The organism is Actinomyces sp., assembly GCF_030524025.1.
Lineage (GTDB): Bacteria > Actinomycetota > Actinomycetes > Actinomycetales > Actinomycetaceae > Actinomyces.
In genome coordinates, this window is record NZ_JAUNHI010000003.1 from 1 (window position 1) to 57,671 (window position 57,671).

The 57,671-nt window shown below is 71.7% G+C and carries 45 protein-coding genes, 3 tRNA genes, 1 other RNA gene and 1 pseudogene (1 of these 50 running past the window's edge); 28 read left to right on the forward strand and 22 right to left on the reverse strand.

What is annotated here, in order from left to right:
• Positions 1-253: 253 nt before the first annotated feature.
• Positions 254-2,842, forward strand: a complete 2,589-nt coding sequence (gene treY / locus Q4C85_RS02065) for a malto-oligosyltrehalose synthase (RefSeq protein ID WP_303139073.1) — start codon at positions 254-256, stop codon at positions 2,840-2,842.
• Positions 2,839-4,728 (forward strand): malto-oligosyltrehalose trehalohydrolase, encoded by a 1,890-nt coding sequence (gene treZ / locus Q4C85_RS02070; protein ID WP_303139075.1) that lies wholly within the window; start codon positions 2,839-2,841, stop codon positions 4,726-4,728. The genes treY and treZ overlap by 4 nt, the downstream gene beginning before the upstream one ends.
• Before the next feature lie 6 nt (positions 4,729-4,734).
• Here treZ and Q4C85_RS02075 read toward each other — a convergent pair whose 3' ends face one another.
• The gene (locus tag Q4C85_RS02075; RefSeq protein ID WP_303139077.1) at positions 4,735-5,937 is read right to left on the reverse strand and encodes a GNAT family N-acetyltransferase; all 1,203 of its coding nucleotides are present in this window, start codon (positions 5,935-5,937) and stop codon (positions 4,735-4,737) included.
• Positions 5,938-5,981: 44 nt separating this feature from the next.
• Complete coding sequence (locus Q4C85_RS02080; protein WP_303139079.1) at positions 5,982-7,247, reverse strand: carboxylate--amine ligase; 1,266 nt, start codon at positions 7,245-7,247, stop codon at positions 5,982-5,984.
• Positions 7,248-7,508: 261 nt separating this feature from the next.
• On the opposite strand from Q4C85_RS02080, the gene Q4C85_RS02085 reads away from it, so the two are divergent.
• Positions 7,509-8,111, forward strand: a complete 603-nt coding sequence (locus Q4C85_RS02085) for a DUF3000 domain-containing protein (RefSeq protein WP_303139081.1) — start codon at positions 7,509-7,511, stop codon at positions 8,109-8,111.
• A gap of 73 nt (positions 8,112-8,184) precedes the next feature.
• The gene (locus tag Q4C85_RS02090) at positions 8,185-9,414 is read left to right on the forward strand and encodes an HRDC domain-containing protein (RefSeq protein ID WP_303139082.1); all 1,230 of its coding nucleotides are present in this window, start codon (positions 8,185-8,187) and stop codon (positions 9,412-9,414) included.
• Between the two features lie 30 nt (positions 9,415-9,444).
• Here the strand turns inward: Q4C85_RS02090 and pflA are convergent, their stop codons facing one another.
• The 4 genes from pflA to dxs form a co-directional block, all read right to left on the reverse strand.
• The gene (gene pflA, locus Q4C85_RS02095) at positions 9,445-10,320 is read right to left on the reverse strand and encodes a pyruvate formate-lyase-activating protein (RefSeq protein ID WP_303139084.1); all 876 of its coding nucleotides are present in this window, start codon (positions 10,318-10,320) and stop codon (positions 9,445-9,447) included.
• Between the two features lie 22 nt (positions 10,321-10,342).
• Positions 10,343-10,588 carry an autonomous glycyl radical cofactor GrcA2 gene (gene grcA2 / locus Q4C85_RS02100; RefSeq protein WP_303139086.1) on the reverse strand — a complete coding sequence of 82 codons (246 nt, stop codon included), beginning with the start codon at positions 10,586-10,588 and terminating at the stop codon, positions 10,343-10,345.
• A gap of 80 nt (positions 10,589-10,668) precedes the next feature.
• Entirely contained in the window at positions 10,669-12,789 is a 2,121-nt protein-coding gene (locus tag Q4C85_RS02105) for a pyruvate formate lyase family protein (RefSeq protein ID WP_303139088.1), read from the reverse strand.
• 359 nt (positions 12,790-13,148) lie between these two features.
• On the reverse strand, positions 13,149-15,197 hold the full coding sequence (dxs, locus tag Q4C85_RS02110) for a 1-deoxy-D-xylulose-5-phosphate synthase (protein WP_303139089.1): 2,049 nt from the start codon (positions 15,195-15,197) through the stop codon (positions 13,149-13,151).
• A gap of 242 nt (positions 15,198-15,439) precedes the next feature.
• Between dxs and Q4C85_RS02115 the strand changes: the two genes are divergently transcribed.
• Positions 15,440-17,479 carry a S9 family peptidase gene (locus Q4C85_RS02115; protein ID WP_303139090.1) on the forward strand — a complete coding sequence of 680 codons (2,040 nt, stop codon included), beginning with the start codon at positions 15,440-15,442 and terminating at the stop codon, positions 17,477-17,479.
• Between the two features lie 192 nt (positions 17,480-17,671).
• Here the strand turns inward: Q4C85_RS02115 and Q4C85_RS02120 are convergent, their stop codons facing one another.
• On the reverse strand, positions 17,672-18,181 hold the full coding sequence (locus tag Q4C85_RS02120) for a hypothetical protein (protein WP_303139092.1): 510 nt from the start codon (positions 18,179-18,181) through the stop codon (positions 17,672-17,674).
• Between the two features lie 108 nt (positions 18,182-18,289).
• Between Q4C85_RS02120 and Q4C85_RS02125 the strand changes: the two genes are divergently transcribed.
• The 3 genes from Q4C85_RS02125 to sucB all read left to right on the forward strand — a co-directional run bounded on the left by Q4C85_RS02125 (position 18,290) and on the right by sucB (position 23,162).
• Positions 18,290-19,831, forward strand: coding sequence for a leucyl aminopeptidase (locus tag Q4C85_RS02125; RefSeq protein ID WP_303139093.1), 1,542 nt, complete (start codon positions 18,290-18,292; stop codon positions 19,829-19,831).
• A 226-nt stretch (positions 19,832-20,057) separates the two neighbouring features.
• The gene (gene lpdA / locus Q4C85_RS02130) at positions 20,058-21,410 is read left to right on the forward strand and encodes a dihydrolipoyl dehydrogenase (RefSeq protein ID WP_303139357.1); all 1,353 of its coding nucleotides are present in this window, start codon (positions 20,058-20,060) and stop codon (positions 21,408-21,410) included.
• A gap of 33 nt (positions 21,411-21,443) precedes the next feature.
• Positions 21,444-23,162 (forward strand): 2-oxoglutarate dehydrogenase, E2 component, dihydrolipoamide succinyltransferase, encoded by a 1,719-nt coding sequence (sucB, locus tag Q4C85_RS02135; RefSeq protein WP_303139095.1) that lies wholly within the window; start codon positions 21,444-21,446, stop codon positions 23,160-23,162.
• A gap of 92 nt (positions 23,163-23,254) precedes the next feature.
• On the opposite strand, the gene Q4C85_RS02140 is transcribed toward sucB, so the two are convergent.
• From Q4C85_RS02140 to Q4C85_RS02150, 3 genes are read right to left on the reverse strand one after another with little or no spacing between them, the layout of a single operon-like run.
• The gene (locus Q4C85_RS02140) at positions 23,255-24,202 is read right to left on the reverse strand and encodes an SRPBCC family protein (protein WP_303139096.1); all 948 of its coding nucleotides are present in this window, start codon (positions 24,200-24,202) and stop codon (positions 23,255-23,257) included.
• 11 nt (positions 24,203-24,213) lie between these two features.
• Entirely contained in the window at positions 24,214-24,456 is a 243-nt protein-coding gene (locus Q4C85_RS02145; RefSeq protein WP_303139097.1) for a hypothetical protein, read from the reverse strand.
• Between the two features lie 45 nt (positions 24,457-24,501).
• Entirely contained in the window at positions 24,502-25,974 is a 1,473-nt protein-coding gene (locus tag Q4C85_RS02150; RefSeq protein ID WP_303139099.1) for a protein kinase, read from the reverse strand.
• Between the two features lie 154 nt (positions 25,975-26,128).
• Here Q4C85_RS02150 and lipB point away from each other — a divergent pair, with 154 nt between their 5' ends.
• The 7 genes from lipB to Q4C85_RS02185 all read left to right on the forward strand — a co-directional run bounded on the left by lipB (position 26,129) and on the right by Q4C85_RS02185 (position 33,213).
• Positions 26,129-26,869 carry a lipoyl(octanoyl) transferase LipB gene (lipB, locus tag Q4C85_RS02155; protein WP_303139100.1) on the forward strand — a complete coding sequence of 247 codons (741 nt, stop codon included), beginning with the start codon at positions 26,129-26,131 and terminating at the stop codon, positions 26,867-26,869.
• A 39-nt stretch (positions 26,870-26,908) separates the two neighbouring features.
• Positions 26,909-27,934, forward strand: a complete 1,026-nt coding sequence (locus tag Q4C85_RS02160; protein ID WP_303139101.1) for a lipoyl synthase — start codon at positions 26,909-26,911, stop codon at positions 27,932-27,934.
• A 57-nt stretch (positions 27,935-27,991) separates the two neighbouring features.
• A complete protein-coding gene (locus tag Q4C85_RS02165) occupies positions 27,992-28,708 on the forward strand; it encodes a DUF4191 domain-containing protein (protein ID WP_303139103.1) in 717 nt (238 codons plus the stop codon).
• Positions 28,709-28,839: 131 nt separating this feature from the next.
• On the forward strand, positions 28,840-30,264 hold the full coding sequence (gene glnA, locus Q4C85_RS02170; protein WP_303139105.1) for a type I glutamate--ammonia ligase: 1,425 nt from the start codon (positions 28,840-28,842) through the stop codon (positions 30,262-30,264).
• A gap of 231 nt (positions 30,265-30,495) precedes the next feature.
• Complete coding sequence (locus tag Q4C85_RS02175; protein ID WP_303139107.1) at positions 30,496-31,425, forward strand: ABC transporter substrate-binding protein; 930 nt, start codon at positions 30,496-30,498, stop codon at positions 31,423-31,425.
• 40 nt (positions 31,426-31,465) lie between these two features.
• Positions 31,466-32,431, forward strand: coding sequence for an amino acid ABC transporter permease (locus Q4C85_RS02180; RefSeq protein ID WP_303139110.1), 966 nt, complete (start codon positions 31,466-31,468; stop codon positions 32,429-32,431).
• A complete protein-coding gene (locus tag Q4C85_RS02185) occupies positions 32,428-33,213 on the forward strand; it encodes an amino acid ABC transporter ATP-binding protein (protein WP_303139112.1) in 786 nt (261 codons plus the stop codon). Before Q4C85_RS02180 ends, Q4C85_RS02185 begins: the two co-directional genes overlap by 4 nt.
• Positions 33,214-33,236: 23 nt before the next feature.
• On the opposite strand, the gene Q4C85_RS02190 is transcribed toward Q4C85_RS02185, so the two are convergent.
• The 3 genes from Q4C85_RS02190 to Q4C85_RS02200 all read right to left on the reverse strand — a co-directional run bounded on the left by Q4C85_RS02190 (position 33,237) and on the right by Q4C85_RS02200 (position 38,930).
• On the reverse strand, positions 33,237-33,884 hold the full coding sequence (locus tag Q4C85_RS02190) for a histidine phosphatase family protein (protein WP_303139113.1): 648 nt from the start codon (positions 33,882-33,884) through the stop codon (positions 33,237-33,239).
• A 173-nt stretch (positions 33,885-34,057) separates the two neighbouring features.
• Positions 34,058-37,570, reverse strand: a complete 3,513-nt coding sequence (locus Q4C85_RS02195; RefSeq protein ID WP_303139114.1) for a bifunctional [glutamine synthetase] adenylyltransferase/[glutamine synthetase]-adenylyl-L-tyrosine phosphorylase — start codon at positions 37,568-37,570, stop codon at positions 34,058-34,060.
• A gap of 28 nt (positions 37,571-37,598) precedes the next feature.
• The gene (locus Q4C85_RS02200; RefSeq protein ID WP_303139115.1) at positions 37,599-38,930 is read right to left on the reverse strand and encodes a glutamine synthetase family protein; all 1,332 of its coding nucleotides are present in this window, start codon (positions 38,928-38,930) and stop codon (positions 37,599-37,601) included.
• Positions 38,931-39,059: 129 nt separating this feature from the next.
• Here Q4C85_RS02200 and panB point away from each other — a divergent pair, with 129 nt between their 5' ends.
• A complete protein-coding gene (gene panB / locus Q4C85_RS02205; RefSeq protein ID WP_303139117.1) occupies positions 39,060-39,908 on the forward strand; it encodes a 3-methyl-2-oxobutanoate hydroxymethyltransferase in 849 nt (282 codons plus the stop codon).
• Positions 39,909-39,948: 40 nt separating this feature from the next.
• Here the strand turns inward: panB and Q4C85_RS02210 are convergent, their stop codons facing one another.
• Positions 39,949-40,680 carry a histidine phosphatase family protein gene (locus Q4C85_RS02210; protein ID WP_303139119.1) on the reverse strand — a complete coding sequence of 244 codons (732 nt, stop codon included), beginning with the start codon at positions 40,678-40,680 and terminating at the stop codon, positions 39,949-39,951.
• Between the two features lie 107 nt (positions 40,681-40,787).
• Between Q4C85_RS02210 and map the strand changes: the two genes are divergently transcribed.
• The 3 genes from map to Q4C85_RS02225 all read left to right on the forward strand — a co-directional run bounded on the left by map (position 40,788) and on the right by Q4C85_RS02225 (position 44,162).
• A complete protein-coding gene (gene map, locus Q4C85_RS02215; RefSeq protein WP_303139120.1) occupies positions 40,788-41,678 on the forward strand; it encodes a type I methionyl aminopeptidase in 891 nt (296 codons plus the stop codon).
• A gap of 116 nt (positions 41,679-41,794) precedes the next feature.
• Positions 41,795-42,823, forward strand: coding sequence for a septum formation family protein (locus tag Q4C85_RS02220; RefSeq protein ID WP_303139122.1), 1,029 nt, complete (start codon positions 41,795-41,797; stop codon positions 42,821-42,823).
• A gap of 166 nt (positions 42,824-42,989) precedes the next feature.
• On the forward strand, positions 42,990-44,162 hold the full coding sequence (locus Q4C85_RS02225) for a hypothetical protein (RefSeq protein WP_303139124.1): 1,173 nt from the start codon (positions 42,990-42,992) through the stop codon (positions 44,160-44,162).
• 88 nt (positions 44,163-44,250) lie between these two features.
• Here Q4C85_RS02225 and rnpB read toward each other — a convergent pair.
• Positions 44,251-44,630: RNase P RNA component class A (gene rnpB, locus Q4C85_RS02230), an RNA gene on the reverse strand.
• Positions 44,631-44,705: 75 nt separating this feature from the next.
• Between rnpB and Q4C85_RS02235 the strand changes: the two genes are divergently transcribed.
• Positions 44,706-45,509 (forward strand): YaaA family protein, encoded by an 804-nt coding sequence (locus Q4C85_RS02235; RefSeq protein ID WP_303139126.1) that lies wholly within the window; start codon positions 44,706-44,708, stop codon positions 45,507-45,509.
• A gap of 23 nt (positions 45,510-45,532) precedes the next feature.
• Here the strand turns inward: Q4C85_RS02235 and Q4C85_RS02240 are convergent, their stop codons facing one another.
• Both Q4C85_RS02240 and Q4C85_RS02245 read right to left on the reverse strand, forming a co-directional pair.
• Complete coding sequence (locus tag Q4C85_RS02240; RefSeq protein WP_303139128.1) at positions 45,533-46,267, reverse strand: zinc ribbon domain-containing protein; 735 nt, start codon at positions 46,265-46,267, stop codon at positions 45,533-45,535.
• 59 nt (positions 46,268-46,326) lie between these two features.
• Complete coding sequence (locus Q4C85_RS02245; RefSeq protein ID WP_303139130.1) at positions 46,327-47,211, reverse strand: Nif3-like dinuclear metal center hexameric protein; 885 nt, start codon at positions 47,209-47,211, stop codon at positions 46,327-46,329.
• A 204-nt stretch (positions 47,212-47,415) separates the two neighbouring features.
• On the opposite strand from Q4C85_RS02245, the gene Q4C85_RS02250 reads away from it, so the two are divergent.
• Positions 47,416-48,093, forward strand: a complete 678-nt coding sequence (locus Q4C85_RS02250) for a helix-turn-helix domain-containing protein (RefSeq protein WP_303139131.1) — start codon at positions 47,416-47,418, stop codon at positions 48,091-48,093.
• 1 nt (position 48,094) lies between these two features.
• On the opposite strand, the gene Q4C85_RS02255 is transcribed toward Q4C85_RS02250, so the two are convergent.
• Positions 48,095-48,179 (reverse strand) — tRNA-Leu (locus tag Q4C85_RS02255).
• Positions 48,180-48,340: 161 nt separating this feature from the next.
• On the opposite strand from Q4C85_RS02255, the gene Q4C85_RS02260 reads away from it, so the two are divergent.
• The 3 genes from Q4C85_RS02260 to Q4C85_RS02270 all read left to right on the forward strand — a co-directional run bounded on the left by Q4C85_RS02260 (position 48,341) and on the right by Q4C85_RS02270 (position 50,725).
• Positions 48,341-49,882: a catalase gene (locus Q4C85_RS02260; RefSeq protein WP_303139132.1), complete on the forward strand. Its 1,542-nt coding sequence runs from the start codon at positions 48,341-48,343 to the stop codon at positions 49,880-49,882.
• A gap of 148 nt (positions 49,883-50,030) precedes the next feature.
• Positions 50,031-50,450: a DUF1266 domain-containing protein gene (locus tag Q4C85_RS02265; protein WP_303139134.1), complete on the forward strand. Its 420-nt coding sequence runs from the start codon at positions 50,031-50,033 to the stop codon at positions 50,448-50,450.
• Positions 50,438-50,725, forward strand: a complete 288-nt coding sequence (locus Q4C85_RS02270) for a hypothetical protein (protein ID WP_303139136.1) — start codon at positions 50,438-50,440, stop codon at positions 50,723-50,725. Before Q4C85_RS02265 ends, Q4C85_RS02270 begins: the two co-directional genes overlap by 13 nt.
• Positions 50,726-50,763: 38 nt before the next feature.
• Here the strand turns inward: Q4C85_RS02270 and Q4C85_RS02275 are convergent.
• Positions 50,764-50,854: transfer RNA gene (locus Q4C85_RS02275), tRNA-Ile, on the reverse strand.
• Positions 50,855-51,076: 222 nt separating this feature from the next.
• Between Q4C85_RS02275 and Q4C85_RS02280 the strand changes: the two are divergent.
• Positions 51,077-52,254 (forward strand): annotated as a pseudogene (locus Q4C85_RS02280) (aminotransferase class I/II-fold pyridoxal phosphate-dependent enzyme).
• A 12-nt stretch (positions 52,255-52,266) separates the two neighbouring features.
• Here the strand turns inward: Q4C85_RS02280 and Q4C85_RS02285 are convergent.
• Positions 52,267-52,875, reverse strand: a complete 609-nt coding sequence (locus Q4C85_RS02285; protein WP_303139138.1) for a YdcF family protein — start codon at positions 52,873-52,875, stop codon at positions 52,267-52,269.
• Between the two features lie 201 nt (positions 52,876-53,076).
• On the opposite strand from Q4C85_RS02285, the gene Q4C85_RS02290 reads away from it, so the two are divergent.
• Positions 53,077-53,835 carry an HNH endonuclease signature motif containing protein gene (locus Q4C85_RS02290; protein WP_303139139.1) on the forward strand — a complete coding sequence of 253 codons (759 nt, stop codon included), beginning with the start codon at positions 53,077-53,079 and terminating at the stop codon, positions 53,833-53,835.
• 41 nt (positions 53,836-53,876) lie between these two features.
• Here the strand turns inward: Q4C85_RS02290 and Q4C85_RS02295 are convergent.
• Positions 53,877-53,949 (reverse strand) — tRNA-Val (locus Q4C85_RS02295).
• Between the two features lie 23 nt (positions 53,950-53,972).
• Positions 53,973-54,377, reverse strand: coding sequence for a DUF3052 domain-containing protein (locus Q4C85_RS02300; RefSeq protein WP_303139141.1), 405 nt, complete (start codon positions 54,375-54,377; stop codon positions 53,973-53,975).
• A 349-nt stretch (positions 54,378-54,726) separates the two neighbouring features.
• Between Q4C85_RS02300 and aceE the strand changes: the two genes are divergently transcribed.
• Positions 54,727-57,480, forward strand: a complete 2,754-nt coding sequence (gene aceE / locus Q4C85_RS02305; RefSeq protein ID WP_303139143.1) for a pyruvate dehydrogenase (acetyl-transferring), homodimeric type — start codon at positions 54,727-54,729, stop codon at positions 57,478-57,480.
• 77 nt (positions 57,481-57,557) lie between these two features.
• A protein-coding gene (locus Q4C85_RS02310; protein ID WP_303139145.1) for a DUF3060 domain-containing protein crosses the window boundary here: on the forward strand, positions 57,558-57,671 show its start. It continues 534 nt past the right edge of the window; 114 of the gene's 648 nt are visible here — the first part of the coding sequence; the start codon lies at positions 57,558-57,560; its stop codon lies beyond the right edge, outside the window.

Consider the following 57,671-nt stretch of genomic DNA (forward strand, 5'->3'; position numbering starts at 1 on the left):
GGCCCCGGCGGCCCCGGCGGCAGAGCGCACCGGGCCCACCGGAGCCTGCGGACCCGCCGGCCCCATGGCGTCCGCGGCTCCGGTCGAGGTCGCGGCGCCTCCTGCCTCGGAGCCTGCGGCCCCGGCGGCCCCTGTCGCGGGGTCTCCTGCCCCCGCCGCCCCTGAGCAGCCGACCACATCGAACACCTGACCAACACCCCGGTGCCGGGCACAGGCATCCGGCACCGGGCAAGCCCACGACGAGAGCAGAGCCGTGCCCCGTTCCACCAGCGCTTCGAGCCCGACCCCTGACGAGTCCGTCTACGCCCCGTGGACCAGCCACGTCCCGGCCCCGGGCCGCCGCACCCCCGTGACCACCTACCGGCTCCAGATGGGCCGGGACATGACATTCGAGGGGGCCCGGGCCCTCCTGCCCTACCTCTCCGACCTGGGCGTGACCGACCTGTACCTGTCCCCTGTGCTGGCCGCCGCCCCCGGTTCCACCCACGGCTATGACGTCGTCGACCACACCGCGGTCTCCCAGGTCATGGGCGGGCGCGCCGCCCTGGAGGAGCTGGCCGCCGCCGCGCACGAGGCGGGCATGGGCATCGTGGTCGACATCGTGCCCAACCACATGGCCGTGCCCACCCCCGGCTGGCACAACCTCCAGCTGTGGTCGGTCCTGCGCGACGGCCCGCGCTCGCCCTACGCCGAGTGGTTCGACGTCGCCCTGGACGAGCCCATCCTCATGCCGGTCCTGGGCCGACGCATCGGCAAGGTCCTGGCCGATGAGGAGCTCGTCCTGGACCGGATGGTCGTGCCCACCGAGCCCGAGCGGGGCGAGCAGTGGGTGCTGCGCTACTTCGACCACGTCTTCCCGGTGGCCGAGGGCACCGAGTCTCTGCCCATGCACGTGCTCGTCGAGCGCCAGCACTACCGCCTGGCCTACTGGAAGGTCGGCGATGAGGAGATCAACTACCGGCGCTTCTTCGACGTCGGCACGCTGGCGGCCATCCGGGTCGAGGACCCAGAGGTCTTCCGCGGCTCGCACGCCCTGGTCCTCGACCTGCTGGGCACGGGGGTGGTCGACGCCCTGCGGGTGGACCACCCCGACGGCCTGGCCGACCCCGGCGGGTACCTCAACCGCCTGTCGCAGGCCACTGGGGGCGCCTGGATCGCGGCCGAGAAGATCCTCGCCCCCGATGAGCCCCTGCCGGTCAGCTGGCACGTGGCGGGAACCACCGGCTACGACGCCGCCTGGCGCATCGACCAGCTCCAGGTGGACCCCGCGGGCGCCGCACCGCTGGGCGCCCTCCTCCACGAGCTGACCGGCGAGGGGCCGGTGGAGTACGAGCGCGTCGTCGAGCACGCCAAGCGGGAGGTCATCGCGGGCTCCCTGGCCGCGGAGGTCGACCGCCTGGCACGCCTGGTCGAGGCGCTCATCTCCCGGGACGTGCGCCTGCGCGACCACACCTTCAAGGACCTGCGGGCCTGCCTCGTCGAGCTGCTCGTGGCCGCCGAGCGCTACCGCGCCTACGTCGTGCCCGGGCACACCCCGGAGCCCGAGCAGGAGGCGGTCCTGCGCGCCGACGCCGAGCGGGCCCGCCTGCGGCTGGAGGACGACCAGCACGAGACCCTCGACCTGGTCGTGGCGATCCTGCTGGGCGAGGCGGTGGGCTCCGAGGGGCTGGCCGACTCGGCCGAGCGGGCCGAGGCGGTCATCCGCTTCCAGCAGGTCTGCGGGGCCGTGACGGCCAAGGGCGTGGAGGACACGGCCTTCTACCGCTGGACGCACCTGACGAGCCTGACCGAGGTCGGCGGCAACCCCGCCGGTTTCGCCCTGAGCGCCGACGAGGCCCACGCCTGGGCCGACAGGGTCCAAGACGCCTGGCCCACAACGATGGTGACGACCACCACCCACGACACCAAGCGCGGTGAGGACGTGCGCGCCCGCCTCGACGTCCTGTCGTCCTACGCCCAGGAGTGGGTCGATCTCGTCCACCGCCTGCGGGCGGCCACCGCGGCCGCCCGGCCGGTCGACCTCGACGGGCGCACCGAGAACCTGCTGTGGCAGACCCTGTGGGGCACGTGGGCGCCCGACTCCGCCGACCCGATGAGCGCCGAGCGCCTGGGCTCCTACCTGGTCAAGGCCTCCCGGGAGCAGAAGACCTGGACGACCTGGACCGAACCGGACACCGCCCGGGAGCAGGCCCTCCAGGACTATGCCGCCCTTCTTCTGTCCGACCCGCAGGTCGTCTCCGACATGGAGGCCTTCGCCGCCCTGACGGCCAGGGCCGTGCGCACGACGGTGCTGGTCGGCAAGGCCCTGGCCATGACCTGGCTGGGCGTGGCCGACATCTACCAGGGCACGGAGACCACACGCACCTCTCTGGTCGATCCCGACAACCGGCGGCCTGTCGACTACGAGGGCCCTCACGGCCTGAGCGGCCGCCTGGCCGAGCTGGCCGCCGGCCGCGCCCCGGCCGACCTCGACGAGGACAAGCTCGTGCTGACCTCTCGGCTGGCGCGGCTGCGCGCCCGGCTCCCGGAGGTCTTCGTCGGCCCGCGCTCGGGCTACCGGGCGGTGCCGGTGACCACCTCCTTCGCCTTCGCCTTCGCCCGCCTGCTCGACGAGCGGCCCGAGGTGGTCGTCATCGCCCGGAGGCTGCCGCGACGCCTTGAGCAGCTGGGCGGCTGGCGTGAGGAGAGCGTCGTGCTTCCCGAGGGCCAGTGGGTCGACGTGCTGTCCGACCGCCGCCTCGACGGCGGCGCCAGGCTGCTGTCCGAGGTCGTCGGTGACGCGCCGGTGGTTGTGCTCGCCCGCCCCGAAGACTCCCCCACCACCGAGGAGACAGGCCGATGAACGCGGCGCCCCACCCCGCCCCCTGGCACTCCCCCGCCCTGCCGCCCGGGCCCCAGGTCCCCGTGTGGGCGCCCCGGGCACAACGGCTCACCCTCCACCTGCCCGGCAACGACGAGCTGATCGACATGGAGCCCCGGCCGGGGGGCTGGTGGGTCAGCCCGAAGGCGCTGGAGCCGGGGACCGACTACGCCTTCCGCCTCAATGACGACCTGGCCGACCGCCCCGACCCGCGCAGCCCCCGACAGCCCTACGGGGTCCACGGCGCCTCACGGACCCTCGACACCTCGGCCTGGGACCACGGGCTGTGGACGGACGCGCAGTGGCCGGGCCGCGACCTGCTCGGCGCGGTCATCTACGAGCTGCACGTGGGCACTTTCACCCCCGCCGGGACGCTGGACGCCGCCGCCCAGCGTCTGGGCCACCTCAGGGACCTGGGTGTCGACATCGTCGAGCTCATGCCGCTCGCCCCGGTCCCCGGCGCCGCCGGATGGGGGTATGACGGCGTGAGCCTGTGGGCGGTCCACGAGGCCTACGGCGGCCCCGAGGCCCTGGCCCGCTTCGTCGACGCCGCCCACCACCACGGGATCGGGGTGTGCCTCGACGTCGTCTACAACCACCTGGGTCCCTCGGGCAACTACCTGGGGGTCTTCGGCCCGTACTTCACCGACGCCCACACCACGCCGTGGGGCGAGGCGGTCAACTACGACCAGGAGGGCTCGGCCCAAGTGCGCGCCTACGTCATCGACGCGGCGCTGCGCTGGCTGCGCGACTTCCACCTCGATGCCCTGCGCCTGGACGCCATTCACGAGATCGTCGACGACTCCCCCCGCCACGTGCTGGCCGAGCTGTCCGACGCGGTGGCCGCGCTCCGCGTCGAGCTGGGCCGGCCACTGTCCCTCGTCGCCGAGTCCGACCTCAACGACGTGGGGGTGATCACCCCCACCGACCAGCGCCCGCCGGCGGCGGCCGCCCCCCTGGGCATGACCGCCCAGTGGGCCGACGACGTCCACCACGCCCTGCACGCCCGCCTCACCGGAGAGTCCCAGGGCTACTACGCCGACTTCGCCGAACGGGGGGCGTGGGCCACGACCACCGAGGGCGCCTTCCTCCACGCCGGCACATGGTCCTCCTTCCGTGGGCGCAGTTGGGGGGCGCCGGTGCCCGCGGGCACCGACCCGCGGCGCTTCGTCGTCTTCGGCTCCAACCACGACCAGGTGGGCAACCGCGCCCTGGGCGACCGGCCGTCGGCCGCCCTCGACGACGACGTGCTCGCCGCCGAGGCCGCCCTCGTGCTTCTGAGCCCCTACACCCCCATGCTCTTCATGGGCGAGGAGTGGGGCACGCGCAGCCCCTTCCGGTTCTTCACCGACCACCCCGAGGCCGACCTGGCTGCGACGGTCCGTGACGGGCGGCGCAGGGAGTTCGCCGACTTCGGCTGGGACGCCGAGCAGATCCCGGACCCCCAGGACCCGCAGACCCGGGCGCTGTCGGTCCTGGACTGGTCGGAGACCGACATGGCCGGGCACCGGCGCATGCTCGCCTGGTACCGCGAGCTGATCGCCCTGCGCCACCGCCTCGGGCTGGGCGGACCGGGCGTCTCATGGCCCCGCGCCCGGGACCTCGGAGAGGTCCTCGTCGTCGAGATCGGCCTGCCCGGACCGGGTGGCCGGCTCGTCGTCGCGGTCAACCTGGGGCGCCAGGAGGAGTCTGTGACCTCCGTGCTGACCTCCGTGACTTCCGGGCTGACCCACGTGCTCGAGGACGTGGACGGGACAGTGCCACCGGGTTCGCCACCGGGTTCCTCGCAGCTGCTGGCGTCCTGGCACCCGGACCGCCAGGACGTCCTGACGGCCGGGCAGACGCTCGCCCTACGGCGGAGCTCCTGAGCGTCCTCAGTCCTCGACCGCGCCCCGGAGGCGACCGGCCCGCTCCTGGAGGGAGCCCACGGTGGCCTGCACCCGGTGCTTGGCCTCCAGTGCCGCCACCATGGCCGCGTAGACCCGCGGACGCACGGGCACGTCCCAGGCGCCCGGGACCTCGACCGGACCGTCGGTGACGAACTTGTTCTTGAACTCCCGCACCCCGGCCAGCTCGGGGACCCGGTCGGAGTCCACACCCATGAGGTCGTAGTGGCGCACCCCCTCGGCGCGCAGCCAGCAGGCCTCCTTGTACACGAGGGCGTCGGCGGCGCGCATCCTGCGCCCCTCGGCCGAGGACCCCGCGTAGTAGCGCAGCGCCTGGTCCCCCCAGACCGTGACCAAGGACCACACGAGCGCCTCCTCGCCGCGCCGACGCGCGACGTAGAGGCGGGCGTGCTGTGGGCCCAGGGAGCGCAGCATCGTCAGGTAGGTCTCCTGGGTGGCGGCGCGGAAGCCGTCGCGCTCCCCGGTCTCGGTGAGGATGTCGTAGAGCTCGTCGAAGACCTCCTCGGCGCGCTCGGTCTCATCGTGGTAGGTCAGCTCGTCGTTGCGCAGGGCCTTGCGCACGTCACGCCGACCGCGTGACTTGAAGGAGGCGAGCACCGCCTCGTCATCGGGCAGGTCGAGGTCGATGACCACGGTGCGGTCGTAGGTCATCGTCTGGAGTAGCTCGTGGAAGCCCTCGGCCCGGTGCTCGGCGTGCAGGCGCACAAAGACAATGCTGCGGTCGTGGTGGCGCACGCCGGCCACGAGCAGCTCGCGCAGCTCGGCCTCCTCGGCGGCGGTGGGGGCGCCGCCCAGCCACACCGGGGCGTGGCGGGCCCACAGGTAGCGCAGGCCGCGCACCTCCATACGGCTGAGCGCGACCAGGGCGCGCGGGGCGCCGTCGGCGCCGTGGTAGACCACCCTCCCCCAGGGCTCCCGCCCCTCCATCGCCGCGTCGAAGGCGTCCCAGGCACTTGTCTGCTCGATCGGCAGGGTCACCCCTGCCTCGACGGCGATCTGACGGAAGGTCTCCCAGTCGACCCGGCGCATCGTCCCGCTCCGGGGCGTCGCCGCGGCGTCTGGGGCCGCGAGACGCTCGGCGGTCTGTGAAGTGTGGTCGGGGGCGTCGGAGGTCTCGAGGCTCTCCGTGCTTTCAGCGCTTTCAGTGCTCTCAGTGCTCTCAGTGGTCATAGGTCGCTCCCGGGAGTCGTGTCGTGCGGGCCGGGCCGGGCGGCTCAGAAGGAGGAGTCGGTCGGCTCCGGATAGTAGCGGGCGAACTTGCGGTACTGGTTGACCTCCTGGGCGGTCACGACCAGCTGCCGCCTCAGGCTGCGGTCGGCCCGGTAGCGCAACGGGTTGGCGGTGGCGCCCGCGCGCACCAGCCCGCGGACCCGTGCGCTGAGCGCCTCGTCACGCAGGTAGCGCAGAAGGAGGCGGTGGGGCACGAGGGAGTAGAGGATCTCCTCCTCCAGCCGGGCGGGGGCGTCGGGCCGCCCCAGGACGAGGTCGCGCACCGCGGTGCGGGCCGGGTTGAGTCCTGCCGCAGCCATGTAGTAGCAGTTGCGCCCGATGCGCGGGTTGACCTCGAGGAACAGCGCCCGTCCGTCCCGGGGGTCGACCTTGATGTCGAAGTTGGCGAAACCCTGGTAACCCACGTGCTCCAACAGCCTGGCGGCCTGGGAGACGAGCTCGTCGAAGGGCTCGGTGATCATGGCCACCGGGTTGCCCAGCATCGTGGGCGCGTGGTCCTCCAGCAGGACCCGCGCCGAGCCGGTCAGGCTCACCGTCCCGGTGGAGTCGACATAGGCGGTCAGGGACCGCATGGCGGTGTCGTCACCACCGATGAGCTCCTGGGCCAGGAAGGCGCCGCGGAAGCCGGCTGCACGCAGTCTGGCCCACAGCCGGTCCGCCTCGGCGGCGTCGGGCAGGATGAAGACCTTCCTCTTGTCCTCCATGACCAGGTCGTTGTACTGGCTGGAGACGGCCGGCTTGGCGATGAGGGGGAAGCCGAGGGCGCCGACCTCGGCCGGGCGCCAGCCCGGCTCGTCGGCGGTCGAGAAGTCCTGGACGACGGTGCGCGGTGTGTCGACGCCGAGCTCGGCACAGATCCTGGCGAACTCCACCTTGTCGCTCACGCGCGCCGCCACCGCGGCATCGACCACCGGCAGGGCGTAGTGCTCGGCAAGCTCCTCGCGGTGGTCGTTGATGACCTTGATGTGCCAGTCGGTGTTGGCCAGCAGGATGCGTTTGGCCCCGGGGTCACGGCGAGCCACCGCCAGGGCGGCGTCGACGTAGTCCCGAGGGCTGGAGGCCACGCCCAGTGCGACGGCGTCGACAACGCGCGAGCGCGTGATGACTTCCGTGGGAGCCGGGGCGATGACGGTCGAGCGCACGGCGTATGCCTCGTGGAAGCAACGGGCCAGCGCGTAGACACCGATGTCGCCTCCCAGCAGGACAGGGGTCAGGTCCGGCGCGGCTGCCGGGTCGGGCGCAGTGGTCATGCGTAAGTCGCTCCTTCTAGCCTCGTCCCCGCCGTCGTCATATCGCGGTCCCAGCGGTCGGCTCACCCTAACCCAGTCCGCTGTCACCTTACCTGTGGAGCCACGGTGGGTCGGGTCACCCGGACCGCAGTCCGGACAGCGGGCCTGACACAGGGCTTGACACAGGGCAGTGGTACGACCTGAGCAACAATGCGAACACGACGTCGCCATGTTCGGCGTGCCTGTCCTCATCGCCGGTCGGGGCGCCGGTAGCCTGATCCGGTGACGTTCATCTCCACCACGGGCTCATCGCACGAGTCGACGCCCGGTCTCCCGCCACGGTTCGAGGAGGCGCTGCTGTCCATCAGGGACACCCCTAGGCCGCGCCGCCTCATCCTCGACGAGGTCCCCGCCCCCAAACGCCTGGCGCCCTATGCGGCGGCCCTGACAGCCGAGACCACCGACAGCGAGTCCGGCACGCCCATCGCCTCGGGACGCCTCGTCCTCCTCCACGACCCCGACGGGCAGGACGCCTGGGACGGCGACTTCAGGATCGTGGTCATGGCCCGCGCCCGCCTCGACCAGGAGATCGGGACCGATCCCCTGCTCGGCAGCGCCGCCTGGTCATGGCTCACCGAGGCACTCGAGGAGGCCGGCGCCGGTTATCATGCGCTGGTGGGCACAGTGACCTCTGTCATGTCTGAGACCTTCGGCGGGCTCGAGCTGACCGACTCCTGCACGCACGCCGAGATACGCGCCTCTTGGACGCCCACGACCCCCGATCTCATGCCCCACCTCGAGGCCTGGTACGCACTCATCCACATCGCCGCGGGCCACGAGCCGCTCAGCGCCACACCGCTGAGCCTGGCCACCGCGAACCAGTGAGGGACGGGTGAGGCCCACCACCCCGGAACCCGGGCGGGTTCTGGGAACAACCGACCGGCCGGTCCCAGCCGAGATGGTCCGCGACTACCGCACTCCCGTCGACGGGCTGCCCCCGGTCACCAACTCCCCGCAGGCCGTGAGCACGGCCGTGGCCGCCCTCAAGGCAGGCAGCGGGCCTGTGGCGGTCGACGCCGAGCGGGCCTCGGGCTTCCGCTACGGGCAAGACGCCTACCTCATCCAGCTCCGCCGCCACGGGGCGGGCACCGTGCTCATCGACCCCGTGACCGCCGGCGATCTCGGCGAGCTGGCCGGGGTCCTCAACGGTCCGGAATGGGTGCTCCATGCCGCGGACCAGGACCTGCCGTGCCTGGCCGAGCTGGGCCTGCGCCCCACGGCCCTGTTCGACACCGAGCTGGCGGCCCGTCTGCTGGGCCGGACCCATGTCGGCCTGGGCGCCGTGGCCGAGGAGACCCTCGGGCTGCGCCTGGCCAAGGACCACGCCGCGGCCGACTGGTCGGTCCGCCCCCTGCCCGAGTCCTGGCTGGTTTACGCCGCCCTCGACGTCGAGCTCCTCGTGCCCCTGCGCGAGGCGCTGGGCGAGGAGCTGACCGCCGCGGGCAAGTCGGAGTGGGCGGCCCAGGAGTTCGAGTTCGTGCGGACCCGGCCGCCGCGCCCTGTCAAGATCGATCCGTGGCGCAAGACCCCGCGGGCCGGGCACGCCGTGCGCTCACGGCGCTCCCTGGCGGTCCTGCGCGAGCTGTGGACCGCCCGGGAGCAGTTGGCCATCGAGATGGACCGCAGCCCGTCCAAGATCCTGCCCCACCACGCCCTGGTCGCGGCCGCCGTCGCGCGGCCAGCCTCACGGCGCAAGCTGGCCGCCCTCAAGGAGTTCTCCTCCCGGCAGACGCGCCAGCACATGGAGGTGTGGTGGCGCGCCCTGGAGCGGGCGATGGCCCTGCCCGAGGACGAGCTGCCCCCGCTGCACGCCCCGCTGCCCGACGGCGAGCTGCCCCGACCGCGGTCGTGGGCGCGCCACCACGCCCAGGCCGCCGAGGCACTCGAGGTCGTGCGCCTGACGGTGCGCGAGCGCGCCGAGGAGATCCGCGTGCCCCAGGAGCTGCTGCTGGCGCCCGACACCCAGCGCCACCTCGCCTGGCAGATCGGCGAGGAGCGCAGCGCCCGGGGGCGCGCCGACATCAGCACCGACGCCCTCGCGGCACGCCTGGAGGACCTCGACGCCCGGCCATGGCAGATCGAGCAGGCGGCACCGCGGCTGTCCCAGGCGCTGGCCGCCGGGGCCTGAGCGAGGCCCGTCGGTGCCGGTCAGTGCCCGTCAGTGGACCGTCAGGCCGTGGGCGCGGAAGATTGCGCGGGTGGCCTCGACGAGCTCGGGCTCGGGCGGCCGGGTGGCACGCAGCCGGTAGTTCAGCCCGAGCGCGTCCCACTTGTCGGTGCCCATCTGGTGGAAGGGCAGGACCTCGACCCGGCTGACGGCCGAGGACCAGCGCTCGACGATGCGTGCGACCCGCTCGACGTTGGCGGGGTCGTCGGTCAGCCCCGGGACGAGCACAAAGCGGGCCCAGATCTCGATCCCCTTGGCGGCCAGGCGGTCGCCGAAGGCGATCGTGGGGGCGAGCTCGCGCCCGGTGACGTGGGCGTAGGTCTGCTCGTCACCGCTTTTGACGTCCAGGAGCACGAGGTCGACGTCGTCGAGCATCTCGTCACTGGCGTTGGCGCCGAGGTAGCCCGAGGTGTCCAGGCAGGTGTGGATGCCCATCTCCTTGGCGCCGGCCAGGAGCCGGGCCGCGAAGGCGGGCTGCATGAGGACCTCGCCGCCCGACAGGGTGATGCCGCCCCGGGAGGCCCGGAAGACCCGGCGGTAGCGCCGCATGCGGCGCAGCAGCTCGTCGGCCTCGACCGGTTCGCCGTCCCGCATGAGGAAGGTGTCGGGGTTGTGGCAGTACAGGCAGCGCAGGGGGCAGCCGTTGAAGAAGACGGTCATCCGGGTGCCGGGTCCGTCGACCGCCGTGACGAGCTCCCAGGAGTGGATGGAGCCCAGGGTCCCCTCGCGCATCCGGACCAGGCGCTCGGAGCGCTCGAGGTCGCTCAGCTGCTCGAGGCCGCCGATGCCCGCGCCGCGCAGACGGGCGGCCGGGGCCAGGAAGTCCTGGTCCCGGCCGCCCGCGGCCAGCGGGGATGCGCCCTCCATGACAGCGACCCGCCGAGCCGGCTCAGGCCTGGGCGTGGAAGGTGCGGTTGAGCACGTCGAGCTGCTGCTCACGCGTCAGCTTGACGAAGTTGACCGCATAGCCCGAGACCCGCACGGTCAGGTTCGGGTAGTTCTCCGGGTTCTCCATCGCGTCCTCGAGCGTGTGGCGGTCCAGGACGTTGATGTTGGCGTGGTACAGGCCCTTGACTCCGCCATTGTCCTGTCGCTGGGCCTTCATCGAGGCGAGGCGCTCTTCGTAAGTGGGCATGTCGGCCCCTTTCCTGTGTTGTACGTGTGTCGTGCTGGTGTCGTGCGGTCAGGTCGTGGCGGCGGGCGCGCTGCCGCCGCTCAGGCCTCGGGGTCGTCCTCGGGGACGAAGCCGGCGTCGAGAATGCCCACGAGGTTGGCCACGCGCTCCTCGATCGTGCGCCCCAGGCCCTGCGGGGTGATCGTGTTGGTCAGCGAGATGCCGTCGAGGGCGTCGGTGTAGTCGAGTTTGCCCACCGAGAGCATGGAGGCCACCATCCCGTGGGTGTCCATGCCGTTCTCCGGGTTGGCGCCGGGCGAGAAGGGGGTGCCGGCGCGGTGGCCCGAAGGGAAGGAGCCGGTCGCCTTGCCGTAGACGACGTTGGAGGTGATGGTGAGCACCGACTGGGTCGGGATCGCGTCGCGGTAGAAGGGCTGGGCCTTGATCTTGGACATGACCGTGTGGACGACCGTGGCGGCGATGTCGTCGGCGCGGTCGTCGTCGTTGCCGTAGACCGGGAAGTCCCCCTTGGTCAGGTAGTCGACGACGAGGCCGGTCTCGTCGCGCACCGGGGTGACCGTGGCGTACTTGATGGCGGCCAGGGAGTCAGTGACGATCGACAGCCCGGCGATGCCGCAGCCCATCGTGCGGATGATCTCCGAGTCGTGCAGTGCCATCTCAATGGACTCGTAGGCGTAGCGGTCGTGGCAGTAGTGGATGATGTTGAGGGCCTCGACGTAGGTGGCCACCACCCAGTCGAGCATCTTCTCGTACTTGTCCCACACCTCGTCGAAGTCGAGGGGGCCGTCGCCCTCGATGCCGGGCAGGCCGGTGACGACCTGCTTGCCGGTCATCTCGTCGCGCCCGCCGTTGATGGCGTAGAGCAGCGCCTTGGCGGCGTTGACGCGCGCCCCGAAGAACTGCATCTGCTTGCCCACGCGCATCGGGGACACGCAGCAGGCGATGGCGGCGTCGTCGCCCCAGTGGGCGCGGATCTGCTCGTCGGCCTCGTACTGGATCGAGGAGGTCTCGATGGAGATGAGGGCGCAGAAGTCCTTGTAGCCCGCGGGCAAGGACTCGTCCCAGAAGATCGTGATGTTCGGCTCGGGGGCGGGGCCCAGGTTGCGCAAGGTCTGGAGCAGCCGGAAGGAGGTCTTGGTGACCAGGGGGCGGCCGTCCTCACCGAAGCCGGCGTCCGACCAGGTCGCCCAGTAGGGGTCCCCGGAGAAGATCTGGTCGTAGTCGATGGTGCGCAGGAAGCGGGTGATCCGCAGCTTCATGACGAGGTTGTCGATGAGCTCCTGGGCCCCGGTCTCGTCGATGCGCCCCGCACGCAGGTCGCGCTCGACGTAGATGTCCAGGAAGCCCGACAGGCGCCCGATGCTCATGGCGGCACCGTCCTGGGACTTGACCGAGGCGAGGTAGGCGAAGTACGTCCACTGGACGGCCTCGTGGGCCGTGGTCGCCGGACCGGAGATGTCATGACCATAGGAGGCGGCCATGTTCTTGAGCTTCTTGAGCGCCTTGATCTGCTCGGAGTGCTCCTCGCGGTAGCGCGCCCAGTGCTCGGAGAAGGGCTGGTCGGCCACCGCGTCCTTGGCCCGCTGCTTGTCGGCGATGAGGCGGTCGACGCCGTAGAGGGCCACCCGCCGGTAATCGCCGATGATGCGGCCCCGGCCGTAGGCATCGGGCAGGCCGGTGATGATGTGGGAGGACCGGGCGGCACGAATGCGCGGGGTGTAGATGTCGAAGACCGCGTCGTTGTGCGTCTTGCGGTACTGGGTGAAGATCCGCTTGACCTCGGGATTGACCTCCTTGCCTGCCTCCTTGATCGCGGTCTCCACCATCCGCCAGCCGCCGTTGGGCATCATGGCCCGCTTGAGCGGGGAGTCGGTCTGCAGGCCGACGATGACGTCGTCGTCCTCACTGATGTAGCCCGGGGCGAAGGCGTCGATGTCCGCCGGGGTGTCGGTGTCGACGTCAAGGATGCGGACCTTGCGCTCGGCGGAGAGGTAGTCGCGCTCAAGGGTGTCCCACAGGCGCAGGGTCTTGGCCGTGGCGCCGGCGAGGAAGGAGGCATCCCCCTCGTACGGGGTGTAGTTGCGCTGGATGAAGTCGCGCACGTCGACCTGCTCGGTCCAGGGGCCTTCGGCGAAGTCCTCCCACGCGTCGCGGCCGGTGGGCTCCTGCGTCGTCGCGGGTGCTGCGAGATCGGTGGTCATCCGTTCCCTCCTCGGGATGAGCGGCTGGATTCCGCCCCGCCGCCGAGCGCCCTTGTGGGGCGGACGAGTCCGGCGGGGCCGTCGCTGGGTCGTGGGTCGTTGCCGTGGCCACCAGCCTAGGCCGCCGCCGGGACGGCCCCGGCCGCGGGCCGTCCTCCCCCTGGTGTGATCACTCACAGGCCCGGAGGGCGCAACGACTCCCCCAGGACGAAGGTCCTATTCCTGCGATTCGTGGCCCCTCGCGCTCGGCGCGCCGATGTGACGCACCCGACCTGCGGCGGTCGAGGCGCCGGCGCCGCTCCGGCGCCAGTCAGGCGGGCACGGGCGGGGCCGGCGTCCCAGGCGCGGGCGGCTCGGGATCAGCAGCGCGAGGCCAGGCCCCGCGCCCGGGCGGTCACCCCCGCCTCATCCATGCCGAAGTCCGCCAGAAGCTCCTCGCGTGAGGCCGTGGGCAGGAACCGGCGCGGGATACCGACGCGCTCGACGAGGGGAGCGCGGCCGGGTCCGCCGGCCCGCGCGTGGGCCTCATCGATGGCGTCGCGCAGCTGGGAGCCGATCCCGCCGTCGACCATCCCGTCCTCGACGACGAGCACCCCCACCGACCCCAGGGCCAGCTCAACGAGCGCCGCGGGAACCGGCACCACCCAGCGGGGGGCGGCCACGACGACGTCCCGGCCCTCCTCGGCCAGGGCCCGCCCCGCGGCGACGACCTGCGGGGTCATGGCGCCCACGGCCACGAGCAGCAGGGGGTCGGTGCCCGAGGGCCGGTGCTCGACGAGGATGTCGACCTGCTCGAAGGGGTCCTCTCCGTCGGCCGAGCCACCGGAGGCCCGGCCGGCGCCACCGCCCAGGACCCGCACCGCCGGGAGCGGCTCGGGCAGGGATCCCTTGGGGTAGCGCACGACCGTGGGCCCGTCCTCGACGCCGACCGCGTGGCGCAGCGCCTCGCGCAGCGTCTGCTCGTCGCGGGGGGCGGCCAGGCGCAGGCCGGGGACGTGGGCGAGCAGTGCCATGTCCCACATGCCGTTGTGGCTGGCCCCGTCGGTGCCGGTCAGGCCGGCCCGGTCGAGCACGACCGTCACCCCGGCCCGGTGCAGCGCGACGTCCATGAGCAGCTGGTCGAAGGCCCGGTTGACGAAGGTGGCGTACAGGGCGACCACCGGGTGCAGGCCGGCGAAGGCCATGCCCGCGCTGGCGGTCAGGGCGTGCTGCTCGGCGATGCCGACGTCGATGACGCGCCCGGGCAGGGCGTCGGCCAGCAGCTGGAGGCCCACCGGCTGCTGCATGGCCGCCGTGACACCGACGATCCGGGCGTCGGCGCGAGCGAGGCTGAGAACCTCTTCGGCGAAGACGGCGGTCCAGCCGAAGCGGGAGGCCACCACCGGCAGCCCGGTCTCGGGGTGGATACGGCCCACGGCGTGGAAACGATCGGCGACGTCGTTCTCGGCGGGGGTGAACCCACGCCCCTTCTGGGTGATGACGTGGACGATGACGGGCTCGGCGTACTCCCTGGCTCGGGTGAGGGCGAACTCGAGGGCGGTGATGTCGTGGCCGTCGACGGGCCCGGTGTACTTGATCCCCAGGTCCTCGAAGAAGGCCGAGGGCACGAGCACGTCCTTGAGCCCGCGCTTGAGCCCGTGAAGGGCGTCGAAGGCGGCGCGCCCGGGGGCTCCCTGGGTGAGCAGGGTGCGCTTGACGCCGGCGAGCATGCGCTCGTAGCCGGGGTTGGTGCGCAGGGCGTCGAGGTGGTGGGCCAGCCCTCCGATGGTCGGGGCGTAGGAGCGTCCGTTGTCGTTGACGACGATGACCAGGTGCTTGTCGTCGGAGTCGGCGATGTTGTCCAGCGCCTCCCAGGCCATGCCGCCGGTCATGGCTCCGTCGCCGATGACGGCCACGACGTGGCGCTCGTCGTGGCCCTGGAGGTGGTTGGCCCGGGCGATGCCGTCGGCCCAGGACAGGGCGGTCGAGGCGTGGGAGTTCTCTACGACGTCGTGGACCGACTCCGAGCGGGCCGGGTAGCCCGACACCCCGCCGCGCTCGCGCAGGCGGCTGAAGTCCTGACGGCCCGTGAGGAGCTTGTGGACGTAGGACTGGTGGCCGGTGTCGAAGATGATCGTGTCGCGCGGTGAGGCGAAGGTGCGGTGCAGCGCGATGGTCAGCTCGACGACGCCGAGGTTGGGTCCCAGGTGCCCACCGGTGCGGGCGACGGTGGCCACGAGGTAGGCCCGGATCTCGGCCGCCAGCGCGACGAGCTCATCGGTGGTCAGGCGCTGGAGGTCGCCGGGCCGGTGGACGCGTGAGAGCAAGGGGGTGGCCGGCAGCAGGTCGGCCGCGGCGACGGGGGCCTGCACCGGCTGCGGTGTCGGCTCTGGCTCCGGCGTCCGGCGGACGGCCGTGTGGTCAGTCATGGACGCTGCTCCTCCCGGTCGTAGTGCGTGGTCGGCGGTGCTCATGGACGCGCCGCGGCATGGAACAACAGCATAGGGCCACACCGGAGCCGAGCGGGTCCTGGCCGCACCGTCCCGGCGCCGTGGCGCCCTGACCGCCCGTCCCACCTGGTGTTCCGCCCTCCCCGTGGTACGGGTGAGCACGTAGGGTTGGGGCGATGCGCGGGCGCTGCCCGCCGTCCACCCCCACCCCAGGAGGAAACATGAGCACGACAGCGCCGTACGGGACCTGGCCCTCGCCGATCACCCCCGGCACGATCACGACGCGCACCGTGCGTCTGTCCCAGGTCCGCGTCGACGGGCCGGACACCTACTGGGTCGAGCAGCGCGCCTCCCAGGCCGGGCGCCAGGTGCTGCTGCGCCGCGACGGTGACGGGCAGATCGGTGAGGTCCTGCCCCTGACGCCCTCCGACGAGCTCGTCGACGTGCGCACCCGCGTCCACGAGTACGGGGGGAGGGCCTATGCCGTGGACGGCGGCATCATCGTGGTCTCCCACGCCGGCGACGGACGTCTGTACCGTTTCGACGTCGCCCACCGCATGCGGGGCCTCGTCCCGCTGACGATCTATGGGGACGTGCGCCACGGCGACCTGGAGATCGACACCCAGCGCGGCCTGGTCTACGCCGTGCGCGAGGACCACCGGGGCCCCGGCGAGCCGGTCAACACGCTCGTGGCCATCCCCCTGGACGGCTCGGCGGCTCGCGACGACGAGGGGGTGCGGACGGTGGTCTCGGGCACGGATTTCGTCGTGTCTCCGACCCTGTCCCCCGACGGCGAGCACCTGGCCTGGGTGTGCTGGGACCAGCCCGGCATGCCCTGGGACGAGGCGAGGCTCTACGTGGGAGACCTGAGGCCCGACGGCACTCTCGGCGAGCAGACGGTGGTCGACGGCGGTGCAGGCCATGGCGCCGGGGAGCCGCGCTGGACCGAGGAGTGCGAGCTGGTCCACGTGGCCAACGGCTCGGGGTACTGGAACCTCTACCGCACCGAGGGCTTCCCGCGGCGCGGCACCAACCGGACCGGATGGACCGCGGGTCTGCGCACCCGCCCCCTGCACCCCGCGGAGGCGACCTTCTCCTCCCCCGCCTGGACGCTGGGGCCCCACCACTTCGATGTCCTCGACGGGGAGCACCTCATCGCCTCGTGGTCCCGTGACGGGGTGTGGCACCTGGGCACGGTCAAGCTGAGCAACGGCGAGCTCGAGGAGTGGAACGTGGGGTGGCAGCCGGCGGGCAATGTCGCCTCCTCCTCGGGGCGCGTCGTCCTGCTGGCGGGCTCGGAGATCGGCCTGCCCAGCATCGTCGAGGTCAAGGGCCGCGAGGTCGTCGTCCTGCGGGGCTCGGGCGAGTTCACCGCCGAGCGCGACGGGATCTCCTTCGCCGACCCGCTGTCGTGGCCCACAAGCGACGGCGCCACCGCCCACGGCTTCTTCTATCCGCCGACCTCGGCCACGCACGCGGCCCCCGCCGGCGAGCTGCCCCCGCTCGTCGTGGGCGCTCACGGCGGCCCCACGGAGATGGCCCGGCCCGGTTACGACCTGACCATCCAGTTCTGGACGAGCCGGGGCTTCGCCTACCTCGACGTCAACTACCGCGGCTCGTCGGGCTACGGCTCGGCCTACCGACAGGCTCTCAACGGCAACTGGGGCGTCTATGACGCCGACGACGTGGCCTCCGGCGCGCAGTTCCTCATCGACGCCGGACGGGTCGACCCCGCCCGGGTGGCCGTGCGGGGGGCCTCGGCCGGGGGCTTCACCGCCCTGCAGGCGCTTGTGCGCTCGGAGGTCTTCAGCGCCGGCACCTCCCTGTTCGGCATCGCCGACCTGGCCCGCCTGGTCGGCACGACCCACAAGTTCGAGTCGCGGTACATCGAAACGCTCACGGGCGCCAGCGGCCCCGAGGACCCGGTCCTGGTCGAGCGCTCCCCCCTCAACCACATCGAGGATATCCACGCCCCGCTCCTGCTGCTCCAGGGCAGCGAGGACCCGATCGTCCCCGCCGAGCAGGCGACCGCCATGTACGAGGCGGTGCGGGCGACGGGCCAGCCGGTGGCCCTCGAGGTCTTCCACGGCGAGGGCCACGGCTTCCGCATGGCGGCGAGCATCCACCGCGCCTACCACAGCGAGCTGAGCTTCTACACCCAGGTGTGGGGCATCGACTCCCCCGAGAAGGACCGTGGCTCGGTCACGATCGACAACCTCGGCAACCGGACGACGGGCGAGACTCCAACCGATCCCCGCTGACCGCGCACAGTGAGCCTTTCTCACCAGGGTGTGAGGGTCGCAGGGTTCGTACCTTGTGCCTCCAGGCCGCACGATCAACCTCCGGTCTGGAGGCAGAAGGTACGAACTCGACGGCCGAGCACCTGGTGAGCAAGGCTCGTTGTGTGACCGCAGCGGTACTGGTCGGAACTGCCGTGCCGGTTCAGTGCTCGTTCAGTGCTCGCGGCGTGCCGCGCTGATCGACTCCGACAGGTCGGTGATGCGTTCGGCGGTCACGACGATGCGTCGCGGGTCGCTCATCCACATCCACACCCCGGCCACGACCGGAAGGATGAGGGGCAGGAAGGCCAGCCCCGGGCCGCCGTGCGCCCAGATGGAGTCCGCCAGCAGCGGTGCGGTGCCCGTCCACGTGAGCAGCCCGACGAGCAGCGCCCCGGTGAGCAGGGCAGTCAGGCTCATCCATCCCACCAGGCGCATCCGGCGCCCGTTGTGGGCCACGCACACCGCCAGCAGGAGGAACAACAGCCCGGCCGTCACATTGAGCGACCCGATGACCGGGGCCCGGCCCGGGTAGCGGACGAGGTCAACCGCGGCGGGGATGAGGACGACGAGCCCGAAGACTGCGAAGACGAGCACGAGCAGGCGGCCCCAGCCGTAGGCGGGCCGACGCCGGTCCTCGACCGGACGGACCTGGGGGCTGCGCGCGGGCTCGACACCGGACATCTGGGACAGGGCCTCCTCATCATGGCGGGCTCGCCGGTCCTGTCGGATGCGCAGGGCGCGACGGACCGGTGAGGCAGGACTGACCTGTGGACAGTACCATCGCGGCTCGTGAGCAACCTCAGTACGTCCAGCCGCCCTGCCCCCGACATCGAGGCCGAGGTCCTCGTCCTGGCAGCAGCCTGCCCCACCCAGGACGGGGCACCGCCCCTCATGCTGACCGAGGGTGTGGACACCACGGGCCTGGACCTCGACGCACTGCCCGCCCTGGCACGCGAGCTCGGCTTCACCGGAGCCCTCGACTCGGTCCTGCGGCTGCCCGCCGATGCCCTCGGTCGTGGGCTGCGCGCCCGCACGGCCCTGCTCGTCGGCACCGGGAAGGAGCCGGCGCGCTCGGCCGACGAGGAGGACAACGACCTGACGGCGCTGGGGGCCACCGGCCCCTCCGTGCTGCGACGCGCGGCGGGCAGAGCCACCCGGGCCCTGGCGGGCGTAGCCAGCGCCGCCCTCCTGCTTCCCGCTGCGATCGACGCCGACCTCGAGGCGGTCGCCCAGGGCGCACTGCTGGGCGCCTACTCCTGGCACGGCGGCCCCGACCCCGCCCCGGTCGGGCGCCTCGTCGTGGCCACACCGCTGGCCGGCTCACCGCCGGCCGCCGAGGCGGTGCGCCGGGCCAGTGCCCTGGCCGAGGCCGTCCACCTCGTGCGCGACCTCGTCAACGAGCCTCCCAACCGGCTCACCCCCGCGGTCTTCGCCGAGCGCGCGGCCCACCTCGCCGCGGAGGCGGGGGTCGGGGTCGAGGTCCTTGACGAGGCGGACCTGGCCGACCACGCCTTCGGCGGGATCCTGGGCGTGGGAGGAGGCTCGGCCCATCCGCCACGGCTCGTGCGCCTGTCGTGGGCCCCTCAGGGCGCACCGGCCGGGGCGCCGGCCGACCTGGCGCTCGTGGGCAAGGGGATCACCTTCGACTCCGGCGGCCTGTCCCTCAAGCCGGCCGCGTCGATGCCCGAGATGAAGTCGGACATGGCAGGCGCCGCCACGGTGCTCGGCGTCCTCCTGGCCGCCGCGCGGCTGGGTCTGCCGGTCCGGCTGACCGGGTGGCTGGCGCTGGCCGAGAACATGACGGGCTCTGGCGCCCAGCGCCCCAGTGACGTCGTGACCATGTATGGGGGCGGGACGGTCGAGATCACGAACACCGACGCCGAGGGGCGCCTGGTCATGGCCGACGCACTGGCCCGCGCCGTCGAGGAGTCCCCACGCGCCCTCATCGACGTCGCCACCCTGACCGGCGCCCAGATCGTGGCCCTGGGCGACCGGGTCGCCGGGGCCATGGGCACGCCGGGGCTGCGCGAGGAGGTGGTCGACGCCGCCCGCGCCGCCGGCGAGGCGCTGTGGCCGATGCCCCTGCCCGAGCACCTGCGGGCCGGCCTGGACTCCCGCTTCGCCGACCTGCGCAACCTGCCGAGCTCACGGTCCGGGGGGATGCTCACCGCCGGCCTGTTCCTGCGCGAGTTCACCGCGGGCACCCCCTGGGTGCACCTCGACATCGCCGGCCCGGCCTACAACGACGCCTCGGCCTGGGGCTACACGCCGGTGGGGGGCACCGGGGCGGGGGTGGCCACCCTGCTCGAGCTCCTTGGCCGCCGGGTCTGAGACGAGCGCCCCGCGGCCCCGTCCCGGCACTCGTGGGGCTGCGGGGTGAGCGGTCTCACGGCACGAACAGGACTCAGGTCCCCGTCCGGGACGCCTGTCGGGCCCTGCGGGCCACCCGCAGGTGGAACAATGGCGGCGTACCGACGTGCCTGGACGGGCCCCGGACAGGCAGAGTACATCGATGAGGAGTGATTTCGTGACAGACGCGACAGACACCGTCTACGACATGGTCATCCTGGGCGCGGGCTCGGGCGGCTACGCCGCCGCCCTGCGCGGCGCCCAGCTCGGCCTCACGGTGGCGCTGGTCGAGGCCGACAAGGTCGGCGGCACCTGCCTGCACCGCGGCTGCGTGCCCACCAAGGCGATCCTCCACTCCGCGGAGACCGCGCAGGCGGTGCGCGAGGCCGGGGCGCTCGGGGTCCGGGCCTCCTACGAGGGCATCGACATGGAGGCCGTCCAGGCCTACAAGAACGGCGTCATCACACGCATGTACAAGGGCCTGGAGGGCCTGGTCTCCTCCCGGGGGATCGACCTGGTCAGGGGCTGGGGGCGTCTGGTGGCCCCCGACGCCGTCGAGGTCAACGGGCGGCGCTACACCGGCCGGAACATCGTGCTCGCCTCAGGGTCGGTGTCCAAGACCATCGGCCAGGAGGTCTCCGGCCCGGTCATGACCAGTGAGGAGGCGCTCGAGCTCGACCACGTCCCGTCCTCGGCGGTCATCCTGGGAGGCGGGGTCATCGGCGTCGAGTTCGCCTCCGCCTGGGCCTCGATGGGCGCCAGCGTCACGATCATCGAGGGCCTTCCCCGCCTGGTCCCCAACGAGGACGAGGCCATCTCCAAGCAGCTGGAGCGGGCTTTCCGCAAGCGCAAAATCGCCTTCCGCACCAACACCATGTTCGAGTCCGTCGAGCGCACGGAGGCGGGCGTGACCGTGCGCACCGCCGACGGTGGCTCCTACGACGCCGAGGTCCTGCTCATCGCGGTGGGTCGCGGTCCGGCCACGGCCGGCCTGGGCTACGAGGAGGTCGGGGTCGCCATGGACCGCGGCTTCGTCCTGGCCGACGAGTTCGGGCGCACGAATGTCGACGGCGTGTGGGCGGTGGGCGACATCGTCCCCGGCGTCCAGCTCGCTCACCGGGGCTTCGCCCAGGGCATCGTCGTGGCCGAGAAGATCGCCGGGCTCGACCCGCGCCCCGTCGACGACGTCCTGGTCCCCAAGGTCACCTTCTGCGAGCCCGAGATCGCCTCGGTGGGCCTGAGCGAGTCCCGGGCGGCCGAGGTCCACGGCGCTGAGAACATCGTGACCAGCGAGTTCAACGTGGCCGGCAACGCCAAGAGCCAGATCCTGGGGACCCAGGGCTTCGTCAAGCTCGTCGCCCTCAAGGACGGCACCATCGTCGGCTTCCACGCCATCGGCGCGCGCATGGGCGAGCAGGTCGGCGAGGGCCAGCTCCTCGTGTCCTGGGAGGCCACCGCCGACGACGTCGCCTCCCTCGTCCACGCCCACCCCACGCAGAACGAGACCATCGGCGAGGCCGCCATGGCCCTGGCAGGCAAGCCCCTGCACAACCACGGCTGACCCGACCACCGAGCGAAGAGAGTCCGAGGAATCATGTCTGAGTCCGTCATCATGCCCGCGCTGGGCGAGTCCGTCACCGAGGGCACCGTCTCGTCGTGGCTCAAGCAGGTCGGCGACACCGTCGAGGCCGACGAGCCGCTCCTGGAGGTCGCCACCGACAAGGTCGACACCGAGGTCCCCTCCCCCGCCTCCGGGGTCCTTCTGGAGATCCGGGTCGCGGAGGACGAGACCGTCGCCGTGGGCACCGTCCTGGCCATCATCGGCGACCCCTCCCAGGCCGGCTCACCGGCACCCGCACCGGCCGCCGCACCCCAGACCACCCCTGAACAGGCACCGGCCACCACCCCCGAGCCGCAGGCCGCCCCCCAGACGCCCGCTCCTACCGGCGGCGCCGAGGGCACCGAGGTGCCGATGCCCGCGCTGGGCGAGTCCGTCACCGAGGGCACCGTCTCGTCGTGGCTCAAGCAGGTCGGCGACACCGTCGAGGCCGACGAGCCGCTCCTGGAGGTCGCCACCGACAAGGTCGACACCGAGGTCCCCTCCCCCGCCTCCGGGGTCCTTCTGGAGATCCGGGTCGCGGAGGACGAGACCGTCGCCGTGGGCACCGTCCTGGCCATCATCGGCGACCCCTCCCAGGCCGGCTCACCGGCACCCGCACCGGCCGCCGCACCCCAGACCACCCCCGAGCCGGCCGCCGCGCAGGCACCCGCCCCCGAGGCCACCTCGGCACCCACCCCTGCCCCCGAGCCGCAGGCCGCCCCCCGGCCCTCAGCGGCCTACGTCACCCCGATCGTGCGCAAGCTCGCCCGGGACAAGGGCGTCGACCTGGCCACCGTCACCGGCACCGGCATCGGCGGGCGTATCCGCAGGCAGGACGTCGAGGAGGCCGCGGCTGCCGCCGAGGAGGCGCGCAAAGCGGCCGCGGCTGCGCAGGCCGCCCAGGTCGCTGCCGAGACGCCTCAGGCCGCTGCGGAGCCCGCCCCCGCCGCGGGCCAGGCAGCCCCGGCGCGCAGCGCACCGGCGGTGGACACGGCGCTGCGCGGACGCACCGAGAAGATGAGCCGGCTGCGCCAGGTCATCTCCGAGCGGATGGTCGACTCCTTGCAGACCTCCGCCCAGCTGACGACTGTGATCGAGGTCGACGTCACGCGGGTTGCGGCGCTTCGCGCTCAGGCCAAGGACGCCTTCGCCGCCAGGAACGGCACGAAGCTGACCTTCCTGCCCTTCTTCGTGGCCGCTGCCACCGAGGCGCTCAAGGCCCACCCGAAGGTCAACGCCTCAATCTCGGGCAAGGAGGTCACCTACCACGACGTCGAGCACGTAGGGATCGCGGTGGACACCCCGCGCGGTCTGCTTGTTCCGGTGGTCAAGAACGCCGGGGATCTCAGCATCCCGGGCCTGGCCAAGCGCATCAATGACCTGGCGGCCCGCACCCGTGACAACAAGGTCAACCCCGATGAGCTCTCCGGCTCGACCTTCACGATCACGAACACCGGCAGTGGTGGCGCGCTATTCGACACCCCGATCATCAACCAGCCCGAGGTGGCCATCCTCGGTCTAGGGGCGATCCGCAAGCTGCCCCGGGTCGTCAAGGACGTCGACGGCGGCGAGGTCATCGCCATCCGCTCGGTGTGCTACCTGGCGCTGTCCTACGACCACCGGCTCGTCGACGGCGCCGACGCGGCCCGCTATCTGGCGGCCGTCAAGAAGCGCCTGGAGGACGGCGACTTCGCGGGCGAGCTGGGGCTGTGACCCGGCACCCCTGAGGCCACCGACACCACCGGCACCGCTGACAGTGCTGACGTGGGCGGCCCCGCACCGGCGACGGTGCGGGGCCGGTGCGTTCAGTCCTCAGCGGCAGCGCGGGCGATGGCGGTCAGGGTGTTGGCCAATCCCATGCGGGTCCAGCGCCAGACAATCCGGTAGATGAACTTGCCGAGCAGTCCGACGGTCCGGTGCGCGAGGTGCAGACGCACAAGCGTCCCGCCCGGCGCCTCAGCCAGCTCGATGTCTCGCACGATGCGGGTCTCGCCGTCATATCGCCCGTTGGCCAGCGTGCACGACCATATGACACGGTCCTGCCCCCGGTCCTCCAGCCGCCAGCGCACAAGCACGGTCCCACGGCGGGTCCGGTTGCGCTCCAGCAGACCGTCGTCGAGCCGTTCGACGACCTGGTCACCGTCAACCGCCCACTGCGCCAGTCGCGCGGGGTCTGCCAACAGCGCCGCCACCTGCTCCACGGGCGCCGAGATGAAGCGCTCCATGCTCAGGACCCGGTCCAGCCCATAGCGGGCATACTCCCCGGTCATGCGCGGCGTGGAGGAACGGACACCTCCCTCCTCCCGGGCGGCGGTGTCGAGCTGAGCCCGCAGCCCGGCCAGATCGACCCCGAGGTGCTCCAGGATCCTGCTGGCAGCGGCGTGCTCCGATGCCGTCAGCGAGACCAGGGCGGCCATGCTCGTCGCGTGCTCCGCCTTGACCAGGGCCTCCGCCCTCGCCGACAGAGGGATGGAATCGCGTGCCCGGCCCGCTGCGAGCTCGCCGATGGGCAGGGGCGCCGGGCGCAGACCCTCGGGCACCTCGATGCCCACACGCGCCAGATCGGCATCTGCCAACTCATCGACCGCCTTGCGCGCCCGGGCCAGCGTCACCCCGTGGCGTCCCAGCAGCGCGGCGGCCGCACCACCCTGGGCGAGCAGGCCCAGGAGTAGATGCTCGGGCTCGATCTCGCGGTGGCGCAGCCGAGCCGTCTCAGCGGTCGAGGCGTTCATCCAGGTGATGTAGTGGCTCATGGTCGACACGGTCATCTCCGTCGGGTCGGGGCGAGGCCGGGGGCCACGCGCTTGGCGTACTTCTTGTGGACCGCCTGGCGGGTGACTCCCAGCGCCTCGGCGATATCGGGCCACCCCATGCCTGCGCCCAACGCCGCCTCGACCTGGGCGAGCTCGAGAGTGTCGGTCAAGCGCTTGAGCGCCGCGACGGCTCGCAGACCCAGGAGGGGGCTGGTCGTGTCGACAGCAGCGGCCACGGTATTCTCCACGTCCATGGAAGCAACATAGGTTGACAACAGGAGAGTTGTCAACTGCGGTTGCTAACCCGGTGTGTCGTGTACCGCGGCCACGCGCCAGGGTCCGGGGACGAGCACGAGGACGACCTGCCGTGCGGGCCTGGCTGGGACGGTGCGGCGCTCGCCATCACTTGACACGCGGGTCGACGCCGGCTGGGACTGGGTGACCCGCACGGCCCTCGCCCCGGGCCAGCGCGCCGCGTCGGCGGCGGGGACCTCGACCGGCTCGACGGTCGCGACATGAGTGTCCAGGCCCTCAACACGCTCCCCGGCCGCCTCCAGCGCGGCGAGCACCCGCTCATCGGCCAGGGCCGCCGGTGAGCCCGGGACGGTGGTGGCGGCCAGCGCCTGGTGGTCCGCCGTACCGATGGCTGCGTCGCGAGCCGCAGCCAGGGCGACGACAACGGCCACGAGGTCCTCCGCCCTCTGGCCCGTGGCTCCGGCCGAGGCTGGCGCCGTGGCGTGGGCCACGGCTTCAGGCAGGGCGCTGACCTGGGCCCGGACGGGCGGGCGCGCCACCGCGACCCCCAGGACCGCCAAGAGGGTGAGGATGGCGCAGGCGACCGCCGCACGGCGTGCCCGGCGCCGTCCCTGCCCGTCGACGAGCTCTGGCGGCTCGCCGCGCCGGGAGGACACGAGCCGGGTGGGACGGGCCGCGGCCGCCCGCAGCGCCCCGGCGGCCAGGCGGGCGCCGTCGGGCAGCTCGATACCCCCCGGCCTGCCCAGCTCGGGGACGCGGGCCGTCAGGTCGCGGGCAGTGGGGCGGGCGTCGGGATCGGCGTCCAGGGCGTCGGCCACGATCCGCTCGACGCGCTCGGCCAGGCTCGTGGACCCGGCCACGCAGGTGCGCAGCAGCGCCGCCAGGGAGTACACGTCCGAGGCGGCCGTGGCAGGTGCTCCGCGGTCGCGCTCGGGGGCGGCGCACCCGTCGGTGCCGGTCTCCAGGGCGCCGGGCAGCATGTCGATGAGGACGGCACCGCCCTCACAGGACACGACGACGTTGGCCGGGGAGACATCGCCGTGGGCCAGGCCGTGCTCGTGCAGGTGGGCCAGCCCGCCGCCGATGTCCTCGAGAAGCCGGGCGGTCTCACCGCGGGTCAGCCCGCCGCGGGCACCCAGGACTACCGCCAGGTCCGCCCCGGCCACGAGGTCGACCGTCACCGCGGCGCGCCGCCCCGGCAGGGCAATGACCTCGCGGACCGGCGCCAGGCCCGGGTGCCTGCGGGCACGCAGGTCGGCCAGCCTGCGCAGGATCCGCGCCCCCGCGGCCTCCTCGGGCAGGTCGAGGACGTGGACGACGACGTCGCGCCCGCGGCGGTCCACGCCTCGGCGCGGGGCGATGTGCCCCGGGCGGTCGCGCCCCATGGGAGCGCCCAGGCAGAGCCCAGCGGCCGCCAGCGCCTGGGCGGGGTTCTCGCCCAGGGGGTCGAGCTCGGGATCGGTGTCGGCCTTGTCGTCGGTGCGGATCGGCCAGGGATGCAGCGTGGTGAGCCTCATCCCACCATGGTCGGCACCGAGCCTCGCGGGCCACCACCCCACCGCCCCGGCTGTGGAAAACAAGTCACATAGGCCGTCCTGGGGCCCCACGGCGCGCCCTCAGGCCTCCCGGTCAACCGGAGGGCGCGCCCGTGGGCTCATCTAGGCTGTGTGCGTGGAGCGCATCGAGCTTGGGATCGGCGAGCGCCTCGTGCCCTACGCCGAGGGGTGGGCCCTCCAGCGCCGGGTGCACGCACAGGTGGTCGAGGGCGCGCGGCCCGGCACCCTCATCCTGGTCGAGCACGAGCCGGTCTACACGGTGGGCCGGCGCACCCACTCCTGGGAGCGGCCCGACGCCAAGGCCCTGCGGCCGGTGCCGGTCATCGACGTCGACCGCGGGGGAAAGGCCACCTGGCACGGACCGGGACAGCTGACCGCCTACCCGATCGTGCCCCTGGCGGCACCCATCGACGTCATCCGGTACGTGCGGGCGCTCGAGGAGGCCGTCATCGAGGTCTGCGCCGCCTATGGGGTGGAGACCCGTCGCGTCGCCGGCCGCTCGGGGGTGTGGGTGCCCGCCGAGCCGGGGGCCGGAGAGGCCCGGCGCCGCACGGAGCGCAAGATCTGCGCGCTGGGCGTGCGCGTGGCCCGGGGGGTGACGATGCACGGCATCGGACTCAACGTCGACCCCGACCTGGCGGCCTTCGACCTGGAACGGATCATTCCCTGCGGCATCGAGGACGCTGCGGTGACCTCGCTGGCGGCCGAGACCGGCGCGCACCTGCGCGTGGCCGACCTGGCCCCCGAGGTGGCAGCCGCCCTCGAGCAGCACCTGGAGCCGCTGGTGGCCCGGTCCACAGCCGAGGCGGGCCGGCAGCTGGGCCCTGGGTCCCAGACCGACGCCGACCGGGCATAGACTGGGCGGCCGTACCCGCCGCGCCGGAAAGGAGCAGCCGTGACCGAGACCGTCGCCCCCGAGGGGCGCCGTCTGCTGCGCGTCGAGGCGCGCAACGCCGCCACCCCCGTGGAGCGCAAGCCCGAGTGGCTGCGCACCCGCGCCGTCGTCTCCCCCACCTACCAGGAGGTCCGGGGCCTCGTGCGCGACAAGGGGCTCCACACGGTCTGCGCCGAGGCCAACTGCCCCAACATCTACGAGTGCTGGAACGACCGGGAGGCCTCTTTCCTCGTCGGCGGGGAGATCTGTACCCGACGCTGCGACTTCTGCGACATCGCCACCGGCCGCCCCACCGCCTACGACACCGACGAGCCCTCCCGCGTGGCCGACTCGGTGGCCCAGATGCAGCTGCGCTACGCCACGGTCACCGGCGTGGCCCGTGACGACCGCCCCGACGGCGGCGCCTGGCTCTACGCCGAGACCGCCCGCCAGATCCATGCCCGGGTGCCCGGCTGCGGAGTCGAACTGCTCATCCCCGACTTCCGGGTCCGCCCCGAGGCGCTGGCCGAGGTCTTCTCCTCGCGCCCCGAGGTCCTGGCCCATAACCTCGAGACGGTGCCGAGGATCTTCAGGGGCATCCGCCCGGCCTTCTCCTACGAGGGCAGCCTGGAGGTGCTGGCCGCGGCCTCGCGGGCGGGGCTGCTCACCAAGTCCAACCTCATCCTGGGCATGGGCGAGACCCGCCAGGAGGTCGAGGAGGCCATCGACGACCTCGTGGCAGCCGAGGTCGACATCCTGACAATCACCCAGTACATGCGCCCCTCCCCCCTGCACCACCCGGTGGACCGCTGGGTCAAGCCCGAGGAGTTCATCGAGCTCGCCGCCCTGGCCCAGGACCGGGGGGTGCGCGCCGTCATGAGCGGACCGATGGTGCGCTCCTCCTACCGCTCGGGGATGCTGTGGGCCCGGGCGATGCGCGCGGCGGGCCGGCCGATCCCCGCCGACATGAGCGACCTGGCCGAGCCCGTGACGGCCCGCCAGGAGGCCAGTGCGGTCCTGGAGCGCCACGGGCCCAGCAAGTCCTGATCCCGGGCGCGGCCACGGGGCCGGGCGCGGCGCCGTCGTCGGCTATCGTGGTGGACCGTGAGCACAGACCCCGCCCCCAGCCGGAAGCGGCGCCTCGCGCGGTACTTCCAGAACATCAAGGACTCCTACACGATCTCGCGGCGCTCCTACCCGTGGGTCGGGTGGGCGCTGCTCGGAGCCCCGCTCCTCATCATCGGCGTGGCCGTCCTGCTGGCCACCGCCACTGGACAAGCGCTGTGGTACTGGCTGTTCATCGCCGTCCTGCTGGCCCTCGTGGTCGACATGGTCATCCTGTCGCTGACGGTACGCCGCGCCTCCCTGACCCAGATCGAGGGGCACCCGGGGGCGGCCAAGGCTGCGCTCGACCAGATCGGGCGCGGCTGGTACGTCGAGTCCGAGCCGGCGGCGTTCAACCCCAAGACCCGGGACATCGTGTGGCGGGTCATCGGCCGCCCGGGCATCGTCCTGGTCGTCGAGGGCCCCACCGGCCGGACCCAGTCCCTCGTGGCCGATGAGCGCAAGACGCTCAAGCGCTTCTTGTCGACGGTGCCCGTCCACGTCATCCACGTCGGGGCCGGTGAGGGCCAGACCCGGCTCGCCGACCTGCAGTCCACGATGCGCAAGCTTCCCACCAAGCCGACCAGGCTCACCGACGCCGAGATCTCCCAGGTCACCAAGCGCCTGACCTCACTGCCGGGCCGTGGTCCGGGCATCCCCAAGGGCATCGACCCGACTAAGGTCCGCCCCGACCGGCGGGCGATGCGCGGTCGCTGAGGCGCCTCCGGCGTGAAACACCGAGGACATCCCGGTGGCACGCCTGCGTCACGGCGGCGCCCTAGGGTTGATCCCGGTGCACGGCCCACGCCGGGCGCCGCAGATCACGGACACCCCGTTGGAGGAACCTCATGTTCAAGGACGCTTCGGAGGCACTGGCCTATATCGAGCAGGAGGGGGTCGAGCTCGTTGACGTGCGATTCTGCGACCTTCCCGGCGTCATGCAGCACTTCACCATCCCGGTGGCGGCCTTCAAGGACGGCGCGCTGACCGACGGGCTCATGTTCGACGGTTCCTCGATCCGCGGGTTCCAGGCGATTCACGAGTCCGACATGAAGCTCATTCCGGACGTCACGACCGCCTTCCTCGACCCCTTCCGCGCACGCAAGACCCTGGTCATCAACTTCTCGATCGTCGACCCCTTCACCGACGAGGTCTACTCGCGCGACCCGCGCTCGATCGCCGCCAAGGCCGAGGAGTACCTGCGCTCGACCGGCATCGCCGACACCTGCTACATCGGGGCCGAGGCGGAGTTCTACCTCTTCGACTCCATCCAGTACGAGACGACCCCCGCCTCGACCCGCTACGCGATCGACTCCGCCGAGGCGGCGTGGAACACCGGCCGGGAGGAGGAGGGCGGCAACAAGGGCTACAAGACCGCCTTCAAGGCGGGGTACTTCCCGGTGTCCCCCAGCGACCAGATGGCCGACATCCGTGACGCCATGGTCGCCACCTGTCTGGACGCGGGCCTTGTCATCGAGCGCGCCCACCACGAAGTGGGCACCGCCGGCCAGCAGGAGATCAACTACCGGTTCAACTCCCTGCTGGCCGCGGGCGACGACATGATGAAGTTCAAGTACATCGTCAAGAACGAGGCCTGGCGCCAGGGGCGGACCGCGACCTTCATGCCCAAGCCGATCTTCGGCGACAACGGCTCGGGCATGCACTGCCACCACTCCCTGTGGAAGGACGGCAAGCCGCTGTTCTTCGATGAGCGCGGCTACGGCCAGCTCTCCGACATCGCGCGCTGGTACATCGGTGGCATCCTCGCCCACGCCCCGAGCCTGCTGGCCTTCACCAACCCGTCGGTCAACTCCTTCCGCCGCCTCGTCCCCGGTTTCGAGGCCCCCGTCAACCTCGTGTACTCCGCGCGCAACCGCTCGGCCTGCATCCGCATCCCGGTGACGGGCTCATCGCCCAACGCCAAGCGCGTCGAGTACCGGGTGCCCGACCCCTCGAGCAACCCCTACCTGTGCTTCTCCGCGGTGCTCATGGCGGGCATCGACGGCATCCGCAACCGCATCGAGCCGCGCGAGCCCATCGACAAGGACCTCTACGAGCTCGCCCCCGAGGAGTACCACGACATCGACAAGCTGCCCTTCTCCCTGGACCAGGCCCTTGACGCCCTTGAAGCCGACCACGACTACCTCACCGAGGGCGACGTGTTCACCCCGGACCTCATCGAGACCTGGATCGACTACAAGCGGACCAACGAGATCGCTCCCCTGCGCCTGCGCCCGCACCCCTACGAGTTCGAGCTCTACTACGGCCTGTGAGCCGGCCCCCGGCCCGGCACACGGCCCCGTGGCCCGGCGAGCAGCCCTCGCCGGGCCACGGCTGTTGGGCCCCGGGGCGGCGTCGCCCCGGGCAGGCGCACCACCTTGCCCAGGACGATGACGCAATCCGCTTGACTTGACCCGCTATCCTTCACACCTGGGCAACCCGGATCGCGTATCCCGCCTATCTCGCCCACTGAAGTGCCTGCCCTCATCGACACAGGAGTCCCCATGAAGCGCACGACATCGCTCATCCTGGGCATGGTCATCGCCTCCACCCTGACCGTGACCGGCTGCACGACCGCAGCTGACATCGAGGGCAATGCCGCGGCCTCGGGGGCGGCGAGCATCCCCGCCTACGACACCTCCGGCATCACCAAGCAGGAGGAGATCGCAGCCCTCCTGCCGGAGTCCGTGGCGGGCGACGGCAAGCTGACGGTTGCGGCCTCGACGGACTATCCGCCGGCCGAGTTCCGCAACGCCCAGGGCACCCCGGTGGGCTATGACGTCGACCTGACCAAGGCGATCGCCGCGGTGCTGGGCCTCGAGCCGGTCACCGTGCACGCCGAGTTCGACTCGATCATCCCGGCGGTCGGCAGCACCTACGACCTGGGGATCTCCTCCTTCACGATCACCGCGGAGCGGATCGATGCGGCGACGATGATCTCGTACATCAATGTCGGCTCCCAGTTCAACGTCCCGCGCGGCAACCCCGAGGGCATCGACCCCTCCAACCCCCTCAACCTGTGCGGCCTGGCCATCGGCGTCCAGACCGGCACCTCCCAGCACGAGGCCCTGAACGGCTACTCGGCCGACTGCGTCGCCGCGGGCAAGCCCGCCATCTCCCCCAGGCCCTACACGAAGAACACCGACGCCTCGGCCGCCCTGGCGGGCAACACCATCGACGCGGTGTTCGCCGACGCCACCGTGGCCGGCTACGCCCAGATCCAGACCAACGGCGGCGTCGAGACCGTCGGAGAGGTCATCGACTCCGCACCGCAGGGCATCGTCGTGGCCAAGGACGACGAGGCCACCGCCCAGGCGGTCCAGCAGGCCGTCCAGTACCTCATGGACAACGGCTACTGGAACGAGATCCTGGAGACCTGGAGCATCGACACCTCACAGGCCCTGACGACCGCCGAGATCAACCCCGCCGTCTGACCCGGCCCGCGACCACCGACCACCACCCTGAGGAGGCCCCATGCTCTCCGACCTGCCCGACAAGGACATGCCCATCGAGCTCAACAAGGTGCGTCCCGTGCCCCGTCCGGGACGCTGGATCTCCGCGTTCATCGTCGCCGTGCTGGCCACCATGTTCCTGCACGCGCTCGTGACCAACCCGAACCTGCGCTGGGACACCGTGTGGTTCTACTTCCGCTACGACGAGGTGGCCCGCGCCGTGGGGTGGACGCTCATCCTGACGGTGGCGGCAATGACGATGGGCATCGTTCTGGCCTCGGTCACCGCCGTCATGCGCCAGAGCGAGAACCCGGTGCTGCGGGTGGTGTCCTACTTCTACGTGTGGTTCTTCCGCGGCACCCCGATCTACACCCAGCTCGTGTTCTGGGGGCTCATGCCCGCGCTGTACAACCGGCTGAGCCTGGGCATCCCCTTCGGCCCGGAGTTCTTCACCTTCTCGACCCGGGAGCTGTTCACCGGGGCATTCGCCGCCATCCTGGGACTGGGCCTCAACGAGGGGGCCTACCTGTCGGAGATCATGCGCTCGGGCCTCAACTCGGTGGACCCCGGCCAGAGGGAGGCCGCCCATGCACTGGGGATGAGCAAGGGGCGCATCCTGTGGCGCATCATCCTGCCCCAGGCGATGCGGGTGATCGTCCCGCCCACCGGCAACGAGACGATCTCCATGCTCAAAACCACCTCCCTGGTCCTGGCGGTTCCCTTCACCAAGGAGCTGACCTTCGTGGCCAACTCCGCCGGCAACCGCCTCTTCCAGCCGGTGCCGCTGCTCATCGTCGCCGCGCTGTGGTACCTCATCATCACCTCGGTGCTCATGGTCGGCCAGCACTACATCGAGCGCTACTACGGGCGCGGCTTCGACGGGGCCTCGACCACGGGCAAGAAGCGCCGGGGCATGTCGTCGCGCCAGCAGGCCATCCTCGACTCCCACACGACCAAGGTCGACCCGTTCCAGGAGGTCACACCGTGAGCCCCAGCACCACAGCCAAGGTCGAGATCACCGGCCTGCACAAGTTCTTCGGCGAGAACCACGTCCTGCGGGGCGTGGACCTGACCGTGCCCCCTGGCAGCGTCACGGTCCTCGTGGGCCCCTCGGGCTCGGGCAAGTCGACGCTCCTGCGCTGCATCAACGAGCTGGAGTCCATCGACGCCGGGCGCGTCCATGTCGACGGCGAGCTGATCGGCATGCGGGAAGTCGTCCGCAACGGCCGCACCGAGCTCCACGCGTTGAGCGACCGGCAGCGGGCCGCTCAGCGCTCCAAGATCGGCATGGTCTTCCAGCGATTCAACCTCTTCCCCCACATGACGGCGATCCAGAACGTCATGGAGGCGCCGGTGCAGGTGCGCCGGATGCCCAAGAACGAGGCCAAGACCAGGGGCCTGGAGCTGCTCGAGCGCGTCGGCCTGGCCGATCGTGTCGACTTCTACCCCTCCCAGCTCTCCGGGGGCCAGCAGCAGCGCGTGGCCATCGCCCGGGCACTGGCGATGGACCCCGAGCTCATGCTCTTCGACGAGCCGACCTCCGCCCTCGACCCCGAGCTCGTCGGCGAGGTGCTGCGCGTCATGAAGGACCTGGCGGCCTCGGGCATGACGATGGTCGTTGTCACCCACGAGATGGGCTTCGCCCGTGAGGTCGGCGACCAGCTCGTCTTCATGGACGGTGGTGTCATCCGCGAGGCCGGCAACCCCGCCGAGGTCATCGACAACCCCCAGGACCCGCGCACCCAGGCCTTCCTCAACTCGGTGCTCTGAGCCCGGCGGTCCCGGTCCCGCGCTCAGGCGCTCCAGTCGCCCTCGTTCCAGCTCGTTAGGCGCCAGCCGCCCTGCGGGTCTCCGTGGACGACCGTGATGCCGGTGTTGCGCATGGGGTGCTCGGCCACCCAGGCGGGATCGGCCCCCGCGGCCCGGGCGGCTGCCAGGGCCACCCACAGGCGAAGCACCGTGCCATGGGCGACGAGCAGCGCGGAGGAGTCGGGGTCCTCCGCGTCGGTGGCGGCCGCGATCTCCTCGACGACGCCGTTGAATCGCTCGAAGGTGTCGGCGCCGTCCTCGGGGCTGCCCGGGATCCGGGCACCGGTGCGGCCCACCATCCAGGAGCGAGTCGTGTCGGTGTAGCAGCGCACCGAGCGGGCGTCGGTGTTCATCTCGATGTCCCCGGCCAGGACCTCCCGCAGCCCCGAGCGCACCTGTGCCGTCAGCCCGGTGGCCGCCTCGATGGGAGCGATCGTCTCGCGGGCGCGCAGGATCGGGGAGACCCACAGCGAGGTGATCGCCGTAAGGTGACCGTCGGCGGTCAGACGGCCCGGCAGGGAGGCAGCCTGCTCGAGACCGACGGCGTCGAGGGGCAGACCGGGCAGGGAGGTGTCGAGGGCGCCGGCGACATTGGCCAGGGTGCGCCCGTGGCGCACGAGGAGGAGCTTCACGCCCTCATCCTGCCAGCAGCGCGCCCCGGGGGCACATGGAGCCCTGGATGACTGATTCCGCGGTATCGGCTGGAGGACACAGGTCCGGGCCCCACCCCTTTCGCGAGATCGGGACTAATGACACCTCGAGATCGGTACATATGACACGCAGGGGTGCCGCCACCCCGGGGAGCTCAGGACCACGGGTAGGGCCCGGAGGCCTGGCGCCTCGGGGGGCGGCGCTGGGGACCGGAGGAGGCGCCGGCCGCTGCCCCCGAGGCCGTCCTCGTACCGGCCGGACGCCCCCGGGATGAACCCGGGGAGGCGCCCGGACCGACCGCCGGGGACGCCGCCGGCAAGCGGCCGGAGGATCCCCGGTCCGCCGTCGGTGGAACGGCGGGCCCGGGCTGCTCCTCGCCGAACAGGACCCGCTCGGCCACGTGCCGGGCGTGCCGCGCCGTGCGGCGGTAGACGTCCTCAAGGTCCCGCTCCCGACCCGGCTCCATGCCCAGAAGCCTGCCGACGAGCCGGATCTCGCGCAGCCGCGAGGGCAGCACGTCCACTTTGGCCCCGCGGTCCCGTCCGGTGCTCAGCACGTTGGCGGCCCGTATCCGGGAGGCCAGGACCCAGGCCGCCACGAGGCGACCGGCGTCGTCGGCGCTCATGAGCCCCTCCCCCGCGGCCGCCTCCAGGACCCCGACGGTCGAGGTGGAGCGCAGCGCGGGCACGGTCGCGGCGTGGGCGAGCTGGAGGAGCTGGACGCACCACTCGACGTCGGACAAGCCTCCCGGCCCGAGCTTGAGGTGACGGACGGGGGCGGTCCCCCGCGGGAGGCGCTCGGCCTCCATGCGCGCCTTGAGACGGCGTATCTCCCGCACACCGGCCCCATCGAGGCCCTGCGGGCTCCAACGCAGGGGAGCGACCACCGCGACGAAGGCGCGCCCGAGCCGCTCGTCCCCGGCACAGGGACGCGCCCGCAGCAGCGCCTGGCGCTCCCACACGGCGCCCCATCGCCGGTAGTACTGGGCGTAGGAGCCCAGGGACCGGCTCATCGGCCCCTGGCGGCCCTCGGGACGCAGGTCGGCGTCGACATCGAGGGCGTGGGGGCGGGCCTGGGCCAGCAGGCGCACCGTCCACCGGGCCACGGCCTCGGCCTCCGCGGCGGCCGTGTCGGGATCGGCCCCGCCGACGGGCTCGTGGACGAAGAGCACGTCGGCGTCCGAGGCGTAGGTGACCTCCTGTCCACCCAGACGGCCCATGGCCACGAGGGCGTGGCGGGCCGCGGCGCCCTCGACGCCACCGGGCACCGCCGGGGTGCCGTCGCGCTGGGCCACGACCAGGGCGAGGGCCACGTCAAGGGTCCCTCCGAGGACGGCGTCGGTGGCGTCGGTGAGGATCCGTGCGGTGCGCATCGGGTCGATGCCGTCCAGGGAGTCGGCCAGGGCGGCCCGGATCAGCTCGCGGGTCCGCACCCCGGCCAGGGCCCGCACCGCCTCGACCGCCTGCTCCTCCAGGCCGGCGGCATCCGGGGCGTCCAGGACGCGGCGGCTCAGGATGTGCTCGACCTCGGAGCGCAGGCCGGCCGCCGGGCGCGGGACCAGCTCGGCATCGTCGTCGAGCCAGGTGACCGACTCCGGCAGCTCGGCCACGAGGTCGGAGGTCCATGGCGCCCCCGACAGCACCTGGCACAGTCGGCGCGCAGCCGAGGAGGAGTCGCGCAGCATGCCCAGGTACCAGTGGGACCCGCCGATGGACTCCGACAGGCGGCGGAAGGACAACAGCCCGTTGTCCGTGTCCGGGCCCTGACCGAGCCAGCCGATGATGACCGGCAGGAGCTGACGCTGAATGGCCGCGCGCCGGCTGACCCCCTCGGTCAGGGCGTGGATGTGGTGCATGGCGCCGTCGGGGTCGAGGTAGCCCACTGCGGCCAGGCGGGCCCGGGCCGCCTCGGGGCTCAGGGTCATCTCCTCGTTGGTCAGGTCGGCCGCCGCGGTGAGCACGGGGCGGTAGTAGATCTCCTCGTGCAGGGCCCGCACCTGGCGGCGTACCGCGGTGAAGGTCGCCCACAGCGCCTCGGGGTCGCCCAGGGTGTGGCGGTCGATGCCGCGGCCGAGCCGGCGCAGGGCCGCGGGCGAGGAGGGCAGCTCGTGGGTGCGGCGCAGGCCGTGAAGCTGGCAGCGGTGCTCCAGGAGCCGCAGCGTGCGGTAGCAGTCGCCGAGCACGCCCGCGGCGCTGCGTCCCACATATCCCCCGGCTGTCAGCTCGGCCAGGGCATCGAGGGTCGAGCGCACGTGGAGGCGGGTGTCGCCGCGCCCGTGGACCAGCTGGAGCAGCTGGACGGTGAACTCCACGTCGCGCAGCCCGCCGGGGCCGAGCTTGATGCGCCTGTCGTCGGCGCCCAGGCGCCGCGACTCGTTCTCCACCCGTCGTCTCATGGCGCGGGCGTCATCGACGAAGTGCTCCCGGGTCGAGGCCGACCAGATGTAGGGCGAGACCCCCTCCTCGTAGGCGGCGCCGAGAGCCGCGTCGCCCGCGCAGGCGCGCGCCTTGAGCAGGGCCTGGAACTCCCAGGACGAGGCCCAGCGCTCGTAGTAGGCCAGGTGGGAGGCCAGGGTGCGCACGAGGGCGCCGTCCTTGCCCTCGGGCCGCAGCGCTGTGTCCAGCGGCCACAGCGGTGGCTCGATCGAGGTCGCCGAGGTCACCCGGGCCAGCTCGGTGGCCAGCTCGGTACCCACCGAGACGAGCTCGTCCTCGGGCACCTGCGTTTGGCCGGCCGGTCCCACGACGTAGACGACGTCGACGTCCGAGACATAGTTGAGCTCGCGCGCCCCGGCCTTGCCCATGGCGATGACGGCCAGGGCCGTGCGGTCACCGGCCGGGCCGACGACGGCACGGGCCACCTGCAGGCCCGCCTCGATGGCGGCGTCGGCCAGCTGGGTCATGCGCTCACCGACGACGGGCATGTGGGCCGCTGGGTCGGCGCTGGTCAGGTCGTCGGCTGCCACGGCCAGCAGCCGCTCGCGGTAGGCCACCCGGACGGCCGCCGTCGCCTCCTCGGCCGCCCGCCGCACCGGCAGGTCCCCGGCGCGGGCCAGGGCCCGCCGGGCCGCCTCGCCCAGGGCCTGGGCGATGGTCGGCTCGCCCGGGGCGTCGACGGCGTGCCGTGGGGACAGGGAGCCGAGGCACTCGGGGTGGGACACGAGGAAGTCGCCCAGGGCCCGTGAGGTTCCCAGGACGGCCAGAAGACGACGCAGATGGGTCAGCTCGACCGGCTCATCGCCCGACTCATCCTGCTCGGTGCCGGCCTGCTCGCCCGCTCCCGGCCCGGCACCGTTGTCCTGCGGCCGGTGGGCCAGGGAGCCGAGGACCTCACCGAGCAGGCGGCAAGGAGCACCCCCGGCGCCGTGGGCGGCCCCGGCGAGCCTGACCAGGGTGAGCAGCGCGAGATCGGGATCGGCGGTGGCGGCGAGCTCCTCGACGAGGCGCGAGCGCAGCGGGTCGACGGCGGGGCCGGGCTGAGGACCGGGTACCCCGGAGAGCTCCCGCTCCTCGGGGTCCCCGGCGGCGGGCAGCCAGGGGACGAGGGCCGGGTCTGCCAGGCAGGCACGTGCCCGGTCGACCTCGGTGAAACCGGCACGCGCCAGGCGGCTGCGCAGGCTGCCCCGCCGTCGGCCGGGCCCGGACCAGGGGTCGATGTGCTCAGCCATGCCGCCGTCCCCCTCGCCTCACTGTCCCTCAGGACCGGGGAAAGAACTGGTTGATCTCGTAGTCGGTCACCTGGGCGTCGTAAGCCGTGTACTCCCGCCGCTTGTTGCGCATGAAGTACTCGAAGGCCGCCTCCCCCAGGGTGTCGGCCACGAGGTCCGAGCCGCTCATCGCAGCCACGGCGCTCTTGAGGGAGGTCGGCAGGGCTCCGATGCCCAGGGCCTGGCGCTCGCCCTCGGTCAGCGCCCACACGTCGTCCTCGGCCTCGGGGGGCAGCTCGTAGCCCTCCTCAATGCCCTTGAGGCCAGCGGCCAGGATGACGGCATAGGCCAGGTAGGGGTTGGCCGCCGGGTCCAGCGAGCGGTACTCGACACGCACCGACTGGCCCTTGCCGGGCTTGTGCATGGGCACCCGGACGAGGGCCGAGCGGTTGTTGTGGCCCCAGCACACATAGCTGGGAGCCTCGCCGCCTCCCCACAGCCGCTTGTAGGAGTTGACGTGCTGGTTGGTGACCGCCGAGATCTCGTTGGCGTGGTGCAGCAGGCCGGCAATGAAGGACCGGCCGGTGGTGGAGAGCTGGTACTGGCCGGAGGGGTCGTAGAAGGCGTTGCGGTCGCCCTCGAACAACGAGAAGTGGGTGTGCATGCCCGACCCGGGGTGGTCGACGAAGGGCTTGGGCATGAAGGTGGCCAGGCAGTCCTCCTGGAGGGCGACCTCCTCGACGACGGCGCGGAAGGTCATGATGTTGTCGGCCATCGACAGGGCGTCGGCGAAGCGCAGGTCGATCTCGTTCTGGCCCGGGCCGCCCTCGTGGTGGGAGAACTCCACGGAGATGCCCATCTGCTCGAGCATGAGGCAGGCCCGACGGCGGAACTCGTGGGCGGTGCCCCCCGGCACGTGGTCGAAGTAGCCCGCGTAGTCGGTGGGCAGGATCCTGCCGGCCTCGTCACGCTTGACGAGGTAGAACTCGATCTCGGGGTGGACGTAGCAGGTGAAGCCCGCATCGGCCACGCGCGCCAGCTGTCGCTCGAGCACCGCCCGGGGGTCGGTGCGGGCGGGTTCGCCGTCGGGTGTCAGGACGTCGCAGAACATGCGGGCCACGCCGTTGGTGCCGTTGCGCCACGGCAGCATCTGGAAGGTCGAGGGGTCCGGGGACAGGAGCATGTCGGCCTCGAAGACGCGGGTGAGGCCCTCGATCGCCGAGCCGTCGAAACCGATACCCTCCTCGAAGGCGCCCTCGACCTCGGCAGGTGCGATCGCCACGGACTTGAGCTGGCCCAGGACATCGGTGAACCACAGGCGGATGAACCGGATGTCGCGCTCCTCGATCGCGCGGAACACGTACTCCTGCTGCTTGTCCATCAGTGATGCCCTCCCGGTCCGTGGCGCCGCCTGCCCGCGCCCTGCCCCCATCATGCACCCTCGCGCGTGTCACGTGCGTTGCGCCACCGCCCGGCCGGGGCTGGGAGCCGATCATCTAGGCTGGAGGGCATGTCGACCACCGACTCTTCACACGCCGGCGCCCCCGCCACGCTGGCAGGACAACGCCGGGTGCGGGTCCACCACCTCTCGCAGGCCAAGGCCCGCGGCGAGCAGATCGTCATGCTCACCGCTTACGACGCCGTCACCGCACGGATCCTGGACGAGGCGGGCACCGACGTGCTCCTGGTCGGGGACTCGATGGGCAATGTCATGCTCGGCCACGGCTCCACGCTGCCGGTGACCCTGGAGGAGATGCTCGTGGCCACCCGGTCGGTGGCCCGCGCCACCGACCGGGCGTTGGTGCTGGCCGACCTGCCCTTCGGCAGCTACGAGGCGGGCCCGGAGCAGGCCCTGGCCAGCGCCGTCAGCCTGGTCAAGGCCGGCGCCCACGCCGTCAAGATCGAGGGCGGAGCGGTGCGCGCGGCCTCGGTGCGTCTCATCACCGAGGCGGGCATCCCGGTCTTCGGGCACATCGGGTTCACGCCGCAGTCGGTCAACGCCCTCGGCGGCTACCGGGTGCAGGGCCGCGGCGAGGGCGCCGCCGACGCGCTGGTGGCCGACGCCCTGGCCCTGACGGAGGCCGGTGCGGTGGCCTTCATCGTCGAGATGGTCCCCGAGTCCGTCGGCGCCCGGATCACCCACGAGTGCCCCGTGCCCGTCATCGGCATCGGGGCCGGCGCCCGGTGCGACGGCCAGGTCCTCGTGTGGACGGACATGGCCGGCATGTCCCAGTGGTCGCCGCGCTTCGCCGCGCGTTTCGGTCAGGTGGGGCAGGCGCTGCGCGAGGCCGCCCAGTCCTACGGGGAGGCGGTCCGGGAGGGCTCCTTCCCCGCCCAGGAGCACTGGTTCGACTCCTGAGGCCCGCCACGACGACGGGCAAGGGCCCTCCCGGACCGGGTCACAGGCCCTCGGGGTGGTCCCAGTCGATCGGGACGGGGACGACGCCCTCGAAGGCGGAGGTGATGTCCTTGGAGGGGAAGGTCACCCCCTGGTCCGCGGGGTCGTGGGCCCAGCGGATGAGTGTGGGCGCCCCGTCGGGGGCGGTGGGGTCGACCTCGACGCTCGTGATCGCGCAGTTGGCCATCGGGGCCCAGCCATAGACCTCCAGGCCGATCCAGCGGCTCATGATCGTCATGATCGTCATGCCGTGGGAGACGATGAGCACCTCCTCGTCGTCTCCGCGCCCCTCGGCCACCGCCGCACGCAGGTCCGCCATGACCCGGGCGATGGCGCCGTCGATGTCGGCCAGGTAGTCGCGGGCGTGGATCCCCTCGGGCGCCCCGGGATGGGTCCCGGCCAGGACCGGCGGCAGGTGCTCCTCAGCGGGCAGGGCGGCGTGCATCTCGGGGTCCGGCCCACCGTCGTAGATGCCGTAGTTGTACTCCCGCAGGCCGATGAGGTTGACCGGCACGACCTCCGGGTGGGGCTCCAGGAGGATCGAGCCCGTCTCCTGGACCCTGCCCTGGGGGCTGAGGTAGGCCCGCGTCAAGGGGGTGCCGGCCAGGTAGTCGCGGCAGATCTCGACCCCTTTGCGTCCGTCCGGGGTCAGGGGGGAGTCGGCGGCGCCCTGGGTGCGACGCTGCTCGTTGAGGACGGTGCGACCGTGTCGCACAAAGTGCATCTTCGCCATGTGGTCATCGTATGACAGGTCCTGCGCCGAGGGGCGCGATCGGCGGCGCCGGACCGGGGCGGGGCGGCGCGGGGCGGGCACCGCCCGCACGCTCCTATGCTGTGGCCATGAGTTCCTCGATCCGAGCCCTGGCCGACCGTGCACCACGTGGGACCCTGACCAAGGGGGAGCTGGGGCCGCCGCGGCGCGTGCCCGGCTCGATCCCGCGCCCCGAGTACATGTTCCACGACGGGCCCGAACGGGTGACCGCCTCCGACGTCAAGAACGCCGAGACCATTGAGCGCATCCGGGCCGCGGGGCGGCTGGCGGCCCGTGCCCTGGCCGAGGCTGCCGCGGCGATCGCACCGGGGGTGACCACCGATGAGCTCGACCGCATCGCCCACGAGTACCTGTGCGACCACGGCGCCTACCCCTCGTGCCTGGGCTACATGGGTTACCCCAAGTCGATCTGCACCTCGGTCAACGAGGTCATCTGCCACGGCATCCCGGACTCCACCGTGCTCAATGAGGGCGACCTCATCAACATCGACGTCACCGCCTACCTCGACGGCGTACACGGGGACACCAACGCCACCTTCCCCGTCGGTGAGGTCGACGAGGAGACGGCCCTGCTCATCTCCCGTACCCGCACCGCCATGGAGCGCGGCATCCGCGCTGTGCGGCCGGGGCGGGAGGTCAACGTCATCGGACGGGTCATCGAGGCCTACGCCCGGCGCTTCGACTACGGAGTCGTGCGCGACTACACCGGCCACGGAGTGGGTGAGGCCTTCCACTCCGGTCTCATCATCCCCCACTACGACGCCGCCCCCCTGCACGACGAGATCATGGAGGTGGGCATGGTCTTCACCATCGAGCCGATGCTCACCCTGGGCGGCATCGACTGGGAGCAGTGGGACGACGGGTGGACGGTGGTGACGCGGGACCGCTCCCGCACCGCACAGTTCGAGCACACCCTCGTGGTCACCGAGGACGGCGCCGAGGTGCTCACCGTGCCCTGAGCGCGCGCAACCGTCATGTCACCGAGTGGGACATGACGGCTCCCACCGTATACATTCAGTCGCTGGAGGGCGCTTGTCGCCGCATCCGCTCCCGTCCACCCATCCCGGAGGCCCTCATGGCTCTGCGTTTCAACCCACCGCCGAACTGGCCCGCCCCGCCCGAGGGCTTCACGCCTCCGGCCGGATGGCAGCCCGACCCCGAGTGGGGCCCCGCACCCGACGGATGGCAGTTGTGGGTGGAGGACTCCTCCCCCGGCGCCACTGCCGGTTCCGCGCCCCAGGTGCCCTCCGCCCCCGACACGGGCTGGGCCCCCACGCAGGCCGTGCCGACTCAGCCCTCGGCACCGTCGGTGGGATCGGCGGCGGCTGCGGGCGCCTACGCAGCCTCCGGCTATGCCCAGCCCCAGCAGCCGGCGTATCAGGCCCAGGCCGCGTCCTACCCCCAGTCACCGACTCCCTACCAGGCCCAGGCCGCGTCCTACCCGTCCCAGGGGCAGTGGCAGCAGGTCGGCGGGGGCGCCGCGGCGGCCGCCCCCACTCCGGTGACCAAGCAGTGGTGGTTCTGGGCGATCATCGTCGGACTGGTCGTCATCCTGGTCGTCAGCCTCGTCGTCGTGCTGGCCAACTCCGGCTCCGACCCGACTGCGGGACCCACGGAGTCGACCACGCCGGACAGTGTTGTCACCGAGGAGCCGACTAAGACGCCGACGGGGGGCGGCCTGGGGACCAAGACCGCCAACCCGACGCCCCCAGCCCCGGCGCCGACGACTGCGGGTACGACGACGTTCACGACGGACCTGCAGCTCGAAGACTGCTTCACCCTCGAGGACCCGAACGCCACGCAGGTCTCGACCGTCATCGTGGTCGACTGCGCCGAGCCCCATCACTTCGAGGTCTTCCTGCTCCACACCCTGACCGATGCCGCGCTGCCCGACAGCACGACGTTTGACCAGTACGCCAAGGACATATGCGTCCCCGCCTTCAATGAGTACGTCGGGCGCGACTACTCCACCTCGATCTACGGCATTACGACGCTCACTCCCACGAATGAGTCGTGGAACTCGGGCGACCGCATACTCAAGTGCCTGATAACCAGCCTCGATGACTCCGAGCTGACCGGCTCGGCCAAGGGCACGGGCCAGTAGGCGCCCCCGGTGCGCGAGCCCACGCCCGAGGACGCGCGCACCGGGAAGCACTCCCCATCCATGCCGCCCGTCAGGCGTGTGCCACTGCCCCCATGGCGTGTACATTCGTGACCGGACTGCATGACGCGTCACAACCGTTCGCCTCGTCGTCTCCCGGAGGTTCCACATGGCTCTGCGTTTCAACCCACCGCCGAACTGGCCCACTCCGCCTGACGGCTTCAACCCCCCGGCAGGCTGGCAGCCGGATCCGGCATGGGGGCCAGCGCCGGAGGGCTGGCAGCTGTGGGTCGAGGACTCGGGCACCGCTCCGGGCACGGGATCCGCTCCTCAGGCCGCCTCGGCTCCCGACGCCGGGTGGGCGCCGACGCGGGCGGTGTCGACGGGGTCCTCCCCGGTGGCCGACCCTACCGGGCAGTCCGCTGCAGCGCCGGCGGGAGACTACTCGGCGACTCCCATGGGCGGCATGGGCGGCTCGGCCCCGGTCGCGGGTTCGGCTCCTGTGGGCGGCTCCGCCCCCATGGTCGGCTCGGCCGCCTCCTCCGCGCCCTATGTGGGAGCCGACTACGCGCAGTCGCCGACCCCGTACCACAGCATGCCCGCCGGTGGTGGGCAGGTGCCGCCTCCGGGCAGTTGGCAGGCCGGAGCTCCGGTGCCCGGTGGCCCGGGAGCCTCCAAGCCTTTGGCCAAGCAGTGGTGGGTGTGGGCAATCATCGTCGGCATCGTGCTCGTCCTGGTCATCGGCATCGTGGCGCTCCTGGCCCGGGGTGGTTCGGACAGCAGCTCCAGTGGTGCGACGACGCGCAGCGCGACGCGGCAGACCTCCTCCGCCGAGGATCCCACCACCGACGCCGAAGCCCCGGAGGATGGGGAGGGCCTGTCGGAGTCCAACCCCATCGACCCCTCTCAGAGGGTCCTGACTTTCGCCGCGGACAAGTATGCGACCGACCCGAACGCCTCGATCGATGTCAACTTCGGGGAAGTCAACTGGAACGGTGCGCAGTCCCTCAAGGACAGCTTCGCCGCTGACGGCTTGGAGACGTGGTATGAGGATCCGCCCGCCGGCAAGGTCTATCTCCGCCTCTATGTCGAGGTCACCTACCACGGATCGGGACAGTTCAGCTCCTACGACCTGAGCATTGACTACGTCAACGGGGGCAACACCGTCGAGGCGGAGTACAGCCTCGCCTCGGACGAGTTCCGCAACCAGGACATGCCGCGTGACGGCGGCAAGGCTGCCGGCTTCGTCACCTTCGTCGTCGACGAGAGCCTGGCCAACTCCGGGGCGTTTGCCGTCACGGCCTTCTACGACTCCGAGGAGTACTACGTGTCGGCGGAGTGACCTGACGCTCACCCAACACAGATGATGGCGCCCTCCCGGTTTGTTCTGGGGAGGGCGCCATCATGTGGTGGCCGGGCAGACGTCGGGGCGGACGAGCCGACCTGTACGCCGGGTTCTGTTACCGCCCACCGTTGCCGGTGTTGGGCGGCGGCGACCATCCATCTTGGACCACCGTTGCCGGTGGCCTCACGCGACCTACCCGCAGGCTCGGACGAGCAGCCCTCAAGCGCCTGCTGTGCGGTCTTGCTCCGGACGGGGTTTACCGAGCCACGACGGTCGCCCGTCGCGCTGGTGGGCTCTTACCCCACCGTTTCACCCTCACCAGCGCATGCGCTGGCAGTCTGTTCTCTGTGGCACTGTCCCGCGGGTCACCCCGGGTGGCCGTTAGCCACCGCCCTGCTCTGTGGAGCCCGGACGTTCCTCGACTCCCCGGTGGCCCGAGGATGCCGCGGCCGCCCGGTCGGCTCGTCCGCGGTACCGATCCTAACGCACCCACGGAACGGCCATCGTCCTGGCACCGGTGCAGCCGCGTAGCATCGGGCCGTGCTCATCCTCATCCCGCCTTCCGAGGGCAAGAGCCCGCCGAGCTGCGGGCCGTCGCTCGACCTGTACCGGCTGCTGGGCGCCGACCGGCTGACCGAGGGGCGCCGTCTGGTCATCGACGAGCTGTCGCAGGTCAGTGCCGGACCGCGGGCCGCCGAGGTGCTGGGACTGGGACCCAGGAGCGCGGCCGAGGCGCGGCTCAACCTCGTGCTGGGCTCGGCCCCCTGCGCACCGGCGCACGAGCTGTTCAGCGGTGTCCTCTACGACGCGGCCGGGCTGGCGGTCCTGGCGGCCGAGCCGGCGACGCGAGAGGTGCTCGAGGGCCACGTCGTCATCTTCTCGGGATTGTGGGGGGCGCTGCGCCCCACTGACCCGGTCCCGGACCACCGGCTGTCGATGGCGGTGTCCTTGCCGAGCACCGGCAGGCTGTCATCTTTCTGGCGTGCTCCCCTCGCACCGCTCCTCAACGACCGGGCACGGCGGGCAGGGCTGGTCGTCGACTGCCGCTCGGGGGCCTACACGCCTGCGTGGACGCCGCCCGGCACCGGGGAGGTCGAGCGGGTGACCGTCCGGGTGATGGCACTGCGAGCCGACGGATCCCGGGTGGTGGTGTCGCACGCGGCCAAGCACACGCGCGGCCTGCTCGTCGGGATGCTGGTCCGGGCCCTGGGATGCGGGGATCTCGAGACGGGCGCCTCGGTCGAGGATGTCGCGGCCTTGGCGCGGGAGGTGCCGGGGCTGCGCGGTGCCGAGCTCGGCGAGCCCGACCGCCGGGGAGGACGGGTCCTCACGCTCGTCGTCTGACCGTCGGGCTCTCCGGCGGGGTCTCAGAGGTCCATGCGCACGATGATGACGTCGTTCTCCTCGGCGTGGAGGACCGTGTCGGCGGGCGCCGCGGCGATCCTGGCGTGCTCGGCCGGACTGATCTCGATGGTGGCACCCTCGAGGCGACGGCCGTGCAGCGCCACCGCACCCAGGCCTCCGGTGCGCGCTCGGACCGCGTCATACTCCCCCAGGAGCGCGGGGCTGATCCGGGCGACGAGCTCGTCCCGCCTGGCGCGCAGCCCGGCGGTCTCCTGGTCGATGCGGGCGAACTCGGCGTCCCGGACCGTGGTCAGCTCCCGGCCCGCAGCCCGGATCTCCTGCTCCTGGGCGGCCAGTGCCTCGACCCGGTCCTGGGCGGCCTCGACGGCCTCGATCGCGGTGATCTGCTTGTCCTCCAGCACCGCCTGCCGACGGCCGAGCTGGTCGATCTCGCCCTGGATGGCCGACAGGTCGCGGGCGGCGGCTGTGCCGGCGCTCAGCCGCTCGCGCAGGGTCTGTGCCCGGCGCACGACCTGGTCCACCTCGGTCTCGCAGTGGGTGGCCTCCGCCTTGGCGTCGGTCAGGGCCGCTGCGGCGAGCACGGCCTCGCGCTTGTTGTCCTTGAGGCGCTTGATCGTGTGCTCGATGTGGGACAGCGCGGGCAGGTGGGCGCGCTCATGACCCAGCCGGGCCAGCTGGGAGTCGAGCTGCTGGAGGTCGATGAGCAGTCGCTGCTCGGTGATGGGTGCGCTCGTCACGGCGGGAGTCCTTCACTGGCTGTGTGCTGGCTGTCGGGTGGCGGTCTGGTTCGGCCGGGTCATGTGGTGCCGGTGCTCAGGCGCAGCGCCCAGGGGTCGGTAACGACCCGGGAGACGTGCACCTGGAGTCTATGCCCGCAGGCTGCGGCTGCGGCCTCCAGTGCGCGGGCCAGGGGCTCCAGCCCTACCCACTCGGTTGCCCAGTGCGTGCCGCACAGCAGGTAGGGCCGGCCGGCCTCAAGGTGTTCACCGGCCGGGTGGTGGCGCAGGTCGGCGGTGAGGAAGACGTCGGCGCCGGCTTGACGGGCGGCACCGAGGAGTGAGTCACCGGCGCCTCCGCTGACCGCGACCCGATCCACGGTGGCCTGCGGGTCTCCGCCGACGAGCAGGCCGGGGACGGAGTCGGGCAGGGCACGGGCCACGGTCTGCGCGAACTGGGCCAGGGTGGTGGGAGCCGGCAGGCGGCCGAGACGGCCGATGCCCTGGGAGGGGTCGGCCGCATGGGGCACGAGGGGTACGACGTCGTCGAGCCCGACCACCTGGGCCAGGGCGTCGGCGACGCCTCCGTGGGCCGAGTCGAGTGTCGTGTGCGCGTTGGCCAGGGCGATGCCGGCGCGCACGAGGCGGTGGACGACCCGCCCCTTGGGGTCGGCGGCGCTGACATGGTCGGTGCCGCGCAGGTAGAGGGGGTGGTGGGTGATGACCATGTCGGCACCGCGCTCGATGGCCTCGTCGACGACGGCGGCCACCGGGTCGACGGCCAGGAGCAGGACGCTCACGGGCTCGGCGGGGTCGCCGCAGATAAGGCGGTTGGAGTCCCAGGGCTCAGCGAGCTCCGGCGGCGCCACGCCGCGCAGGAGGGTCTCGACCCCGCCGACGGTCAGGGCGGCCTGCGGGACCGACCCGGTGCTCTCGGGCGCGACCGCGCCTCCGGTCTGGCTCATGGGGCCAAGGTTAATAGGCGTCGCCGACCGGCGGCGACGAGTAGGCAGTGACGGACCGCGCGGCCGCCGGATCATCTAATAGGTCACAAAATGGCTACGAAATGGCTTCGATTCTCATAGGCTGGGAGCATAGGTCGAGGACTCACGTCTCCCACCGACCTGCGCGAGCTCCTCATCGAGCACCGTGCTGCGATCACGCCGTTCATGGCGGGCCTGCCCGGGGTCAGCCCGCGACGCCGTCGCATCCCCGGCCTGCGCCGCGACGAGCTCGCCCGGCTCCTGGGCGTTGACACCCAGTACTACACGGACCTGGAGCAGGGCCTGCTGGCCCAGGCTCCCGAGGCGCGGCTGCGAGACCTGGTGGCCGACGTGCTCGCCCTGACGCGTGAGGAGCGCGAGCGTCTGGCCGAGCTGCTCGAGGACTCCTACCCCGCCAACCTCCCGTGCCGGCTCCTCTATGCCCCCGTTCTGGAGTGGGGAGGGCGTTTCAACCATCAGCCCAAGCTCCTGGAGTTCGCCTTCCTCGATGAGGAGACGGCGCGCGGGTTCTGGCCGGACTGGAAGGCGGTGACCACCCGCGCGCTGGCCGACCTGAGGGCCGCCGTCAGCGACCGCCCGGACGACCCCGAGCCGCTCAGCGTCGTGGGCAACCTGACCGCACGCAGCCGTTCCTTCTGCCGGATGTGGCTCGATGAGGATCTTCCGCCTCGCTCCTCCCACAGTGAGGAGACCATCTTCAACCCCTTCATCGGGGTGGTCACCGTGCCGTTCCGGATGCTGGAGGACGACGACGGCGCACAGGCCGTCGCCTTCGCCCCCTCCCCGGGATCCGCCGCCCACACGGCCATGCAGCGCCTGGAGGTGTGGGCGAACGCGGGATGAGTGGTGCCTCCGGCGGGACTCGAACCCGCACGCCCGCAGGCAGCGACTTTTAAGGTCGCGGTGTCTACCCATTCCACCACGGAGGCTCGTGCCCTTCGAGCCTACCGCCGCGCCCCCAGGCCGTGGCCGACCGGAGCGCCAGCCCTCGCCGGAGCGCGCCCCGTGCGATGGCGGGCATCACATTTCCCCTAGCGAGACGACGCCGCGTCTGCTAACATGGCCTATAAGCCACGAGAGGATGAGAGTCATGTCTGATGAAACCTCCAACGACGTCAAACGCTGCCCTGTGAGCCATCTCACCACTGACTTCGGCGCCCCGGTGCCGACCAACCGCGACTCACTGACCGCCGGGCCCCGCGGCCCCCTGCTCGCCCAGGACGTCTGGCTCAACGAGAAGCTCGCGTCCTTCGTCCGCGAGGTCATCCCCGAGCGCCGGATGCACGCCAAGGGTTCGGGCGCCTTCGGCACCTTCACGGTCACCCATGACATCACCCGCTACACCCGGGCCGCGATCTTCAGCGAGGTCGGCAAGCGCACCGAGATGTTCGCGCGCTTCACGACGGTGGCGGGCGAGCGGGGGGCGGCGGATGCCGAGCGCGACATCCGCGGCTTCGCCCTGAAGTTCTACACCGAGGAGGGCAACTGGGACATGGTGGGGAACAACACCCCCGTGTTCTTCATCCGGGACCCCCGCCAGTTCCCCGACCTCAACAAGGCGGTCAAGCGGGACCCGCGCACCAATATGCGCAGCGCCCTCAACAACTGGGACTACTGGACGCTCCTGCCCGAGGCGCTCCACCAGGTCACCATCGTCATGAGCGACCGCGGCATCCCGGCGAGCTACCGCCACATGCACGGCTTCGGCTCCCACACCTACAGCTTCTGGAACGCCGACGGCGAGCGCTTCTGGGTGAAGTTCCACTTCAAAACCCAGCAGGGCATCAAGAACCTCACCGACGCCGAGGCGGCCGAGCTCGTCGGTCGGGACCGTGAGAGCCACCAGCGCGACCTCTACGAGGCGATCGAGCGCGGCGACTTCCCCAAGTGGACGATGTACGTCCAGATCATGCCGGAGACGGACGCCGAGAAGGTGCCCTACCACCCCTTCGACCTGACCAAGGTGTGGCCCAAGGCCGACTACCCGCTCATCGAGGTCGGCGAGTTCGAGCTCAACCGGAACCCGGAGAACTTCTTCCTCGACGTCGAGCAGAGCGCCTTCGCCCCGAGCAACCTCGTGCCCGGCATCGGAGTGAGCCCCGACAAGATGCTCCAGGCGCGTCTGTTCAACTACGCCGACGCCCAGCGCTACCGGCTCGGCGGAAACTACCAGCAGATCCCGGTCAACCAGCCGCGCTGCCCCGTCCACTCCAACCACCGTGACGGCATGGGCCGGGTGGACTCCAACTACGGTGGCCTGCCCCACTACGAGCCGAACAGCTTCGGCCAGTGGCAGGCCCAGCCGGAGTTCATGGAGCCTCCGCTGCGCATCAACGGGGACGCCGCCTTCTGGGACGCCCACGCCGACGATGACAACTACTTCGAGCAGCCGCGGGCGCTGTTCCAGCTGATGACCCCTGAGCAGCAGGAGGCGCTGTTCGGCAACACGGCCCGGGCGATGGGCGACGCCCCGACCTTCGTCAAGTTCCGCCACATCCGCAACTGCCACGCCGCCGACCCCGCCTACGGCGCGGGCGTGGCCGCAGCCCTGGGACTGGACCTGGAGGAGGCGCTGGCCTCCCGCAAGGACGACCCGATGTACGGCAGCCCCCTCGTGCCACTGCCTGCGTGAGCGCTCCCCCGCGCCCGGTCAGGCACGCATGCGGTGGCTGACCGGGCCCGTCGTCGGCCTGGCTGCTCGCCATCGCCGATCGCATTGGTGAGGATCGAGGCTGACGACACGGCACCTCAGGGCGGATCCGGCTCTGGCCGCCCAGGAGGTGCCCGCGCTGGCCATGCTCGCCGGTGCCGCCGGCGCCCGGGGATTCGACGACTGCCGCGTCATCAACATTCTGAGCATGGCGCGCACGGCGAGATACATCGGCGACGACGACCTCGCCCAGCTGCTGGGCCACCACGCCCGGCGCACCGTGCTGCGCTACGTGGGATGGGGCCAGTACCTAGACTCGGTCCTCGTCGGCAAGGCCGTCTTCCAGGCCGCCTTCGCCGAGCCGGGCAGCGCGGCGATCATCGACCCCCGGCAGTTCATCGATGCCGTCCACCTCCTGGCGCTAAGCGCCGGTCACCCTGTTCCGCGCCACGCTGTGGCCCGGGGAGGACCTTCTGGACCGGCGTCAACCCCGATCGCTCCCACTGGACGGGGGTGCCCTTCCTGCGGATCAGCAACATGGGCCGGTTGACCGCGGTGCTGAGCGAGGAGGCCTGCGTGCTGGTCCGCGGCACGGGGCGGAAACGTCCGTGGACGCCCGTGCCCTGGCAGGAGGCGAGGATCCAGGCGCAGGTCATGCCCGGCGACCGGATCTCCTTCACGATCGGCGACACCAGGCTCGGCGATCTCTTCCCGGACTGGACCGCGCCGCAGATGGCCGACCCCGGCCTGCCTGACAGGCGCGACGCGTTCCTGGCCGGTCTGGGCCCGCGCGTCCGCTCCTTCACGGCCGCCAACCCCCTGTAGCCGGGCTCCGGGGCGGTCCCGCAAGGACGTCGGTGCGGTACCCCCACTGGGATTCGAACCCAGGACCACGTGTTTATCAGACACTGACGAGGTATAAGCTCGCTGCTCTAACCACTGAGCTATGGGGGCGCGGCTCCGCCCACTGCCCCACCGGTGCGGGGCGGTGGACTCCAGCACGGTGCCGGCGGACGTGCCGCGGGCTCCGGTACCGGGCCGATGACGCGACCATACCGCAGCGGCGCGGGCCACTGGGCGGCACTGGGCGCTTGCGCGCCACGCCGGTGCCCGCCAGGACCTACCCTGTGTGCCGCGGGTCGCGTCCGGGCCCGGCCGTCCACCAGGGAAGCGTCCATGAAGATCACCCAGCGCGCCGTCGGCGTCCAGCCCTTCCACGCCATGAGCATCGGCGCGCGAGCGCGGCAGATCGAGGCCGATGGCGTCACCGTGTCCAAGCTGAGCCTGGGCGAGCCGAGCTTCGGCGCTCCCCCGGCGGTGCGCGAGGCCGCCCGCCGGGTGATGGACGGGCGCGAGCTGGCCTACACCGCCGCGGCGGGCCTGCCCGCCCTGCGCCAGACGATCGCCGACTTCTACCACCTGCGCCACGGCGTGACGGTGTCGCCCGACCGTATCCTCATCACCTCCGGCGCCTCGGCGGGCCTGCTGCTCGTCACGGCACTGACCACCGAGCCCGGCGACGAGGTGGTCATGGGCGATCCCTGCTACCCGTGCAACCGGGCGCTGGTGGAGACCTTCGGGGGGCGAGTGGTGCTGGCGCCGACCTCGGCGTCGTCGCGCTACCAGCTCGACCTGCCCTCGATGGAGGCGGCGTGGAGCCCGGCAACCACGGCGGTCATGCTGGCCACCCCCTCGAACCCGACGGGCACCTCGATCCCCCCCCGGCGGAGATGGCACGGATCTGTGCCGCGGCCCGCAGCTGGGACGCCTGGCGGGTGGTCGACGAGATCTACCTGGGCCTGTCCGACCCCGACCCCACGGGTCGGCCCGCGCGCACCGTCCTGGAGACCGACCCGCAGGCCATTGTCGTGTCGAGCTTCTCGAAGTACTTCGGCATGACGGGATGGCGGCTCGGCTGGGTGGTCCTGCCCGAGGAGCTCGTCTCCTGTGCTCAGGACCTGGCGGTCAACTACTTCCTGTGCGCCTCGACCCCGGCGCAGATCGCCGCCCTTGAGGCCTTCACCCCCGCGTCCCTCGCCGTGTGCGAGGAACGGCGCCTCGAGCTGTTGGCCCGTCGCCGCCTGGCCCTGGAGGGGCTGGCGCGCCTGAGGCTGGACGTGCCCGTGGAGCCCGATGGCGCCTTCTACGTCTACTTCGACGTGACGGCAACGGGCATGGGCGCCTGGGAGTTCTGCACCCGCGCCCTGGAGGAGGCGCATGTCGCGCTCACCCCCGGCCGCGACTTCGGGGTCTCCACCGCCGAGTCCCACGTGCGCCTGTCCTACGCCGCCTCTCGGGAGGAGATCGGCCAGGGACTCGAACGCCTGGCTGCGTTCCTGCGGTCCGTGGCCTGACCGGTGGGCGCATCAGCCCCGCCGCCTCCCACGCGGGCCGCCGTGCCGCGGCCCCGGGAGGTGGTGGGCACGGATGAGGTCGGCGAGCCCGAGCGCGGCGGTGGGCAGCTTGAGCAGGAGGTCCTCCCCCAGGCGGTGGTCGTCGGCCGGTGCCAGGCGCGCGGCGAGGTCGGGGCGCTGCAGGCGCAGGTAGTAACGTGCCTTGGCCGCGTGAACGGCGTCGGAGACGACGACGATCCTCTGGGCGCCTTCGATGAGCGGGATGACGTTGCGGATGTTCTCCCATGTCGAGCCGCTGGCCGGTTCGGTGACCAGCGCTCCGCCGTAGCCCAGGGCGCGCGCGTGGGCGGCCAGCAGCTCGGCCTCCGGGACCGGCCCGGCAACCGCTCCACCGCTGGCGATCAGCGTGGAGCGCCTGCCTCGCTGGGACCGCAGGGCATAGGCGACGCGTCGGCGGTTGACGAAACCGGCCGTTGCGCCGGGATCGGCGAAGCCCAGGACGACGACGGCCTCGACCGCGTCGTCCTCCATGGCCGCTCCCCGGCCGAGATAGGCCCGGGAGGCCAGGCGGTGGGTCACCTCGGCAGCGACGACGGCGGCGATCACCGTCGCCAGGCTCATGCCGACCGCCTGCCGTCCCCAAGGCCTCTCGCAGCACCGGCCCGGTGACGCCTCACGCGCCCGGCCGGCACGACGGGGCCCGCGCGCTCGGCTGCGGTGGATGCGTTTCCGGATCGTCATGCTCCCAGGCTACTGATCCCCTTGTCCCCTCGGGCCAGGTCCCCGCCCGGCCGGACTCGAGGAGCCTGCACGGGACGCCGGGTGGGGTGCATCGGTGCCTGCACCGCACCGATCCCGGCGGCTACCGCCCGGGCTCTCGCCGCAGGCGGGACCTGGCGGCGCCTGGTCACCGACCCACTCAGTGGAACCGTTGTCGATGTCGGCCGCACCCGCTGCCGGCCGCCGACCGCCCTGCGCGATCTGACCCGCGCACGCGATGCCGCCTGCACTCACCCCGGCTGCCACGTCCCCACACGCCGGTGCGACCTGGACCACATCACGCCGTGGGCTGTTGGGGGAACAACCAGCCTGGACAATCTCACCACCTTGTGCGAGGCGCACCATCGGCTCAAGCACACTCCAGGTTGGGCACTGTCCCGCACCAGTGAGGGCGCGCTGACATGGCGCACCCCCAGCGGCGCCCGCTACCTCCGTGATCCTGACGGCACCGTCGTCATGCTCCCCCGCAGGGTCGGCCCCCGGCAACTGGCCGCGCCCGCTCGTCCAGTTCCCCGGCGGCTTGCAGGCGCAGTCGACACGGCGATCGTCGCCAGGCTGGAGCGCGGCCTCGAACCCTCCGGTCACGGGGACCAGGAGCACGGGGACCAGGAGCTGACCGCTCGCCGGCACCTGGCCGGGGACTACGAACCCAGTCCCCACCCCCAGCCTCTCCACGACCTCGGCTTGGCCCCTCTGCTCGACGAGGTTCCCCCTTGTGAGGCGCCTCGCAGCTTCGGCACCCGCATGGTCACAGTGGCGTCTAAGGATCGGGACGACAATGCGCTGGATGGTCGGCTGTGAGCCACCATCCGCGGGGATCCGGGCAGCAGCAGCCGTCATCGTGGACCCGGCCGGACTCGAACCGACGACCGACGCGGTGTAAACGCGTTGCTCTACCAGCTGAGCTACAGGTCCCTCACCGCACCGCGGACCGGGCCTCAGCGCTTGCGCGTCGAGACCCGGATGCCACTCCAGCGCTCACCCATCGCCGCCACGGAGGTGGCATGCATGCCGGCGGTGCCTGCCGCCTCCTCGATCTCCGAGGTGGGCACGGCTCCCGCCGTGCGCGCCTTGGGGCTGAGCACCCAGATGACCCCGGCGCCGTCGAGGTTGGCCTGCGCGTCCACGAGCAGGTCGGTCAGGTCATCGACGTTCCCGTCGTCGTCACGCCACCACACGATCGCGCTGTCGGCCACATCCTCATAGGACTCGTCGACGAGCTCGGTGCCGGTCTGGGCCTCGATGGCACGGCGCAGGGCGTCGTCGACGTCGTCGTCGTACCCGAACTCCTGGATGATGAGTCCCGAGGCGAAGCCGAAGGCTCCTGCCGCTGTGCTCGTCACTGTGGTCCACTCCGTCCTGGGGCGCCTGGCCCGTAGGTCCGACCCCTGGGGCGGGGCGTTCGGGGATAGCCCACAACACGGGACGTGCAACACGCAAGCGAAGGGTCCGCCTCGCCGAGCCCAGGCACCCGCACCGCCTCCGGTCGATCGGCGTGCTGCCGCCCCCGCCACAGCCATGGTGCCCCAGTTCACACGTGAGGTAGGACCTTCCTCCCCCTGCGGACGCCGCCCGGCCACGGCCAGGACCTAGATTAGGATCGTCGAAGACAGCCGGACGCCGATGTGCTCGGCCCGGGCCACCGCCCGAGCATCGACCACCGGCCGCACCGCCGCGAGGAAAGAGGAATCCGTGAGCCCCACCAGCGACTCCACGCCGCTCATCGACGGCCTGCTGACCAAGGTCGCCGACAACGACCCCGAGGAGACCGGAGAGTGGCGCGACTCCCTCGACGCCCTCATCGCCGAGAAGGGCGGCCCGCGCGCCCGCTACATCCTGCTGTCGATGCTGGCGCAGGCTCGCAAGAAGAACGTCTCCCTGCCCTCCCAGACGACCACCCCTTACGTCAACACGATCGACGTGGCCGACGAGCCCTACTTCCCTGGCGACGAGGACGCCGAGCGCACCTACCGCCGCTGGCTGCGCTGGAACGCGGCTGTCATGGTCACCCGCGCCCAGCGGCCCGGCGTCGGGGTCGGCGGCCACATCTCCTCCTACGCCTCGACCGCCACCCTCGTGGAGATCGGCATGAACCACTTCTTCCGGGGCAAGGACCACCCCGGCGGCGGTGACCACATCTTCTTCCAGGGCCACGCCTCCCCCGGCAACTACGCCCGCGCCTTCATCGAGGGGCGCCTGACCGAGGCCGACCTCGACGGCTTCCGCCAGGAGTACTCCCACCCCGACGAGGGCCGCGGACTGCCCTCTTACCCGCACCCGCGCCGCATGGAGGACTTCTGGGAGTTCCCCACCGTCTCCATGGGTCTGGGACCCGCCGAGGCCATCTACCAGGCATGGTTCGACAAGTACCTCGCCGGCGCCGGCATCAAGGACACCTCGGCCCAGCGCACCTGGGCCTTCCTGGGCGACGGCGAGATGGACGAGCCCGAGTCCCGCGGCATGCTCCAGCTCGCGGCCTCCCAGCAGCTGGACAACCTCACCTTCGTCATCAACTGCAACCTGCAGCGGCTCGACGGCCCGGTGCGGGGCAACGGCAAGATCATCCAGGAGCTCGAGGCCTTCTTCAAGGGAGCCGGCTGGAACGTCATCAAGGTGATCTGGGGCCGGGGCTGGGACCAGCTGCTGGCGGCGGACAAGGACCACGCCCTCGAGCACCTCATGATGGAGACGCTCGACGGGGACTACCAGACCTTCAAGGCCAACGACGGCGCCTACGTGCGTGAGCACTTCTTCGGCCGCGACCCGCGCACGGCCGAGCTCGTCAAGGACTGGACCGACGAGGAGATCTGGGCGCTGCAGCGCGGGGGCAACGACTACCGCAAGGTGTACGCCGCCTACAAGGCGGCCACCGAGCACACCGGCCAGCCCACCGTCATCCTCGCCCACACCGTCAAGGGCTACCTCCTGGGCGAGCACTTCGCGGGCCGCAACGCCACCCACCAGATGAAGAAGCTGACCCTGGACGATCTCAAGGGCCTGCGAGACCGCCTGCGCATCCCGATCTCGGACGAGGCCCTCGAGGCCGACCCGAAGATGCCGCCCTACTACAAGCCGGAGCCCGACGACCCGGCCCTGCTCTACATGCTCGAGCGGCGCCACAAGCTCGGCGGCTTCATCCCCGAGCGCCGCGACACCGGCAAGCAGCTCGAGCTGCCCGGGGACAAGACCTACGACATCCTCAAGGGCGGCTCGGGCAAGCAGGCGGTCGCCTCGACGATGGCCTTCGTCCGTCTGCTCAAGGAGATCCTCAAGGACAAGAACGTCGGCCGGCGCATCGTGCCGATCATCCCCGACGAGTCGCGGACCTTCGGGATGGAGTCGCTGTTCCCCACCAAGAAGATCTTCAACACCCAGGGTCAGCAGTACACCCCTGTCGACGCCGACATGATGCTGTCCTACCGGGAGTCCGACTCCGGGCAGATCATGCACACCGGCATCAACGAGGCCGGCTCGGCCGCCCTGTTCCAGGTCGTGGGCACCAGCTACGCCACCCACGACGAGCCGATGATCCCGGTCTACATCTTCTACTCGATGTTCGGCTTCCAGCGCACCGCCGACCAGTTCTGGGCCGCCGGCGACCAGCTGGCCCGCGGATTCATCATCGGCGCCACCGCCGGACGCACCACCCTGACCGGCGAGGGCACCCAGCACATGGACGGTCACTCCCCGCTCATCTCGGGCACCAACGAGGCGGTGGTCACCTACGATCCGGCCTACGCCTACGAGATGCGCCACATCGTGCGCGACGCCCTTGAGCGCTGGTACGGCCCTGACTCCGGGCGCAACCGCGACGTCATGTACTACCTGACCGTCTACAACGAGCCGATGGTCCAGCCTGCCGAGCCCGAGGATGTCGACGTCGAGGGGATCCTCCGGGGCATCCACCGGATCGAGGGCGCTCCCGACGGCGAGGGCCCCGAGGTCCAACTGCTCGCCTCCGGCGTGGGTCTGCCGTGGGTTCTTGAGGCCCGCCGGATCCTGTCCGAGCACTGGGGGGTGCGTGCCTCGGTGTGGTCGGTGACCAGCTGGAACGAGTTGCGCCGTCAGGCCCTGGAGGTCGAGCGGCACAACTTCCTCCACCCCGAGGCCGACCCGCGCGTCCCCTTCCTCACCGAGCGGCTCTCCGGTTCCCAGGGCCCATTCATTGCCACGAGCGACTACGATCACCTCGTGCCCGACCAGATCCGCCGCTGGGTGCCCGGCGCCTACCACACCCTGGGCGCGGATGGTTTCGGCTTCTCCGACACCCGCACCGCCGCACGCCGCCACTACCTCATCGACGCGGAGTCCGTGGTCGTCAAGTCCCTTCAGGCCCTGGCTGAGGAGGGGCGCGTTGACCGCGGCGTCCTGCGAGAGGCGCTGGACCGCTACCGCCTGCTCGATGTTCGTGCGGGCAGATCGGGCGTGCAGGGCGGAGACGCCTGACGCGGGTCTCCCCAGGTCCTGCCATCCCTGGGACACCGACCACCTTGTGAACACCGACAATTCGACTCAGGAACACCATGCAACTCATCTCACGCACCGCCGCCACAGCCTGCGCCCTCCTGCTTCCCCTGACCGCTCTGACGGCCTGCTCGAGCTCGGTCGAGATCAACCCAGCCGGATCCTCGACGGAT

Bases quoted from the DNA above. Each gene is read 5' to 3' on its own strand.
- Q4C85_RS02210 (WP_303139119.1), bottom strand. From the start codon at position 40,680: ATGGCGAAGATGCACTTTGTGCGACACGGTCGCACCGTCCTCAACGAG.
- Q4C85_RS02200 (WP_303139115.1), bottom strand. From the start codon at position 38,930: ATGGACAAGCAGCAGGAGTACGTGTTCCGCGCGATCGAGGAGCGCGAC.
- pflA (WP_303139084.1), bottom strand. From the start codon at position 10,320: ATGGAGGGCGCATCCCCGCTGGCCGCGGGCGGCCGGGACCAGGACTTC.
- dxs (WP_303139089.1), bottom strand. From the start codon at position 15,197: ATGACTGACCACACGGCCGTCCGCCGGACGCCGGAGCCAGAGCCGACA.
- Q4C85_RS02120 (WP_303139092.1), bottom strand. From the start codon at position 18,181: ATGTCCGGTGTCGAGCCCGCGCGCAGCCCCCAGGTCCGTCCGGTCGAG.
- Q4C85_RS02195 (WP_303139114.1), bottom strand. From the start codon at position 37,570: ATGGCTGAGCACATCGACCCCTGGTCCGGGCCCGGCCGACGGCGGGGC.
- grcA2 (WP_303139086.1), bottom strand. From the start codon at position 10,588: ATGCCCACTTACGAAGAGCGCCTCGCCTCGATGAAGGCCCAGCGACAG.
- Q4C85_RS02175 (WP_303139107.1), top strand. From the start codon at position 30,496: ATGAAGCGCACGACATCGCTCATCCTGGGCATGGTCATCGCCTCCACC.
- Q4C85_RS02180 (WP_303139110.1), top strand. From the start codon at position 31,466: ATGCTCTCCGACCTGCCCGACAAGGACATGCCCATCGAGCTCAACAAG.
- Q4C85_RS02075 (WP_303139077.1), bottom strand. From the start codon at position 5,937: ATGACCACTGAGAGCACTGAGAGCACTGAAAGCGCTGAAAGCACGGAG.
- Q4C85_RS02220 (WP_303139122.1), top strand. From the start codon at position 41,795: ATGGCTCTGCGTTTCAACCCACCGCCGAACTGGCCCGCCCCGCCCGAG.
- Q4C85_RS02225 (WP_303139124.1), top strand. From the start codon at position 42,990: ATGGCTCTGCGTTTCAACCCACCGCCGAACTGGCCCACTCCGCCTGAC.
- Q4C85_RS02245 (WP_303139130.1), bottom strand. From the start codon at position 47,211: ATGAGCCAGACCGGAGGCGCGGTCGCGCCCGAGAGCACCGGGTCGGTC.
- Q4C85_RS02090 (WP_303139082.1), top strand. From the start codon at position 8,185: ATGGTCCGCGACTACCGCACTCCCGTCGACGGGCTGCCCCCGGTCACC.
- map (WP_303139120.1), top strand. From the start codon at position 40,788: ATGAGTTCCTCGATCCGAGCCCTGGCCGACCGTGCACCACGTGGGACC.
- Q4C85_RS02285 (WP_303139138.1), bottom strand. From the start codon at position 52,875: ATGAGCCTGGCGACGGTGATCGCCGCCGTCGTCGCTGCCGAGGTGACC.
- glnA (WP_303139105.1), top strand. From the start codon at position 28,840: ATGTTCAAGGACGCTTCGGAGGCACTGGCCTATATCGAGCAGGAGGGG.
- Q4C85_RS02250 (WP_303139131.1), top strand. From the start codon at position 47,416: ATGGCGGGCCTGCCCGGGGTCAGCCCGCGACGCCGTCGCATCCCCGGC.
- sucB (WP_303139095.1), top strand. From the start codon at position 21,444: ATGTCTGAGTCCGTCATCATGCCCGCGCTGGGCGAGTCCGTCACCGAG.
- Q4C85_RS02140 (WP_303139096.1), bottom strand. From the start codon at position 24,202: ATGAGCCACTACATCACCTGGATGAACGCCTCGACCGCTGAGACGGCT.
- Q4C85_RS02270 (WP_303139136.1), top strand. From the start codon at position 50,438: ATGGGCCGGTTGACCGCGGTGCTGAGCGAGGAGGCCTGCGTGCTGGTC.
- panB (WP_303139117.1), top strand. From the start codon at position 39,060: ATGTCGACCACCGACTCTTCACACGCCGGCGCCCCCGCCACGCTGGCA.
- lpdA (WP_303139357.1), top strand. From the start codon at position 20,058: ATGGTCATCCTGGGCGCGGGCTCGGGCGGCTACGCCGCCGCCCTGCGC.
- treZ (WP_303139075.1), top strand. From the start codon at position 2,839: ATGAACGCGGCGCCCCACCCCGCCCCCTGGCACTCCCCCGCCCTGCCG.
- Q4C85_RS02260 (WP_303139132.1), top strand. From the start codon at position 48,341: ATGTCTGATGAAACCTCCAACGACGTCAAACGCTGCCCTGTGAGCCAT.
- Q4C85_RS02115 (WP_303139090.1), top strand. From the start codon at position 15,440: ATGAGCACGACAGCGCCGTACGGGACCTGGCCCTCGCCGATCACCCCC.
- Q4C85_RS02145 (WP_303139097.1), bottom strand. From the start codon at position 24,456: ATGGACGTGGAGAATACCGTGGCCGCTGCTGTCGACACGACCAGCCCC.
- Q4C85_RS02150 (WP_303139099.1), bottom strand. From the start codon at position 25,974: ATGAGGCTCACCACGCTGCATCCCTGGCCGATCCGCACCGACGACAAG.
- Q4C85_RS02105 (WP_303139088.1), bottom strand. From the start codon at position 12,789: ATGACCACCGATCTCGCAGCACCCGCGACGACGCAGGAGCCCACCGGC.
- Q4C85_RS02080 (WP_303139079.1), bottom strand. From the start codon at position 7,247: ATGACCACTGCGCCCGACCCGGCAGCCGCGCCGGACCTGACCCCTGTC.